General features: G+C 37.5%; 44 protein-coding genes and 2 pseudogenes (1 of these 46 running past the window's edge). 18 read left to right on the plus strand and 28 right to left on the minus strand.

Annotated features, from left to right (window positions below):
• Window positions 1-97: 97 nt before the first annotated feature.
• The 16 genes and pseudogenes from FUT79_RS03025 to FUT79_RS03100 form a co-directional block, all read right to left on the minus strand.
• Window positions 98-1,243, minus strand: coding sequence for a leucine-rich repeat domain-containing protein (locus FUT79_RS03025; RefSeq protein WP_024752139.1), 1,146 nt, complete (start codon window positions 1,241-1,243; stop codon window positions 98-100).
• A gap of 193 nt (window positions 1,244-1,436) precedes the next feature.
• The gene (locus FUT79_RS03030) at window positions 1,437-3,068 is read right to left on the minus strand and encodes a methyl-accepting chemotaxis protein (protein WP_244951149.1); all 1,632 of its coding nucleotides are present in this window, start codon (window positions 3,066-3,068) and stop codon (window positions 1,437-1,439) included.
• Window positions 3,069-3,736: 668 nt separating this feature from the next.
• Window positions 3,737-4,894 (minus strand): leucine-rich repeat domain-containing protein, encoded by a 1,158-nt coding sequence (locus FUT79_RS03035; RefSeq protein ID WP_148889237.1) that lies wholly within the window; start codon window positions 4,892-4,894, stop codon window positions 3,737-3,739.
• Window positions 4,895-5,213: 319 nt separating this feature from the next.
• On the minus strand, window positions 5,214-5,480 hold the full coding sequence (locus tag FUT79_RS03040; protein WP_148879216.1) for a hypothetical protein: 267 nt from the start codon (window positions 5,478-5,480) through the stop codon (window positions 5,214-5,216).
• Between the two features lie 116 nt (window positions 5,481-5,596).
• Complete coding sequence (locus FUT79_RS03045) at window positions 5,597-6,004, minus strand: hypothetical protein (RefSeq protein WP_148879241.1); 408 nt, start codon at window positions 6,002-6,004, stop codon at window positions 5,597-5,599.
• Between the two features lie 269 nt (window positions 6,005-6,273).
• Window positions 6,274-6,402, minus strand: a pseudogene (locus tag FUT79_RS03050) (Txe/YoeB family addiction module toxin); the annotation flags it as partial.
• 141 nt (window positions 6,403-6,543) lie between these two features.
• Window positions 6,544-6,924, minus strand: coding sequence for a hypothetical protein (locus FUT79_RS03055; protein WP_148879224.1), 381 nt, complete (start codon window positions 6,922-6,924; stop codon window positions 6,544-6,546).
• Window positions 6,925-7,184: 260 nt separating this feature from the next.
• Window positions 7,185-7,451: a hypothetical protein gene (locus FUT79_RS03060; RefSeq protein WP_148879216.1), complete on the minus strand. Its 267-nt coding sequence runs from the start codon at window positions 7,449-7,451 to the stop codon at window positions 7,185-7,187.
• Between the two features lie 116 nt (window positions 7,452-7,567).
• A complete protein-coding gene (locus tag FUT79_RS03065; protein WP_148889238.1) occupies window positions 7,568-8,005 on the minus strand; it encodes a hypothetical protein in 438 nt (145 codons plus the stop codon).
• A gap of 244 nt (window positions 8,006-8,249) precedes the next feature.
• A complete protein-coding gene (locus tag FUT79_RS03070) occupies window positions 8,250-9,236 on the minus strand; it encodes a hypothetical protein (protein ID WP_148889240.1) in 987 nt (328 codons plus the stop codon).
• 148 nt (window positions 9,237-9,384) lie between these two features.
• Window positions 9,385-10,281 carry a DNA-methyltransferase gene (locus tag FUT79_RS03075; RefSeq protein WP_024752137.1) on the minus strand — a complete coding sequence of 299 codons (897 nt, stop codon included), beginning with the start codon at window positions 10,279-10,281 and terminating at the stop codon, window positions 9,385-9,387.
• Window positions 10,274-11,140, minus strand: coding sequence for a hypothetical protein (locus FUT79_RS03080; RefSeq protein WP_039943402.1), 867 nt, complete (start codon window positions 11,138-11,140; stop codon window positions 10,274-10,276). The genes FUT79_RS03075 and FUT79_RS03080 overlap by 8 nt, the downstream gene beginning before the upstream one ends.
• Before the next feature lie 307 nt (window positions 11,141-11,447).
• Window positions 11,448-11,714 carry a hypothetical protein gene (locus tag FUT79_RS03085; RefSeq protein WP_148879216.1) on the minus strand — a complete coding sequence of 89 codons (267 nt, stop codon included), beginning with the start codon at window positions 11,712-11,714 and terminating at the stop codon, window positions 11,448-11,450.
• 116 nt (window positions 11,715-11,830) lie between these two features.
• Complete coding sequence (locus tag FUT79_RS03090; RefSeq protein ID WP_148879215.1) at window positions 11,831-12,268, minus strand: hypothetical protein; 438 nt, start codon at window positions 12,266-12,268, stop codon at window positions 11,831-11,833.
• A gap of 269 nt (window positions 12,269-12,537) precedes the next feature.
• Window positions 12,538-13,803 (minus strand): integron integrase, encoded by a 1,266-nt coding sequence (locus FUT79_RS03095; protein ID WP_148879597.1) that lies wholly within the window; start codon window positions 13,801-13,803, stop codon window positions 12,538-12,540.
• A gap of 287 nt (window positions 13,804-14,090) precedes the next feature.
• Window positions 14,091-15,722: a methyl-accepting chemotaxis protein gene (locus FUT79_RS03100; RefSeq protein ID WP_244951150.1), complete on the minus strand. Its 1,632-nt coding sequence runs from the start codon at window positions 15,720-15,722 to the stop codon at window positions 14,091-14,093.
• A 384-nt stretch (window positions 15,723-16,106) separates the two neighbouring features.
• Here FUT79_RS03100 and FUT79_RS03105 point away from each other — a divergent pair, with 384 nt between their 5' ends.
• On the plus strand, window positions 16,107-17,300 hold the full coding sequence (locus FUT79_RS03105; RefSeq protein WP_024752136.1) for an IS4 family transposase: 1,194 nt from the start codon (window positions 16,107-16,109) through the stop codon (window positions 17,298-17,300).
• A complete protein-coding gene (locus tag FUT79_RS03110; RefSeq protein WP_148879214.1) occupies window positions 17,301-18,254 on the plus strand; it encodes a Fic family protein in 954 nt (317 codons plus the stop codon).
• Window positions 18,255-18,473: 219 nt separating this feature from the next.
• Here the strand turns inward: FUT79_RS03110 and FUT79_RS03115 are convergent, their stop codons facing one another.
• A complete protein-coding gene (locus tag FUT79_RS03115; protein WP_044634957.1) occupies window positions 18,474-19,622 on the minus strand; it encodes a Fic family protein in 1,149 nt (382 codons plus the stop codon).
• Window positions 19,623-20,303: 681 nt separating this feature from the next.
• On the opposite strand from FUT79_RS03115, the gene FUT79_RS03120 reads away from it, so the two are divergent.
• Window positions 20,304-24,455, plus strand: coding sequence for a TIGR02680 family protein (locus FUT79_RS03120; RefSeq protein WP_148884614.1), 4,152 nt, complete (start codon window positions 20,304-20,306; stop codon window positions 24,453-24,455).
• Window positions 24,456-24,677: 222 nt separating this feature from the next.
• Here the strand turns inward: FUT79_RS03120 and FUT79_RS03125 are convergent, their stop codons facing one another.
• The gene (locus FUT79_RS03125) at window positions 24,678-26,564 is read right to left on the minus strand and encodes a heavy metal translocating P-type ATPase (protein WP_024752157.1); all 1,887 of its coding nucleotides are present in this window, start codon (window positions 26,562-26,564) and stop codon (window positions 24,678-24,680) included.
• A 205-nt stretch (window positions 26,565-26,769) separates the two neighbouring features.
• Window positions 26,770-26,988, minus strand: coding sequence for a cation transporter (locus FUT79_RS03130; RefSeq protein WP_002699611.1), 219 nt, complete (start codon window positions 26,986-26,988; stop codon window positions 26,770-26,772).
• Window positions 26,989-27,285: 297 nt separating this feature from the next.
• Between FUT79_RS03130 and FUT79_RS03135 the strand changes: the two genes are divergently transcribed.
• The 5 genes from FUT79_RS03135 (at window position 27,286) to FUT79_RS03150 (ending at window position 33,839) form a co-directional block, all read left to right on the plus strand.
• Window positions 27,286-27,651: an ArsR/SmtB family transcription factor gene (locus tag FUT79_RS03135; RefSeq protein ID WP_024752158.1), complete on the plus strand. Its 366-nt coding sequence runs from the start codon at window positions 27,286-27,288 to the stop codon at window positions 27,649-27,651.
• Between the two features lie 156 nt (window positions 27,652-27,807).
• Window positions 27,808-27,978 (plus strand): hypothetical protein, encoded by a 171-nt coding sequence (locus FUT79_RS14975; protein WP_002699602.1) that lies wholly within the window; start codon window positions 27,808-27,810, stop codon window positions 27,976-27,978.
• Window positions 27,971-29,260: a TIGR02679 domain-containing protein gene (locus FUT79_RS03140; RefSeq protein ID WP_024752159.1), complete on the plus strand. Its 1,290-nt coding sequence runs from the start codon at window positions 27,971-27,973 to the stop codon at window positions 29,258-29,260. Before FUT79_RS14975 ends, FUT79_RS03140 begins: the two co-directional genes overlap by 8 nt.
• 311 nt (window positions 29,261-29,571) lie before the next feature.
• Window positions 29,572-30,207, plus strand: a complete 636-nt coding sequence (locus FUT79_RS03145) for a hypothetical protein (protein ID WP_024752160.1) — start codon at window positions 29,572-29,574, stop codon at window positions 30,205-30,207.
• Window positions 30,204-33,839 (plus strand): SIR2 family protein, encoded by a 3,636-nt coding sequence (locus FUT79_RS03150; protein ID WP_024752161.1) that lies wholly within the window; start codon window positions 30,204-30,206, stop codon window positions 33,837-33,839. The genes FUT79_RS03145 and FUT79_RS03150 overlap by 4 nt, the downstream gene beginning before the upstream one ends.
• 85 nt (window positions 33,840-33,924) lie before the next feature.
• Here FUT79_RS03150 and FUT79_RS15260 read toward each other — a convergent pair whose 3' ends face one another.
• Complete coding sequence (locus tag FUT79_RS15260) at window positions 33,925-34,155, minus strand: hypothetical protein (RefSeq protein WP_148889243.1); 231 nt, start codon at window positions 34,153-34,155, stop codon at window positions 33,925-33,927.
• On the minus strand, window positions 34,074-34,316 hold the full coding sequence (locus tag FUT79_RS15875) for a YqiA/YcfP family alpha/beta fold hydrolase (RefSeq protein ID WP_081718667.1): 243 nt from the start codon (window positions 34,314-34,316) through the stop codon (window positions 34,074-34,076). The genes FUT79_RS15260 and FUT79_RS15875 overlap by 82 nt, the downstream gene beginning before the upstream one ends.
• A gap of 60 nt (window positions 34,317-34,376) precedes the next feature.
• Between FUT79_RS15875 and FUT79_RS03165 the strand changes: the two genes are divergently transcribed.
• Window positions 34,377-35,573, plus strand: a complete 1,197-nt coding sequence (locus FUT79_RS03165; protein WP_024752162.1) for an IS630 family transposase — start codon at window positions 34,377-34,379, stop codon at window positions 35,571-35,573.
• Between the two features lie 140 nt (window positions 35,574-35,713).
• Window positions 35,714-36,088 carry a hypothetical protein gene (locus FUT79_RS15460; protein ID WP_244951128.1) on the plus strand — a complete coding sequence of 125 codons (375 nt, stop codon included), beginning with the start codon at window positions 35,714-35,716 and terminating at the stop codon, window positions 36,086-36,088.
• A gap of 70 nt (window positions 36,089-36,158) precedes the next feature.
• Here FUT79_RS15460 and FUT79_RS14980 read toward each other — a convergent pair.
• Both FUT79_RS14980 and FUT79_RS03185 read right to left on the minus strand, forming a co-directional pair.
• Window positions 36,159-38,275: pseudogene (locus tag FUT79_RS14980) on the minus strand (methyl-accepting chemotaxis protein).
• A 40-nt stretch (window positions 38,276-38,315) separates the two neighbouring features.
• Window positions 38,316-40,412, minus strand: a complete 2,097-nt coding sequence (locus tag FUT79_RS03185; protein WP_148889244.1) for a methyl-accepting chemotaxis protein — start codon at window positions 40,410-40,412, stop codon at window positions 38,316-38,318.
• A 568-nt stretch (window positions 40,413-40,980) separates the two neighbouring features.
• Between FUT79_RS03185 and FUT79_RS14985 the strand changes: the two genes are divergently transcribed.
• Both FUT79_RS14985 and FUT79_RS03190 read left to right on the plus strand, forming a co-directional pair.
• Window positions 40,981-41,604: a hypothetical protein gene (locus tag FUT79_RS14985; RefSeq protein WP_024752165.1), complete on the plus strand. Its 624-nt coding sequence runs from the start codon at window positions 40,981-40,983 to the stop codon at window positions 41,602-41,604.
• A gap of 479 nt (window positions 41,605-42,083) precedes the next feature.
• Window positions 42,084-43,865: a flavocytochrome c gene (locus FUT79_RS03190; protein ID WP_024752166.1), complete on the plus strand. Its 1,782-nt coding sequence runs from the start codon at window positions 42,084-42,086 to the stop codon at window positions 43,863-43,865.
• Window positions 43,866-43,978: 113 nt separating this feature from the next.
• Here the strand turns inward: FUT79_RS03190 and FUT79_RS03195 are convergent, their stop codons facing one another.
• Window positions 43,979-44,707 (minus strand): biotin--[acetyl-CoA-carboxylase] ligase, encoded by a 729-nt coding sequence (locus FUT79_RS03195; RefSeq protein ID WP_039943445.1) that lies wholly within the window; start codon window positions 44,705-44,707, stop codon window positions 43,979-43,981.
• A gap of 304 nt (window positions 44,708-45,011) precedes the next feature.
• On the opposite strand from FUT79_RS03195, the gene FUT79_RS03200 reads away from it, so the two are divergent.
• From FUT79_RS03200 to FUT79_RS03230, 5 genes are all read left to right on the plus strand, one after another.
• Complete coding sequence (locus FUT79_RS03200) at window positions 45,012-46,088, plus strand: omptin family outer membrane protease (protein WP_148878575.1); 1,077 nt, start codon at window positions 45,012-45,014, stop codon at window positions 46,086-46,088.
• Between the two features lie 938 nt (window positions 46,089-47,026).
• Window positions 47,027-49,078, plus strand: coding sequence for a methyl-accepting chemotaxis protein (locus tag FUT79_RS03215; RefSeq protein WP_148889246.1), 2,052 nt, complete (start codon window positions 47,027-47,029; stop codon window positions 49,076-49,078).
• A gap of 126 nt (window positions 49,079-49,204) precedes the next feature.
• The gene (locus FUT79_RS15465) at window positions 49,205-51,091 is read left to right on the plus strand and encodes a methyl-accepting chemotaxis protein (RefSeq protein ID WP_244951129.1); all 1,887 of its coding nucleotides are present in this window, start codon (window positions 49,205-49,207) and stop codon (window positions 51,089-51,091) included.
• A 140-nt stretch (window positions 51,092-51,231) separates the two neighbouring features.
• Entirely contained in the window at window positions 51,232-52,371 is a 1,140-nt protein-coding gene (locus FUT79_RS03225; RefSeq protein WP_024752171.1) for an FIST signal transduction protein, read from the plus strand.
• Window position 52,372: 1 nt separating this feature from the next.
• Window positions 52,373-52,915: a methyl-accepting chemotaxis protein gene (locus tag FUT79_RS03230; protein WP_024752172.1), complete on the plus strand. Its 543-nt coding sequence runs from the start codon at window positions 52,373-52,375 to the stop codon at window positions 52,913-52,915.
• A gap of 61 nt (window positions 52,916-52,976) precedes the next feature.
• Here the strand turns inward: FUT79_RS03230 and FUT79_RS03235 are convergent, their stop codons facing one another.
• Window positions 52,977-54,230 carry an ISNCY family transposase gene (locus FUT79_RS03235; RefSeq protein ID WP_052335743.1) on the minus strand — a complete coding sequence of 418 codons (1,254 nt, stop codon included), beginning with the start codon at window positions 54,228-54,230 and terminating at the stop codon, window positions 52,977-52,979.
• A gap of 80 nt (window positions 54,231-54,310) precedes the next feature.
• Between FUT79_RS03235 and FUT79_RS03240 the strand changes: the two genes are divergently transcribed.
• On the plus strand, window positions 54,311-54,730 hold the full coding sequence (locus FUT79_RS03240) for a hypothetical protein (RefSeq protein ID WP_024752174.1): 420 nt from the start codon (window positions 54,311-54,313) through the stop codon (window positions 54,728-54,730).
• 77 nt (window positions 54,731-54,807) lie between these two features.
• Here FUT79_RS03240 and FUT79_RS03245 read toward each other — a convergent pair whose 3' ends face one another.
• From FUT79_RS03245 to FUT79_RS03255, 3 genes are all read right to left on the minus strand, one after another.
• Window positions 54,808-55,518 (minus strand): potassium channel family protein, encoded by a 711-nt coding sequence (locus FUT79_RS03245; protein WP_024752175.1) that lies wholly within the window; start codon window positions 55,516-55,518, stop codon window positions 54,808-54,810.
• Window positions 55,519-55,773: 255 nt separating this feature from the next.
• Window positions 55,774-56,958 carry a hypothetical protein gene (locus FUT79_RS03250; RefSeq protein ID WP_148879603.1) on the minus strand — a complete coding sequence of 395 codons (1,185 nt, stop codon included), beginning with the start codon at window positions 56,956-56,958 and terminating at the stop codon, window positions 55,774-55,776.
• Window positions 56,959-56,984: 26 nt separating this feature from the next.
• Window positions 56,985-57,671, minus strand: partial view of a cysteine hydrolase family protein gene (locus FUT79_RS03255; RefSeq protein WP_148879604.1) — the 3' portion only. 105 nt of this gene lie beyond the right edge of the window; only the last 687 of its 792 coding nucleotides appear in the window; the start codon falls outside the window, past its right edge — the gene reads right to left on this strand; its stop codon occupies window positions 56,985-56,987.

Genomic DNA, 57,671 nt, shown 5'->3' on the forward strand with positions numbered 1-57,671 from the left:
AATCTATGAAAAACATGGTTAGCTTTTTACAGATACTTGAATACCTATGTAGTACACCAACCCGCTTTAAACAGACAACATTGTACCTGAATATTAGTTACTTTCTTTCTTCTGAAATCCTTTCTTGATAGGTACTCCAGCCCGCCGCCTTTTTGAAAGTTTCACTTGTTCCATTCGGTACGTGGATAAATAACTTGTCTTTATGTGTTCCATCGAAATTTCTAAAAGCATACGTATTTATGCTTATCTGTGATGGTTCCCTATTCTTTACATGTACGGTAACCTTATCTGTTATGCTGCTTAGGTCTATAATGCCCTCACTAATGGAAGCGATAGAGGCTGGTAATGTAACATCTTTTAAATGTACCGCACCAAGTAAACACCCCTCAGACATGGTTTTCAAACGGTCCGGAAACTTTATCGTCTGTAACTTTTGATTATCACAAAAACAAAGCGCAGAAATACCATTATCATTTTCCGGAATTTCTTTCCAGTCTTGTTGCACTACCGTAGTTGACGCAACAACTTCAGTAAGTTCTTTATTCAAGTAAAAAGCTTGTTGTTCCAGTTTTTGCAAATTCGCAGGTAGGACAACACGCGTAAGTGCCGTTTCACGGAAAGCATTTGTTTCGATAGTATGTACCGTATCGGGAAACGTAATTTGTGAAAGTTTTTCACATCCTGAAAAAGCACTCGAGCCTATCGACTGTAAGCCAGTCGGCAACTCGACTGTTGTAAGATCCGTACATATTTCACACATGTTCTTTGGTAATTTTGTAATTTTTGACCCCGCTTCAAACTTAAGTTCGGTTAACTTGGTGCCCATAAACGCAAAGCTCCCGATTTCCGTAACATTTGCAGGAATAGTAACCTTGGTAAGCGTGGAATAGAAAAATGCATCGTCCTCAATTTTAAGTAATCCGGTAGGCAGCTGAACTGTTTTTATTGTTTTATTGGCTGAAAAAACTTCTTTTCCAATAACTTTCACCGATTCGGGAATCACGACATGCTCATCAGTACCAGTGTATTTTACCAGTTTACCGTCTTGTACCTCAAACCGCTCATCTTGCTGACCTTGCCCGCCTCCCTGTTGGGACTGACCTTGATTCGACTTTGTGTCGGATTGCTGAGTATCCTGTTTATCCTTTGAATATCCTGCTGAAGTTCCCGCAGAGAGGCGACAGCCTATAGTTACAGCACACACCATTGCTGCCGTAAGTAATAGTAATAAACGCTGTTTCATCTTTAAACCTTCCTTCTTACAATGACCTTTCTCATTGCACGTTTTGATGTTTCGGTCGAAAATATGTTTCGATTGGTTCCGCTCATGCCTGCCTCAAGGCAGGTCAATCTAACATCCGCTTAACCTGCATTGCCGCAAAGGCAATGTCAGGTTGAAGCGGGTGTTAGGTTTCCCATATCCATATAATGTAATCTTATACCTTAAACTTCTCTACTTCCGTAGTTAAGTTATCAATTGAATCTTTATTCCGTTGTGTAATCTCATTGACTTCTTGTACAGCATTGCTTATTTGTACCGCACCGCTTGCCATTTCATTCATACTGTCGGTAATGATGCGTGTTAAATTATCAAGATTCCGCATTTCATCGGCAACTTGTTCACCGCCGCGGAGCATTTCAGCAGAACCTGCTTGTACTTCTTGCGTTACGGAATTAATCGCTTTAATCGCAGATAAAACTTCATAGCTGCCGTTTTCCTGCTCTTTCATTGCAGTCATAAGGTTAGCACTCATTGTTTTTACCTGCTCTGACAGCGTAAAAATTGCATTGAATTTTTCTTCGACCGTTTTGGAAGACTTTGCCAAAGTTTCAATTTCCGCTCCGAGTGTTTTCAGTGTTACGGTAATGTTTTTTCCTTGAGCCGAAGATTCTTCCGCCAATTTTCTGATTTCGTCAGCAACAACGGCAAATCCTTTTCCCGCATCTCCTGCATGAGCCGCTTCGATTGCAGCATTCATTGCCAAAAGGTTTGTCTGGCTTGCTATATTTTGAATAACATTACTCGCTTCAATCAGACCGCCTGACTCTTCTGCAATCTTCTGTGTTACACTATTTGAAGTTACGACGGCATCTTTTCCGTCGCCGGTTGCTTGTGCAAGTTCTTTAATGGAATCATCGGTTTTATCAATTGTCTGCGTAATAGAAGCGATATTTGCAACCATTTCTTCAATTGAAGATGAAGAGCGAGCAACCGATGCCGCTTGCGTTTCAATACTGCCGTTCAACTGTTTTATTGTGCGGATAATTTCTTCCATCGTGGCAGCTGTTTCGGTAACACCTGCTGCTTGGGTCATAGTCTGCTGTTTTACCCCGTTGATGTTCTCACTGATTTGATGAATGGAACTTGCCGTTTCTTCTGCATTGGTTGAAAGAATTGTCCCGACTTCGTTCATCGTATTTGTATTATTTTTAATACTGGAAAGGAGAGCAACAGTATTTTTATGGAAAATATTTAACTGCATTGCAAGAATACCGAATACATCCCGACGTTTTATTTCTAATTTATCAACAATAAAATTTCCTACTGCAAGCGTATCGGTAAAATTCATCACTTCGTTTATGCTATTATTTATTCCCGTATACAGTGTATAATTTATAAAAAGAGCACCGGAAAGCGTCAGTATAGCGATTGGAATAATCATTTTCAAAGTCTGTATAAGAGTTAAACCGTTATAAAGCATTCCAATAAACGGATCAATGCACAAAAAAATGAGACCACCAAAAAGAAAAAAACTTACCAGCATATTGCGAAGAATATAGGACATGGTAATATGCTTTTTTTCAAATGGTAAAAATTTCAAATAGGCTTCAAGTTTATGTGTCCACAATATGTAGAAAAAAACCGAAGCAAAATCCAAACAGCCAACAGCACCCAAAACACACGCAATGATTTTTTCGATAGAATGTATGCCGAGCCACAATAGCGTAGCAATTGGAGTCGCCAAAGTAAGAATAATAGGAGCAAGCAAACTCAGTTTAGAATACAGAGCTAACACTTTGTTAGCTTTATCTACACCGCCGACATCCGTTTTATATGTTTTCAACATATTTATGAACATTCTATATAACACAGTCGGTATTGTTACATTGAAAACAAGGACAACAAGCGTAGGAAATGCCGTTAAGAATTTTGCAAGTTCTTCTACCGGAATTATCTTTGTGTACCACGCATACAAAAAACCAAATCCAAATAATCCGTTAAAGATTAAAAAATTAAGTATAAATACGGATTTCGGGGGGGGGGGGTATTATACCTTTTTCTCTCATTTTATCAAGCTCCTTCATGCTTAAAATTTTTATTTCCTTTATATGTTAATATATATTATAATAGTTTTATTATATTTATCTAGCGGTTTACTTGGTACATACGGAAAGTATTTTTTAATAACCGTATATTTTACTTACCGCGCCGCAAGGCGTCAACCTAACATTCGCTTAACCTGCATTTGTGCCTTTGCCGACGCGAAGCGATAAGGCAAAGTTGGCGCGAAAGTTGCATGAAAAAGGGAATTGCGTGAGCAATGACCGTCAAGCAACTTTCGTGACAAAACAAATGTCAGGTTGAAGCGGGTGTTAGATTTTAGTCCCATTTTGTTATACAATTATTTATCACTATTACGACAATCTATGAAAAACATGGTTAGCTTTTTACAGATACTTGAATACCTATGTAGTACACCAACCCGCTTTAAACAGACAACATTGTACCTGAATATTAGTTACTTTCTTCTGAAATCCTTTCTTGATAGGTACTCCAGCCCGCCGCCTTTTTGAAAGTTTCACTTGTTCCATTCGGTACGTGGATAAATAACTTGTCTTTATGTGTTCCATCGAAATTTCTAAAAGCATACGTATTTATGCTTATCTGTGATGGTTCCCTATTCTTTACATGTACGGTAACCTTATCTGTTATGCTGCTTAGGTCTATAATGCCCTCACTAATGGAAGCGATAGAGGCTGGTAATGTAACATCTTTTAAATGTACCGCACCAAGTAAACACCCCTCAGACATGGTTTTCAAACGGTCCGGAAACTTTATCGTCTGTAACTTTTGATTATCACAAAAACAAAGCGCAGAAATACCATTATCATTTTCCGGAATTTCTTTCCAGTCTTGTTGCACTACCGTAGTTGACGCAACAACTTCAGTAAGTTCTTTATTCAAGTAAAAAGCTTGTTGTTCCAGTTTTTGCAAATTCGCAGGTAGGACAACACGCGTAAGTGCCGTTTCACGGAAAGCATTTGTTTCGATAGTATGTACCGTATCGGGAAACGTAATTTGTGAAAGTTTTTCACATCCTGAAAAAGCACTCGAGCCTATCGACTGTAAGCCAGTCGGCAACTCGACTGTTGTAAGATCCGTACATATTTCACACATGTTCTTTGGTAATTTTGTAATTTTTGACCCCGCTTCAAACTTAAGTTCGGTTAACTTGGTGCCCATAAACGCAAAGCTCCCGATTTCCGTAACATTTGCAGGAATAGTAACCTTGGTAAGCGTGGAATAGAGAAATGCATCGTCCTCAATTTTAAGTAATCCGGTAGGCAGCTGAACTGTTTTTATTGTTGTATTAGCTGAAAAAACTTCTTTTCCAATAACTTTCACCGATTCGGGAATCACGACATGCTCATCAGTACCAGTGTATTTTACCAGTTTACCGTCTTGTACCTCAAACCGCTCATCTTGCTGACCTTGCCCGCCTCCCTGTTGGGACTGACCGCTCTGCTGACCTTGATTCGGCTTTGTGTCGGATTGCTGGGTACCCTGTTTATCCTTTGAATATTCCGCTGAAGTTCCCGCAGAGAAGCGACAGCCCATAATTACAGCACACACCATTGCTGCCGTAAATAATAGTAATAAACGCTGTTTCATCTTTCAACCTTCCTTTCGCAATGACCTTTCTCATTGCACGTTTTAATCTTTCAGTCGAATATATGTCTCGATTGGTTCCGTTCCCGCCCGCCTTTAGGCGGGTCAATCTAACATTCGCTTAACCTGCATTTGTGGCTTTGCCGATGCGAAGCATAAGGCAAAGTTGGCACGAAAGTTGCATAAAAAGGGAGCCATAGGCGACCGCAAAAAGCAACTTTCGTGACAAAACAAATGTCAGCTTTGAAGCGGGTGTTAGATTTATTAACTCAGATAAAATACTTTAGACCAATATATATATTTAGTGTTTTGCTAATAATTCTCATACCATTCTTTTTATTTCATTTGCATCAAGCCCAAGCGTATTCGTGTTTAATTTAGCATCTTGCATATTACACACCTCTTCAAGCCATTTTATGTGATATTTATCTGTCCGTTTGTACAATGAAATACGCTGATCAACGATATCTACCGCCAGCCACTTAGTTTGTGATTTATCTACCTTATCATAATACGCATAAGAAATAAACCATGATGCGCCCATACTACTAAGATATTCTCCACCTTCAAATGAAAAAACATGTCTCATAAATACCAAACCTCATCCATACATATAATTATTATATCAATTTGAGAAGGAGCATCTTTTGCGGAACTTATAATATGCTACCCCCTCAAATCTTAAGAAAAATTTAGCCTAACTCATTATTGCTTAGTATATTTTAATCCGATACTATGCATACCTCCACTTATAGTTAATGTGCTCCCAGAAATACTATATGATTCACATAAAACTACTTTAGTACCTGCTCCAGCTGATATTTCAATTTTACCACCTTTTGTTGCACTAATAATTGTATAATTTGCAACAATCCCATTTGCAGTATATTTAAGAGTATTTGTACCAAATTCAAGTATTATACTATTCGTAACCGTACCACCAATTTCCGTTTTATGACTCCAGCTAGTATTGCGTAAATCATCGGGAAATTGCACACCTACAGTATTTCCACCATTATTACTATTCGGTTGAGAACAACCAGTAATTAACACTATTGCACTAATTATTAAAACTAATGTACCAACCATTGAAACTATTTTTCTCTGTTTCATCTTTAAACCTTCCTTCTTACAATGACCTTTCTCATTGCACGTTTTGATGTTTCGGTCGAAAATATGTTTCGATTGGTTCCGCTCATGCCTGCCTCAAGGCAGGTCAATCTAACATTCGCTTAACCTGCATTTGTGCCTTTGCCGACGCGTATAGCAAGGCAAAGTTGGCGCGAAAGTTGCATGAAAAAGGGAGCTGCTTTAGCAGCGACCGCCAAGCAACTTTCGTGACAAAACAAATGGCAGGTTGAAGCGGGTGTTAGGCTCTTTCCTTATTGATGATAATGTGTTCCGCACTGAACAATATATAATGTATTATCTTCAACTTTATATACAAGCCGGTTTGCCATATCTATTCTTCTGCTCCAATACCCCGATAACTCATACTTTAATGGTTCAGGTATCCATTAGTGTAACTTTGTGATAATGACATATAAATTTATCGGCGATAAACTTTAATGCACTTCTTATAGTTCGATATTCCGTTGAGCCTCCTTTCATTGTGTCTAAATCAGCAGCATTAATTGGAATATTCCAATCTTTTAAATATTGTTAAGTATAAATTTTTGGACATCTGGATGAAATTCTTCATACAGAGTATTTGCTCTTACGTTATTTTTTTCACTTGGCTTTTGTACTCGAATTTCTTCAGTATTTTTCCAGATTACATTCCTACCACATGTTACATAACTGTTGGATATTATGATGTGATCCCGGATTATTCCAATGCCTTTAACAATTATATCAGGACTTGAAGGAGAATATGATTTAATATAAACAATATCACCTACTTTTAAAGTTCTAATATACGCGTGTATTTCTGGTGCATCATTAATACTCCAACCAGTACCAACTAAATTGTTGTTGATAAAATCTTGACTTACATCAGTTTGATAGTAAGCACCAATTCCATAAATTGCCATAAAATTGTATCTCCTTTATTTTCTATGCGTCGCGAAAGCGACGTCAAGCTAACATTCGCTTAACCTGCATTTGTGGCTTTGCCGATGCGAAGCATAAGGCAAAGTTGGCACGAAAGTTGCATAAAAAGGGAGCCATAGGCGACCGCAAAAAGCAACTTTCGTGACAAAACAAATGTCAGCTTTGAAGCGGGTGTTAGATTTATTAACTCAGATAAAATACTTTAGACCAATATATATATTTAGTGTTTTGCTAATAATTCTCATACCATTCTTTTTATTTCATTTGCATCAAGCCCAAGCGTATTCGTGTTTAATTTAGCATCTTGCATATTACACACCTCTTCAAGCCATTTTATGTGATATTTATCTGTCCGTTTGTACAATGAAATACGCTGATCAACGATATCTACCGCCAGCCACTTAGTTTGTGATTTATCTACCTTATCATAATACGCATAAGAAATAAACCATGATGCGCCCATACTACTAAGATATTCTCCACCTTCAAATGAAAAAACATGTCTCATAAATACCAAACCTCATCCATACATATAATTATTATATCAATTTGAGAAGGAGCATCTTTTGCGGAACTTATAATATGCTACCCCCTCAAATCTTAAGAAAAATTTAGCCTAACTCATTATTGCTTAGTATATTTTAATCCGATACTATGCATACCTCCACTTATAGTTAATGTGCTCCCAGAAATACTATATGATTCACATAAAACTACTTTAGTACCTGCTCCAGCTGATATTTCAATTTTACCACCTTTTGTTGCACTAATAATTGTATAATTTGCAACAATCCCATTTACAGTATATTTAAGAGTATTTGTACCAAATTCAAGTATTATACTAGTCGTAACCGTACCACCAATTTCCGTTTTATGACTCCAGCTAGTATTGCGTAAATCATCGGGAAATTGCACACCTACAGTATTTCCACCATTCTTAGTAGTGGTATTTTCCTTCTTATCCTTACTGCCATTCGGTTGCGGACAACCAGTAATTAAAACCACTGCACTAATTATTAAAACTAATGCTCCAATCATTGAAACTAATCTTTTCTGTTTCATTTCGACCTTCCTTCCGCAATATCCTTTTTTATTGCGAGTTTTATTTTTCGGTCGAAAGGCTGTTTCGATTGGTTCCGCACCTGCCTGCCTCAAGGCAGGTCAATCTAACGTTGTTTTGTGCTGCATTTTGCGGTTCCGGCAACGCCGGAATTGGCGCAGTTTTTGCTGTTAATGCTTCTCCGTTTTGCTACTTAGCAAAAACTGAGACAAAGCAAAATGTCCGCACGAAAACTGAGTTATTGTGTTATATTTCCTCTTTCCATAATTCATGTGCAGCCCGAATTATTTCTTTATCAATGTTATTTGCATCTGAAATTATTTTTAAGGCTGATTTTCCAGCTCCACGATTGATAATACTTTTCCCAGTTGATGCTTTTGTAGCGCAGCTGCTTAATTCAAAACCTTCTATTGTTCTTAAAAGCTGTTTTATATCCCCAGATGTATAACTTGGATTTTTATAATATTTATAGTATTTTACAAAAGTTGTAAAACCAACACTACGTAAATCTCTTAATAATTTTTCAGAGTCGCTTTCTTTTTTATCAGTTGATGGCTTTATTGTTTTGATTGTAATTATTTTGTGGGGTTTACGTGAAATATTGTCTTTATTTATCAAATCGAACATTTCAAGCATTTTATATGTTCTCAAAAATAATTCATTTGAGTCAGCATCTTCTTCTGTTGTTTGCAATGTAGGAAGTAAAACTTCATTTTTAAAATCTTCGTTGGTGATAAATTTGAAGATTACTTTTTCACTTCCAAATTCTTTTTGTAAATCATCAAATGATTTTTCTATTGTTTCCTGAACAGCAGGATTTGTTTTCGGTGTAGCAAAAATTATTTCATAGCTTTTTTCTTGAAAATAGGCGAGTCCGATAAGATAAGCTCTTAACAACTTTTCGTAAATTTTATTTCGTGTTTTATCTTTATCGCCATAGTTTAAGCCTCTTTCATGGAAAGCCACTTCAACCATGTAAACCTTTTCCTCTTTATTTACTCCAACCACATCAATTTCAGCTTGTCTCAATATTTGTGTTAATCCATTATTTTTGAAAACTTCTGAAAAATTTGTATTTGCCTTTATTTTTTCAAAGGTCTTTTTTAGTTGAAGGTTTGTATTCTCATCTATATTCCAATTTGAAGATGTTTTCCAATTAGTTTGCGAAATAATACATTTTTTCGTATGTTTTAAATACGATTGAAGCAATGATTCTCCCATCTCAATTTTCATAATCTGTAATTTTCCCTAATATTCTGCTTCTTGTTCTACTTCACCGCCGCATAGGCGGTGTCACAATAACATTCGCTTAACCTGCATTTGCGGCTCGTCCGCAATGTCAGGTTGAAGCGGGTGTTAGATGTAAAAAAAGTAATTACAACTATGCAAACAACTGACTATCAACTTTATATGGATAAATCCTTTCATTTGCTAAATTTATATAATCATTATTGATTTCATACCCTATATAATGCCGTTGAGATTTTAAAGCTCCTATAGCAGTTGTTCCGCTGCCCATAAAAGGATCCAAAACTATATCATTTTTAAAAGAATATAATTGAATCAATCTATAAGGTAATTCGATCGGAAAAGGAGCCGGATGTCCCACCCTCTTTGCACTTTCAGCATTCATTGTCCAAATTGACTTTGTCCATTCCATAAATTCTTCACGCTGTATGGTGTTTTCTTTTTGTAACCGTGGGCGTTTATAATCTCCTTTTGAAAAAACTAATATATATTCGTGAACATCTCTTAATGTAGGGTTTGATGCACTTTGCCAACTGCCCCACGCTGTTGAAGGACTGGCACTTGCCGCCTTATTCCAGATAATTTCTCCTCGCATATTAAAACCTATATCTATCATCATTTTTGAAATATAATCTGATAATGGAATATACGGTTTGCGCCCTAAATTTGCAATATTTATACAAGCTCTTCCGCCATTTACAAGCACCCGATATGTTTCAGAAAAAGCATTCTCAAGAAGTTTCAAATACTCTTCTAACGATAAATCATCATCATATTCTTTTGATACATTGTAGGGAGGAGATGTTATCATTAAATGCAAAGAATTATCAGGTATTTTATTCATATTTTGACACGAGCCTAATATAATTGAATCAAGTAATTCTTTCGGAAAAGGATTTTCAATATCAGAAATAATTTGTTCTTTTTTTTCTAATTCTTTATATAATTTTGAATCGTAAAATTTACTGGAATCATGATTTATTCTTCCGCTAACTCCAAAGCTGCTAGTTTCAGTACCGGATTTACTCATTACAACCTCGCAATAATTTTAAGAATTTTTCACCTTTTTTAACATCATCAATTTCTTTTGCCGCAATAGTTATTATATTGCCAAGTTGTTTTTTTGAAATCATAGAAGAAAAATAATGCCGTTCTTCCGATAAAATCTGTTTACATAAATTTTTTAACTCATTTACATCAGTAATAGTTATAAAGCCTTTCTCAGGTGATTCAAAAATAAAATCTGATTTTGTAGGATTTGGATTTAAGCTGTAAAATCCTTGAATAACACCGGCTGACTTTAAGAAATCAACTTTTTTTGAATATGTAGATGTTATGGGACTGTTTCCTAAAATAATTATCGGAATAGTATTTGCATTTGAACCGGAAACTCTAATATTGATCGATTTTCCTATAGCCTTTAACATTGAATCTGATCTAAGCAGAGACGGATTTCCTTTATGGCTTTTATAATCGCCAATTAAATTTACAGTATCAGGTTGTTCAAATTTATAATTTGAAACGATACTCATTTTTACTTCAAAAATGAGTTTTATATCTTCTGCTTTTTGAGTGATGGTATTTTTAGTACAAAAAGCCAAATCGGCACTTGAAGATTTGGTCAACGCAATTTCTTCACAAACCACGCCATTAATTGCATACAAACCTAATTCTTCAGCAATAGGAGAAAAAATTTGTTTGCACCATTTTTCCGTAAATTGACCTATAAGTGAATTTCTACTTTGCAGTGTTTGTCCTTCAGAATCAAAATCTTTAGGTATATACGCATAATAACCCGATTGCAGGTTATAAAAAAGTTGTTCAGGAGAAGCAAAAGATTTGAGAGCTTCTCTGAAAAAATGCTTTTCCACTTCTTCATTCCATAACATATTTAATCTCCGAGACTTTGTAGTATATATTGTAATTAAATCATTAAAATTTTCAAGATAGGAGCTTTTTACATGTTTGCACCGAAGGTGTCCATCTAACATTCGCTTAACCTGCATTTGTGGCTTTGCCGATGCGAAGCATAAGGCAAAGTTGGCACGAAAGTTGCATAAAAAGGGAGCCATAGGCGACCGCAAAAAGCAACTTTCGTGACAAAACAAATGTCAGCTTTGAAGCGGGTGTTAGATTTATTAACTCAGATAAAATACTTTAGACCAATATATATATTTAGTGTTTTGCTAATAATTCTCATACCATTCTTTTTATTTCATTTGCATCAAGCCCAAGCGTATTCGTGTTTAATTTAGCATCTTGCATATTACACACCTCTTCAAGCCATTTTATGTGATATTTATCTGTCCGTTTGTACAATGAAATACGCTGATCAACGATATCTACCGCCAGCCACTTAGTTTGTGATTTATCTACCTTATCATAATACGCATAAGAAATAAACCATGATGCGCCCATACTACTAAGATATTCTCCACCTTCAAATGAAAAAACATGTCTCATAAATACCAAACCTCATCCATACATATAATTATTATATCAATTTGAGAAGGAGCATCTTTTGCGGAACTTATAATATGCTACCCCCTCAAATCTTAAGAAAAATTTAGCCTAACTCATTATTGCTTAGTATATTTTAATCCGATACTATGCATACCTCCACTTATAGTTAATGTGCTCCCAGAAATACTATATGATTCACATAAAACTACTTTAGGACCTGCTCCAGCTGATATTTCAATTTTACCACCTTTTGTTGCACTAATAATTGTATAATTTGCAACAATCCCATTTGCAGTATATTTAAGAGTATTTGTACCAAATTCAAGTATTATACTAGTCGTAACCATACCACCAATTTCCGTTTTATGACTCCAGCTAGTATTGCGTAAATCATCGGGAAATTGCACACCTACAGTATTTCCACCATTCTTAGTAGTGGTATTTTCCTTCTTATCCTTACTGCCATTCGGTTGCGGACAACCAGTAATTAAAACCACTGCACTAATTATTAAAACTAATGCTCCAATCATTGAAACTAATCTTTTCTGTTTCATTTCGACCTTCCTTCCGCAATATCCTTTTTTATTGCGAGTTTTATTTTTCGGTCGAAAGGCTGTTTCGATTGGTTCCGCACCTGCCTGCCTCAAGGCAGGTCAATCTAACATCCTTTCGACCCTTCCTCATTATACCACACAAAATAACTTTTTGCAAGCTAAATTGAAATAACTACAAAACAACTAAATTTTTCTACAATAATACTTATCAATATATACAACCGACCGGCAGATTAGACCTATCTTCACTAAAACCGAAAATATCAAAATCACATCCTATCAATGGGGCTTTGCACACCAAGCCCTCCGCGGTTCAAGACATGCGTGTAGACCATAGTTGTTTTGACATCGCTGTGTCCGAGCAGTTCTTGGATTGTGCGGATGTCATAACCGGCTTCCAATAGGTGCGTTGCAAACGAGTGGCGGAAAGTGTGGCAGCCGATTGGTTTCGGGATACCCGAACGTAAAACCGCTTCGTGCAGGGTACGCTGAATCACTGACGGATCGATATGATGCCTTCCCTGCTCGCCTGTTTCGCTATTCCGCCATCGGCGCGCTTGGGGAAACACCCACTGCCAGGCCCAAGTTTTACCGGCATTGGGATATTTTTTTGCAAGAGAAAACGGGAGCGGCACGGAACCGAAGCCGTCCTTACAATCTGCTTCATGGATACGGCGGACATTTTCCAAATGCTTTTGAAGCGGAAATTTTAAGGATACCGGCAGCATGGTTTTACGGTCTTTCGCTCCCTTTCCGTTATGTATGGCGATCTCGTTTTTATCAAAGTCTATATCCTGGACCCTTAGCCGTAAGGCTTCCATCAGCCGCATTCCGGTTCCATAAAGCAGACGAATACAAAGACTATAATCGTTGTCAGGCAAAAGAGAAAATATCTTTGCCGTTTCCTCCCTGCTCATCACTGCGGGAAGTTTTTTAGACTTTTTTGCACGGACTATATTTTCCGGAGTATTTATAGTTAAGCCTAAGATATTTTTATAGAGAAACAAAAGAGCGGCAAGAGCCTGATTTTGACTTGAAGCTGCAGCCTTTTCTTTTACCGCAAGACGGCTTACAAAGGAATTTATTTCCGCATCGGAAAGAGCTTTCAGATTTTTACCTTTATTTTCGCGGATAAAGCGGCTTATCCAATGGCTGTACGCCTCTCTTGTACGTTTACTATAGTGCTTGGCAGCAATAACTTCATCCAGCTTACTTAAAATATCGCGAAGCCGGAGAGAAGCCGGCTTATTGCTTTCCGCAGCAGTTTCCGTATTCACAGGCGCAAAATCATAAGCGGCATGATTTTTAGCGGCAAAACCGGAATCCGCCATACAAATCCCGTTATAATAAAGATTGTTTAGTAAAATATCACAAGAATTACGGTCGGCGGGGATAATCCAAACTTGTTTATCGGGTAACCAAGTTCTTCCCGGTACTTTTTTTATTGCTTGGAGTACTTTAGAAAAATTCTCTCCTTGAGCTTTAAAATTTACCGACAAAGCTTTATTTTCATAAGGCTTAATTTCAACAAACATACACTACTCCTGATAAAAATTTTTTATAGAAAATAATAGTTTTCCATTATTATAACGGGGCGGCAGATAAGCTGCAAGAAGCGAGAAAGCCTTTAGGCTTTTGAGTTTCGCCGTCAGCTTAATCCGCATGTTGGACGGCGCTTGCGCCGGACGACAGGCGGATGTTCCGCCGCCTGTTGAACGGACGCTGTGCGTCCGTTCAACATCCGCTTAACCTGCATTTGCGGCTTGTCCGCAATGTCAGGTTGAAGCGGGTGTTAGGTTTCCCATATCCATATAATGTAATCTTATACCTTAAACTTCTCTACTTCCGTAGTTAAGTTATCAATTGAATCTTTATTCCGTTGTGTAATCTCATTGACTTCTTGTACAGCATTGCTTATTTGTACCGCACCGCTTGCCATTTCATTCATACTGTCGGTAATGATGCGTGTTAAATTATCAAGATTCCGCATTTCATCGGCAACTTGTTCACCGCCGCGGAGCATTTCAGCAGAACCTGCTTGTACTTCTTGCGTTACGGAATTAATCGCTTTAATCGCAGATAAAACTTCATAGCTGCCGTTTTCCTGCTCTTTCATTGCAGTCATAAGGTTAGCACTCATTGTTTTTACCTGCTCTGACAGCGTAAAAATTGCATTGAATTTTTCTTCGACCGTTTTGGAAGACTTTGCCAAAGTTTCAATTTCCGCTCCGAGTGTTTTCAGTGTTACGGTAATGTTTTTTCCTTGAGCCGAAGATTCTTCCGCCAATTTTCTGATTTCGTCAGCAACAACGGCAAATCCTTTTCCCGCATCTCCTGCATGAGCCGCTTCGATTGCAGCATTCATTGCCAAAAGGTTTGTCTGGCTTGCTATATTTTGAATAACATTACTCGCTTCAATCAGACCGCCTGACTCTTCTGCAATCTTCTGTGTTACACTATTTGAAGTTACGACGGCATCTTTTCCGTCGCCGGTTGCTTGTGCAAGTTCTTTAATGGAATCATCGGTTTTATCAATTGTCTGCGTAATAGAAGAGATATTTGCAACCATTTCTTCAATTGAAGATGAAGAGCGAGCAACCGATGCCGCTTGCGTTTCAATACTGCCGTTCAACTGTTTTATTGTGCGGATAATTTCTTCCATCGTGGCAGCTGTTTCGGTAACACCTGCTGCTTGGGTCATAGTCTGCTGTTTTACCCCGTTGATGTTCTCACTGATTTGATGAATGGAACTTGCCGTTTCTTCTGCATTGGTTGAAAGAATTGTCCCGACTTCGTTCATCGTATTTGTATTATTTTTAATACTGGAAAGGAGAGCAACAGTATTTTTATGGAAAATATTTAACTGCATTGCAAGAATACCGAATACATCCCGACGTTTTATTTCTAATTTATCAACAATAAAATTTCCTACTGCAAGCGTATCGGTAAAATTCATCACTTCGTTTATGCTATTATTTATTCCCGTATACAGTGTATAATTTATAAAAAGAGCACCGGAAAGCGTCAGTATAGCGATTGGAATAATCATTTTCAAAGTCTGTATAAGAGTTAAACCGTTATAAAGCATTCCAATAAACGGATCAATGCACAAAAAAATGAGACCACCAAAAAGAAAAAAACTTACCAGCATATTGCGAAGAATATAGGACATGGTAATATGCTTTTTTTCAAATGGTAAAAATTTCAAATAGGCTTCAAGTTTATGTGTCCACAATATGTAGAAAAAAACCGAAGCAAAATCCAAACAGCCAACAGCACCCAAAACACACGCAATGATTTTTTCGATAGAATGTATGCCGAGCCACAATAGCGTAGCAATTGGAGTCGCCAAAGTAAGAATAATAGGAGCAAGCAAACTCAGTTTAGAATACAGAGCTAACACTTTGTTAGCTTTATCTACACCGCCGACATCCGTTTTATATGTTTTCAACATATTTATGAACATTCTATATAACACAGTCGGTATTGTTACATTGAAAACAAGGACAACAAGCGTAGGAAATGCCGTTAAGAATTTTGCAAGTTCTTCTACCGGAATTATCTTTGTGTACCACGCATACAAAAAACCAAATCCAAATAATCCGTTAAAGATTAAAAAATTAAGTATAAATACGGATTTCGGGGGGGGGGGGGGGGGGGGGGATAATATAGTTATTTTTGTTCATTTTGTCAAGCTCCTTTATGCTTAAAATTTTTATTTTTTTATATGTTAATATATATTCACTGCTGTCCAATTAAGTAATAAGATCTTTTAAAGAGTTAAGAGCTGTGTTATAATAGTTTTTGGACAAACATACATACCACAAGGACTTAACTCATGTATCATTGTACTACAATTTTAACACAATTGCTACACCTTACTGACCAACTTGGCTTTAAAAAAATCAGTGCCGAAGAACAAGCAGATAAGCGATATCGACATTTTTCAGCACGTACTCAGCTGTTTACCATGGTCTTTGCACAATTAACAAAACAGAATAGTTTACGTTCAATTGAGCACGCAATATCCAGTGATAATGATTTATATCATGCAGGCATTACCGCAAAAATCACCCGAACAAATCTTGCCCATGCAAATGAATATAGACCAAGTATCATATTTGAAAAATTTTACTTTCATGTGCTTAAGTATTACACAAAGCTCGTAAACAAACCAGTGAATATATTCGGCAAGCATACCAAGCTCATCGATGCAACAACCATCTCATTGAATATTAAGCAATACAAATGGGCAAAATTTAGAAGCACAAAGAGCGGAATAAAAATACATACCCGTTTTGATTATGAAGCAAACTGTGCTGATTATCTTTTTATCACCAATGCGAAAGAACATGAAAACAATACGCTTAAAAACATGCACCTAACAAAACAGGATATTGCTGTTTTTGATCGAGGTTATTTTAATAAGAAACAGTTCTATGAGTTTACAAAGAGTGAAATATCCTTTGTAACAAGACTTAAATCAAATGTTATATACACCGTAGTTGATCGATATGCCGTAAGCGGACATGAAAATGATACGTATAAAATTATCAGTGATGAGAAAATTACTCTGAATGTGAGTATTTCAAAAAAGAAGGAAAGCGTGGTAACACTACGAAAAATCATCTCAAAAGATTTGCAGTCAAAAAAGAAAATAGTATTGCTGACAAATTTGTTTGAAATAGATTCTCTTGAGGTAGCTGAACTGTATAAAAAAAGATGGACCATTGAATTATTCTTCAAGATGATAAAACAGAATCTGAAAATTAAGAAATTTTATGGACATAGCGAAAATGCGGTCAAGACACAGATATGGATTGCCGTTATTACGCATATGCTCTTTTTAATTTTACAAGCTGAAACCAACTATAGGCAAAGGAGCTTTTCATATTTTTGTTCTGAAATTTCTGTCGTACTGTTTCTGCATCGCAGTCTTAAAAAATGGTTTTGTGGTGATCATGAAAAACCAGTTCCTAAATTAATTCACCATCCTAATACCTCAGAGCTTTCTCAAAAGCCTCCAAGTTAATTGGACAGCAGTGATGTAAACCAAAAGCCCTTTGTTCTTGATAAGTTGGTTGAACTTTCCATTATTCAAAGCACTGAAAGTTCAAACAGAATTGAAGGGATTTATACGTCTGATACAAGAATAAAAGACTTGGTATTGAAAAAAGTTGTGCCGAAAAACCGCGATGAAGAGGAAATACTTGGATATCAAGATGTATTGCGCACAATTCATGAAAGCTTTGAATACATCGATATAAGTTCTTCCATTATATTGCAATTGCACCGAGATTTATATAAGTTCTCACAAAAATCAATCGGCGGACGATTTAAGAACACACAAAATTATATTTCAGAAACAAAAGCAAACGGTTCAAACGAAATACTATTTACACCGCTCTCGCCATACGAAACACCGGCAGCAATTGATGAGATATGTAAAAACTATAATCAAGCAATTGACGATAATACCATAAATCCTCTTATACTGATACCTACTTTTATCCATGACTTTTTATGCATTCATCCTTTTAATGACGGAAACGGAAGAATGAGCCGGCTGTTGACGACGCTTCTTTTATATAAATTAGGATTTTTCGTAGGACGATATATCAGCTTAGAAGAAAAAATAGAAAAAAGTAAAAATATTTATTACGACGTTTTAGAAGAAAGCGGAATCAATTGGCATGAGAACAATGAAAACACAGAGCCGTTTATAAAATATATTTTGGGAATTATTATTGCAGCATATAGAGACTTTGAAGACCGAGTTGATATTTTCAGTTCTAAGTCATCAGCATACGAAAAAGTACAGCATGCCGTTAAAATGAAAATAGGGAAATTTACAAAAAGCGATATCATGGAATTGTGTCCGTCTATAAGTTCGGCATCCATTGAAAACTCACTGACAAAATTAGTTGAAGAAAATATTTTGGAAAGACACGGAAAAGGAAGAGGCACCTATTATGTTAAAAACTAATGCAAGGTTTTTCTGAAAATATATTTTTTGATTTGTGATTACCCACCGCAACAAGAACCTGCCATATTTCATGCGTAAGTCCCGGTACTGTAAGTTCTTGTTATTAAGCACCCGTTTGTGTTAGAACAGTGTTAGAATAATAATAGAATGGTAATAGAAACCATTCATCAGCGGGAAAAACACTTTGTATAAAAAGCCGGTAAAGGGGTAAGAGGAATTTTATAATAGCGTCCCTTCAGAAAGGATGTCTACATAGCTACTATATACATACTGCTTATATCTTTTCTTATCTTCAACTAAGGCTAAAATTGTAAGCTCTGTTAGGATTTCCAGTAATTTGGCCACAGTCGGTTTGCTTGAATTTAAAAGTAATCGAATATCTTCTGTTTCAACAAAGGGATGCTTCAATAAATAATCGTATACTAAAAGTAAATTTGAAATATTTCCGTTTGGTACATTACGAATTTTTTCCATATCCTTTTTTTTAAGTGCAACAATCTTTTGAATAGATGAAATCGCATTTTCGGATACTTCACAAATACCACTGATAAAAAACTTAATCCAGTTTTCAAACTCTCCCTTCATCCGGACATTATTTAAAAGCTCATAGTATCTGTTTCTGTTCTTTTTAAAAAAGTAACTCAAATACAACACGGGATATTCTACCAAGCCTATCTCTTTTAAAAACAAGACGATGAGTAATCTTCCCATTCTGCCATTTCCGTCTAAAAACGGATGGATTGTTTCAAACTGATAATGAATTAAAGCTGCTTTTATTATCTCTGAAATGGAATCGTCTTCGTTAATATACTTTTCCAAATCACTTAAGGCACCTTCCATATCTTCCGGAGACGGCGGAACAAAACTTGCGGTATTCAGTGTGCACCCCGCATACCCAATCCAATTTTGCGACTTTCGGAATTCGCCCGGCGTTTTTTCATTTCCTCTGACATTCGATAAAAGAATGGAATGTGTTTCTCTGATTAACCGCATACATAAGGGTAAATCTTGTAATCTTTTAAATGCGTAGTTTGCAGCCTTTATATAGTTTACAATTTCTTCCGTTTCTTTTATCTTTCCGTTCTTTTGCTCCTTCTGCAAAACATCAATGAGTGAGGCTTGCGTTCCTTCAATTTGCGAGCTGATGACAGCTTCTTTTTGTACGTACATTGATACAAAAAGATCGATATCAGGCAGGGTAATCGCCATGCCGTCTAATCTTCCCAAAAGCAAATATGCTTTATTGAGCAAAAGATTCATTTCGGCGTCTATATTAATTTCTACATTTGTCAAATTATTCGGGATAAAACATTCATAATCAGTCGGCATTCTTTTTAATTTTCCTGCTCGATTTGTTTCTACCTTCATATTAAAACCCTCTAAGTTAAATTTATTTTACTTACGATGAGCATACTTGTTCTAAGTAAAAAAATCAAGCATTTTCTTTGCTTAGAATGGCCGTGAGCTTTATAAGTAAGATGTTTTACCTGATGTCCGGGGGGCTTGCGCTTTCATGCTACTATAGCGTTTTTTAATAAGTCGATTATATTTTCATCTTACCCAAAACGTAAAAATTTTATAAAAGAGAGCTCGGCACGGCGCAAGGGCGAGCAATTTACCATAGGAATGCTTAAATCCGCAGCCCCTTATTGTTGATACTCCGATTTTTATAGCAGTAACAGGAAGTTAATTATAAAACACTACACTACATAAACTGTTTGAGTAATGGAAGCTTGCGTTAGGCGGACGGAGGGCGGCGAAGCATTTTTTCAAAAATGCGAAGCCGGATCGTTTTTGCGCGCTCAAAATAGCGCAAAAACAGCCGAAGCGACAGCGGAGCCCGTAGTACGCCGGCGGTTTGTAAGTATTCAGCTCCGGCAAGACGCAAGGTGAAGCCGGCTTTCTGTAAGCTTCAAACCGCAACGCCATAAATGTGCGATCTTTATTCTTCATGCGTACGCCCTGATGGTACCTCACCCATCTACCCCATCCGCCCGTTTTATGCTAAACTGAAGCTCCTATAAGTTGTATTAAAGAGGGCGAAAAAGAGTGGACGGAAAATGGCATTTAAACAGAGCGGGTTTGCTGAACTATTGGTACTTTGATGAAATGTATTTTAATTTTGCAGACGGGAAGGTTTTGTTTCGCGGTGCGAACGGCAGCGGGAAGTCCGTAACGACGGCGAGCTTGTTTCCTGTTTTGCTTGACGGGAACACCGCTCCCAACCGGCTTGACCCCTTCGGCTCTACAGCGCGAAAAATCGAAGACTACTTATTGGGCGAAAAGGAAATCAGTAATATCGAAGATCGGACGGGCTATTTATTTGCGGAGTACAAAAGAGAAAACAGCTCACAGTATATTACAACCGGAATCGGTATCCGAGCAAAGCGGGGAAAGTCGTTGGATAAATGGTACTTTATCATTCTTGACGGCAGCCGCGTGGGAATTAACTTTGAACTTCAGCATAGTTTGGGAAGGGGGCGATATCAGCCGTATTCAAAAAAAGAATTGGAAAACCGATTAGCCGGCGGCGGCATGATTACCGATAAAATGAAAGACTACGCCGAATGGGTAAACGAAAAAATTTACGGCTTTAACAATACTGAAATCTTTAAAGAAATGATTAAGCTTTTGGTTGAAATACGCAAGCCGAAACTCTCAAAAGATTTTACGCCGACGGTGATTTATTCTATTTTGGAAAATTCACTTCCCGGTTTAAAAGATGAAGCCTTGCAGCCTGTTTCAGAAACGCTTGAAAATATTGACCAAATTAAAAATCAGCTTGAGGGCGCAAACAGCGATTATGAAAAGCTCAGTCTAATTATGAAAAAATACGAAGCGTACAATCGCTCCTTTGTTGAAAAGCTTGCTCATTATGCGCATAAAACCGGAAACACATATGTGCAGCTTACAAAAGAAGATAAAGCCTTGACGGACAGCATCGAAAAATTGACAGCGCTTATTTCCGCCAAGGGAGATGAGCAGACGGAAGCGCTACAGGAAAGGAAGGCGTTGGAAGAAGCTTTAGATCGGCTTAAAACCCATGACGTGTTTAAACTTCAAAATGAAATGTTACAAGAACAAAGCCGCACGGAAGAGCTTAAGCAAAAAGAAAAAAATCTGCAAGGACAGTATACGCAAAGCATGAATGCGTATCGTGATGAGCAAAACAAATTTGATTCACTGCAAAAAAGAATTGCGGAAAGCGAAGAGGAAAAGCAACTCGCCTTTGAAAATTTAAATGCGTATTCCGCTGACACAGGCTTTAAGGATGAGCATGCTCGCTATACTGCAGAGTATCAAACAAAACAAAATCACATGGATCTATCCTTATGGAAACGGAGTGCAAAAGATTACGAAAACGATGTGCGCACTATTCAATCTGTTTTAGAAAAAATGCAAACCCTGCAAGCGGACTCCGACAAACTTCAAATTGACATTGCGTCTATGCAAAAAGAAATCGATAAAAAAACAAATGAGATTCAAAACTGGGAACAAATGTTTTCGGAGCAAATCGACATCTTACAAATTGATATTGAAAAATGGTGCAATGGTGCGGGCTTTGAAATTACCGATGATGTGCGAAATCAAATGCAGGGCTTGGTTTATAATCTCTACAAAAAAGAATTCGCACTTGTGCAAAATCTTGCAAAGGCAAGTTATGAACATTATCACGAAAAAATGCTCACCGAAAAAATAAGCTTGGAGCAGGAAGTCCGCTTTAAAGAAACTGAGCTTGCCGCCGTTCAAAAAGAGCTGCATGAATGGAAAAATAAAAAAATTCCTGAGCCCGCACGCGATGCATTTAAAGAAAAAGAGCGCACCTCATTAAAAGAGGCGGGGCTTCCTTTTATCTCTTTTTATGAAGTTGTTGATTTTAAAGAAGGCCTTAGCCAAGAAGAAAAGAATGTGCTGGAAGGTGCACTGCTGGATGCCGGCATTCTCGATGCTCTGCTCAGCGAAAAAAATCTTCCGGTGCGGGAATCTTCTGTGCTCTTGCCAAGTGATAATATAATAGAAGAAAATCTTGAAAAATATCTTGTGCCTGTGCAAAACAAATATGTTTCTACGGAATACATACAAAAAATCCTGCACTCGATTTCGATTAAAGAAACCTTTCACGGGGCAGGCAGCCTTTTTGCCGCTTCGGCGCCGGGGTCAGCTACCACTGTTTCAATTGAAGGAAAGTACAATCTCGGCATTCTTTCGGGGAAGGTTACCGAAAAGCATGAGGCAAAGTATATCGGAAAAGAAGCGCAAATTTTATTCATTCAAAAAAAGATAGCAGAGTTGGAACAAACGCAAGCGGATATCAATGCGGAAATTGAAAGTAGGCGCACAGCAATAGAAAATATAGAAAACGATGTTGCGGCGCAGCAGGAGCATTTGCAAAACTTCCCGAGCGATACTGCCTTGCGCGAAATTGATGCAAGTATTACAGAGGCGGAAAAAGAGCGCAGGGATTTTAATGATAAGAAAGCATTTTACGAAAGCGAAGAGCGGAAAACACGGGAAGCCATCGGAGAACAGCGCAGGCGGCTTTTGGAGTATGAAAGCAAACATCACTTTACCTATACTGAAAAGAATATCAATGAGCTGATAAGAAAAATAGGAAATTACTGTCTTGAATTAGATGAGCTGAAAATACTCATGCAAAATATTCTTTCGCTTACGGAGCAAGCAGAGAATTCCCAAACACATATTCGGCGAGAACAAGAGCGGATGGATGATTGCCGTATAGAACTTGATGAAACGCAGGGGGCATTGGCTGTAGGCCTACGAAAAATCCGATTGTTGGAGGAAGAGCTGAAGCTTGCCGGTCAGGATGAAATTATCCGCAAGGTTACGGAAACAGCGGGCAGAAAAAAATATCTTGATGATGAGCTTTTGCCTAACCTCGCGGCCGAAATCAAAGATGCGGAAATTAAAAAAGCACGAACCGAGGAAAAAAGTAAACGCATTGCGGCGGAAAAACTTTTTTACGAACAGCTCAGCAGTGAATGGCAAAAGCTTTTTGAACGGGAGCTTTTCCGCTATGATGAAAAAACGGATGAAGATATTCCTGCGCTAATAAAGCAGTGGGCAAAAAACTTTGACACTGCCGCTCCGGATAAATATATAAAGTACAGCGATGAAATACACGCCTATATCAATAAGTCTATTCAAGAGCTCGGCGACTACAGACCGGAAATAAACACGCTGCCGGCAATCGATACGCAAGCGGCGGAAGCACTGGCGGAAACCGATGAGTTTAAGACGGCAGTTGAGTTCCTGCGTTCGTTTTCAAAACGCGATCTTTTAACAGTAACAAATATTCAAAATAAGCGTGATGATATTTTCCGTGTTGTAAAAGAATTGAAATCTTATATTGAAGAACAAGAACAAATGATAGAAGAAAAAGACAAGGATCTTTTTGAAAGTCTTTTACTTGAGTCAACCGGTAAGACAATTAAAAATTTAATTAATGATGCCGAAAAGTGGGCGCAAAAAATGAATGCTATTTTGCAGCGGCAAAATAACTATCGCGGATTAAAGCTTTTTATTGAGTGGAAGCCGAAGGCCGCTGAGGATGAGCAGGAGGTTGGCACAAAAGAATTGGTTGAGCTTTTGCGCCGCCCCGCAAAATCTTTAACCGAAGATGATATTCAAAAAGTTGTTCACCACTTCCGCTCAAAAATTGAAAAAGCAAAAATCGATATGGAAAAGGATGAGCAGCTCAACTCACTTCATGATATTATAAAGCAGGTTCTTGATTACCGCAAATGGTTTCAGTTTATTATTCATTATGAAAAAGACAATCAAACAAAACGTGAACTGTCAAATCACGTGTTTAATAAATTCAGCGGAGGGGAAAAGGCAATCAGCATGTATCTTCCCTTGTTTACCGCAATGTATTCCCGCTATGAAGATGCTTCAAAAAATGCGCCATATGTTGTGGTGCTTGACGAAGCTTTTGCCGGCGTTGACGAAATGAATATTGCCGAATTGTTTAAGGCGATGGAAGACCTGGGTTTTGATTACGTGTTGAATTCGCAGTCGTTGTGGGGAGATTATCCCACAGTTAAAAATTTGGTTATTCATCAACTCATTCGCGAAAGAGGTTCCGACATGGTTGTCTCGCAAGAGTACCGCTGGAATGGAACCGAGCGCACGGAAGTGGATGCGGAAATAGAAACAGAAATTGCCGTTGACCGCGAGTGATACGTTTCAATATTTTATAAAAGAGTCCGACACGGCGCAACGGCGAGTAAACTTACCATAGGCAAAACTAGACCTATCTGCTTGGAACCACGGGCGTCCGTGCCCGTTCTGATTGTTGTTTTGTATTATGTTTTAAGCGGGATATTTTGACCGTGCATCAAACTGCGCATTCTTAATTGCCGCTATGTTAACATATTTGTCAAATACCAAACTCTATTCAGTTTATAAATTTTTTACAAACAGTGCTCTTATTGCGTTGAGTACTGCCGCAATCATTACACCGACGTCTGCAAAAATTGCCAGCCACATGTTGGCTATACCGAGCGCACCCAGAGCAAGACAAATTAGTTTTATGCCGATTGCAAACACTATATTTTGATAAACAATCCTCAAGCATTTACGCGAAATTTTAATTGCCTTTGAAATTTTTATCGGGTCATCGTCCATTAAAACCACATCAGCCGCTTCAATCGCTGCGTCCGATCCCATAGCACCCATTGCAATTCCGATATCCGCACGGCTGAGTACGGGCGCATCATTAATTCCGTCCCCGACGAAGGCGAACATAGCATTATCGGCTTTGCTTTTTAGCAGAGCTTCAACCCTATTAACTTTTTCTGCGGGAAGAAGTTCGCTGTAAACTTCATCAAAGCCTAAATCTTTCCCGACTTGATCGGCTACCTTGCGGGCATCCCCTGTGAGCATAATCGTTTTATAAATTCCCTCAGCCTTTAGAGCGGCGATAGCTTTTTTGGAAGTCGGTTTTAAAATATCTGAGATTACAATATGCCCGGCGTATTCACCTCCTATCGCCATGTGAATAATTGTGCCGACACTGTGGCAGTTAATATATTGAATGCCGAGTTTTTCCATCAGCTTGTTATTACCCGCAGCAACCTCAATGCCGTCAACCTTGGCAACAATACCGTTGCCGCTTATTTCAGTAATGTCGCTTACGCGGCTGCGGTCAATTTCTTTACCGTATGCGCGCTGCAAGCTCTTGCTAATCGGGTGAGAAGAAGAGCTTTCCACCAGTGCGGCGTATTCAAGTATTTTAGCATTTTCCAATTCATTGTGATGAATGCCTTTTACCTCAAACACTCCGCGCGTTAAAGTTCCGGTTTTATCAAAAACGACAATTTTCGTTTTGGAAAGGGTTTCTAAATAATTAGAGCCCTTTACCAAAATGCCCGCCTTGCTTGCGCCTCCGATTCCTGCAAAAAAGGATAGCGGAATACTGATTACCAATGCGCAGGGGCAACTGATCACAAGGAAGGTAAGTGCGCGGTAAATCCACACGCTCCATTGTGCGGGAAGATTCATTATTAAGATTCGGGTGAGGGGAGGAATAAAGGCTAAGATAAGAGCCGCAATGCAAACCGCAGGAGTGTAAACACGAGCAAACTTGGAAATAAAATTTTCCGATTTTGATTTGCGGGAACTTGCGTGCTCCACCAAGTCAAGGATTTTCGACACGGTAGATTCGCCAAACTCCTTGCTTGTTTTAATTTTTAAAACGCCTGTCATATTTATACAGCCGCTTATAATTTCATCTCCTACTTTAATATCGCGCGGCATGCTTTCACCGGTGAGGGCGCTCGTATTTAAACTTGAGGATCCCTCCATAACAATTCCGTCAAGCGGAACCTTTTCGCCCGGCTGAACAATAATTACAGTGCCGATACCAACTTCCTCAGGGTCAACTTTTTCAAGCTTGCCGTCCTTTTCGATATTTGCATAATCCGGGCGGATGTCCATTAGGTTGCTGATATTGCGGCGGCTTTTTCCGACAGCATAGCTTTGAAACCATTCTCCGACTTGGTAAAACAGCATAACCGCAATTGCTTCCGTATAGTCGCCGCTCTTACTGTAAAGAGCGAGTGTGATTGCCCCGATTGTGGCAATCGCCATTAAAAAGTTTTCATTAAATACTTGCCTATTTTTAATTCCCTTGCCGGCCTTAATTAAAATATCATAACCGATGATTAAATAGGGGATGAGATAAAAGCCAAACCGCAGCCATCCTGTCAGCGGAGCAAAATGCAAAGCTGTCATCATCAAAGTGCTGACTATAATTCTAATTAACATCTTTTTTTGTTTTTTGCTCATTCTCTTCCCCCTGTTATTTTAAAAGCCGCACATGGATTTTGCCGGCATAACGTTTTGTAATTACGTTGTTTACCTATCGGAACATCAATAGGCGGCTTGCAGTTTAAGCATCACTATGGTAAATTGCCCACCGTTGCGCCGTGTCGAGCTCTTTTTTATAAATTTTTTTTTACGATTTGTGTACATGTATTAAAAAAATACTACACTAAATAAAAATTTCGCAGTCGTCTTCAACCTTTTTGCAGTTTTTAAGAACCTCCTGCATAACGGTTGAAGGGTCTTTACCTTCTTCGAATTCTACATTCATTTTTAGAGTCATAAAGTTTACGCTTGCATCTTTAACTCCCGGCGTCTTCCGTGCCGCATCTTCCATTAAGTTTGCGCAGTTGGCGCAGTCTACTTCAATTTTGTACGCTTTTTTCATATCCGTTATCTCCTTGTCATAAACATAACGATTAAACAATTATTTAATTGTTTAATTAAACTATATGTATCTTAAGCTTACATGTCAAGAGGTTTGTATTGTTTTTCTATATATTTTTGTGTTTTTAGTATAGAAAAGGTATGTTGTTTTTTTTAGATTTTTCAGTAGAAAAAAGAGCGTTATAAATGGCTTGTAGGAATGCTATTATATTGTTACAATCCCGCTTGTTTGAACGGCTGTGCAACAGTATTTGTTTATCCGGATTGTAAGTAATTATTTTTGGAAGGAGAAATTTTTATGCAAAATATTTCATTGCCCCATGACCACGGGCAGCGCTTTGAAAAAGACTATGAAGACATGCCGAAAGAAGAGGACTTCCAAACTGTTTCCGATATTTTTAAACAGCTTTGCGATGGAAGCCGCATTCGAATCTTTTGGATTTTATGTCATTGCGAAGAGTGTGTGATAAACTTAGCTACCCTTGTCGGTATGAGTAGCCCTGCGGTTTCGCACCATTTGCGGCAGTTAAAGAGCTGCGGACTTATTGTAAGCCGCAGAGACGGAAAAGAAGTTTACTATAAAGCAGCCGACACGCCGAAGGTTCAGGTTTTGCATGAAGTAATAGAAAAAATGGTAGAAATATCTTGTCCAGATGGTAAATAAATTTATCCGGATTCTAAATAGGTTTATGAGAAAATATAATTTATAGAAAAGAGTCAGACAAAACGGTTTATAAAATACACGGATAATCACACTATCTTATTACAGGTGCTTGTATCGTGTAAACTGTTTAAAAATTTTATCTTAAGGGAGAGGTTTATGAAAAAAGCTGTAGGTATCTGTGTATGTTTGCTGCTATGCGGTGCGCTTTTTGCAAAAATACCGGTTATTGTAATTGACTCCGGACATGGCGGTAAGGATGCGGAAATCGGATCCGAAATAGAACCCGAAATTAGCAACGGAATAGAAACAGAAATCGCCTATGACTAAAAATGAAATAATAGCTTTTTTTAAAAGCCATACTGCCTATAAAAAGTTTTGCACAGATTGTGCGAAGAAGTATAAAAGCTACGGGAGCTTAACCGGAATTATTTCGTTGGAAAAATATACGGACGATGAAATTGCAGAGCTTTCTTCTTTTCTCGGGATTGCTGATTATCAGCTGCAAAAACGAAAACAGCTTTCGATAAAAAGATGGCTTAGTCAATACGCGAAGAGCAGTTTTGCTTCTATTCCTTTTGAGGAAATTATCAGCGAGGTAACGGGCGCACCGCTTTACAGTAACGAAGCAATTCGCAGCTTTGAGCAGCAAAAAGAAAAGACCTTTGTTGGTTTTATTGCAGCCCAATATCCCGCTCTTAATACTTTTATTAAAGATTCTCCTTTGCCGCGCGAGCTTTATCTTGCATATCATAAGCATGAATTAAAGGAGCAGGAGCTTGAGTGCTTAAACAGCGCACTCGAATTTCTTCCGTATAAAAAAAAGCAATACGCCTATTTGCCCGTGTTTTCAAATCAAATTACCGGAAACCCTCATTCGTTTGATCGGGGATCGCTTTTAGGTCAGTGGTTTGTGCGTCTGTTGTTTTTTGATTATGAACGAGCGAAAACCGCCGCCCCTGTTGCGCTCAGCAAAGCCGAAAAAGAACATCGGGTGCTGCAACATTACGGCATTCTTTTTGATGATATTTTTAATTTTGTTACCGTGAACGGCATGTACGGCTTTGCAAACGAAAAGCTTCATCCCGTGTGGAAGGCTGCTTGCGAAACCTGCACTGTGTGGAATGTTCCTTTAAAGCATATTGTCGAAATGGATAGGATAGAACCTGCTTTCGGCAATCGTTTTTGGATTGTCGAAAACTCAAGCTTGTATTCGCTTTTAATATCCGCCTTTCCTACGCTGCCCGCCGTTTGCAGCCATGGGCAATTTAAACAATCTTTTTGGCAGCTGATGGAAAAAGTCCCTGCAAGCATCACAGCTTTTTACACCGGCGACTTTGACCCTGAGGGGCTCATCATGGCGGACACTGTAAAACGGCGCTATCCTACCATAATTGATTTACACTTTATGAGTGCGGCTTATTACGCCCTTTCCAAACCTGCCGAAAAAATAGAATCACAACGCTTAAAAAAACTTGACCGAATGCAAACACCCATGTTGCAAGAAGCCGCCGCACAAATGCGAAAACAAGAGCGCTCCGGATACCAGGAAGCGCTGTTTGATGAGTATTGCAATTATTTGCATCACGAAAAATTGGTGAAGGGGTGTTAACGGAATCTCAGCATATTAGCAAATCGGAATATCTCTATATATCTTGATAGCGTCCAGCATGCTGCTATTTTTATTAACATAGTGCTTTGCCTGCGTTTATGCTGCATATGAAAGAGGCTGTCTACAGTCACATTATTGAAAGGGAACTACGATTGTCTATTTTGCGTTTGATCATATAAACTTACTGCAGTCTAATGGTGTTTGTAATGTTTTACATGAACTGAAAAAAATATTTATAATTGACAAGTCCCGTGTAGATAAATAGAATAAGTTATATAATATAAAAATCTTTTTAAGGAAAAAATAAAAATATGGCTAATTACACGTATGAAAAATTTGAAAATGATATTCGAGAGCTATTAGAGACCATAAAAAATAATGAGGATATGCATATCAAAATTAAAGGCGATGTTGAAAGTTTTTTCAAAAAAATACTAGATTATTACCCTTATGAAAAACTTAAGGAAGATATCCAATGTTGCGGTGCTAGTATAAAATGTGATAATGTATATGAAGAATTTAAAAAAAATGTTGAAAGTTCATTAAAGAACATAGCGTCTTCTAACTCGTATGACAAACTTAAAAAAAATTTTCAAGATCAATTAGCGAAAAAAACTAATGACAAGATGTATGAAGGACTTAAAAAGTATTTAGATGATTTAGACTACGACTGTCCTTATAATAAATTTAAACAAGATGTAAAAGTTTATTTTGATAGCATAAAATATGATTACATATATAATACTAAAAATTGTCTACACTGTAAGAAATACTTTTACGCATATAAAAAACTCAAAAGGAATACGTGTAAACATTTAGACAATATGCCGCCTGACGGGTCGTATGATGAGTTCAAAAGAGATATTAAAAGCTTCTTGGATGGTATAGTGGGTAATCAAATATATGAAAAACTTAAAAAAATATACAAAACCATTTTGATGATATGAACTATGTAGATCCGAACAACAAACTTAAAAAAGATATACAATGTTATTTAGACGACATAGAGAACGATCACACATATGAAAAACTAAAAAAATATATAAAAAAACATTTAGACACCATAATAGACGATTACACGTATGAAAAACTTGGAAATGATGTAGGAGAATGCCTGAAAACTATTATAGGTAAATTAAAAAAAGGGCAAATATCAGTAATGGTTGGTGCAGGGTTTAGCAAAAATGCCCATCCTGATTATCCGGATTGGGCGGAATTACTTGTTAGAGCTTATTGTGAAATCTACTCCATAGATGAAACAAACATTGGAAAAATTAAAAAGCAAAACATCAAAAATGAGATAAAAAAGGATCCATCAAGCATTGCGAAAAAATATATGAATTTCCATGGAAATCGAGAGGCTTTGGATATATACATAGAAGATGAATTGTCTAAACCAGAAAAAAATTCTAGTGGCCATCTTCGTCTCCATGAGGAATTATTATCATTGAATTGGAATGATGTAATAACAACTAATTGGGATAGCTTACTTGAAAGGGCAGATGATTCCGGTAATTATGAAATCGTAACCTCTGCAAAAAATTTAAAGTTAAGAAATCAAAAACGGATTATTAAAATCCACGGCTCTTTGCGTGATAGCTATAAGAGCGAGTACTCCTTTGATGATAACTTTGAATATCTATATGTAATCACACAGGATGATTTTGATAACTATCATAAAGAACATAGCGATTTTTCAAATTTTATGAAAGTAAAATTTTTGCAAGATTCCTTTTGTTTAATCGGTTTTTCCGGTGATGATCCTAACTTCAGATATTGGATTAAAGAATTGAAACGGACAATGACAAAAGGGGGGAATACTGCTAAACCGAACCCTATATTCCTTATTGACATTTCCAATGATAACCCAACTGCCGCAAAACTACAGTACTATAAAAACAACTATATAATTAGGCTTAGTTTAAATGATGCAGTAAATCACATCAGAAATAGTACCGGTGGGTCAATATCAAACAGCATTGGGGATGCGAACTTCGCCCCAAATATAAAGCTCGGTAATGATATCAAAGATAGGTTTCATGAATTTTTTGATTATTTAAAAGAACAAGCAAACCAATCTTTAAAACGTATAGAAAAAGACCCTAAAGAAAACATAAAAAGTAGGAATGTTTTTGATATGTTTATATTCCTCGATAAAATAACAGATACAGAAAGGATAAAAGGATACAATGACTTATCCTTATATCATTTTGATAATTTATTTTTTTCGATGTATTTGATTGCTAGCGCAAAATGTCTTTTTACTGATGATATTAAACAATGGTCAGGAACCGAGTATGATTTTATATACAAGGTATGTACAAATAATTATTATTCTCTGCTAAATCTTTACAATCCTGAGCAAATCGATAAAATTATTGAAGACTATCAAACAAGAATATTGCCCAAGAAACAAGAGATCTATTTTTCTCAGCTCATATTAAAATACTATCGTGAAACAGGTAATGACGAAAAATTTGATACATTTTATAAGGGTTTGTGTGAACAAGCCGCTGTTACAAAAAATATAGCGATGTATGAACAAGCGATTAAATTGTATTCAGATTTTGATAATAGAAAATTGCAAGAACATTTACAAGAATGGAAGCCTGAAGACGATGAGAAGCCGGACAGTATTTTTATCTTGAAAAAACTAACCTTATTAACCGCTTTTCATACTACTGCTTTTAATGACAGCGAGAAGAAATACGTTGATAAATTACTCACCATTGCAGAAAACCATTGCACCAATAAGCAAACTATGTTGTTTATTCTGTTATATCGCCGTTTACTATCTTTCCAATTTGGTTATTTGGAACCGAACAATATTATTCACAGTCAAATTGCGCAGTTAAAAAGTGACGGATTTAAGGAACCATTTGAGTATATAAATGAATTACTTAACGTAAAAGAACCGAAGAATATTAAACCGAATAGCGACAAACGTTATGCGCTATCTGAAACTGTTATTTCTTCATGGTCAAATGAAGATACTGAATTAATTAAAACGATTAGAATTATAAATTTTATTGAATATACCGGTATTCCGGCAGATTTTTGTATTAGTAAGTCTACAATTATTAATCTTGTTAGTTGGAACAAAGAAGACGAATGGTGCTTGCTACGGATATTTTTATTTTCACTTTTATATTATGGTAAATCCTTAAATGAAGAATTTTTACGATTTATTGTGCCGCGTATTTTGCGCTATGTAAGCATGGATGTACTTTTGCAAATATACAACAAAATATTCGATATTCTCAAATATACAATAAAGCATGGTAAAGGTGTAAAGACTTATATTTATATTATGACAGAAATTATTAAAAGGTTGCCCTCAAAAGAATGCACGGGTTATGTGGAATATATAATAACCGAAATAAAGAACAACAATGCAATAATTGTGTCGCTTATTATAAATGATGGGATATATGGCACCAAACGTCCCTTTTTAGAAGTTTTAAAACATATTTCAAAACATGATGACTATGAATATATTTTGAAATGGATTATGACTGAATCTTTAAAAGATGAACATGAGCTTGTAAAATCAAATAGTCAATCTACTTCAGTATTTATTAATTATTATATTCCGCTTATGATAGATAATAAATTTTGTGCAGAAAAAAATGAGCTATTTAAGTCTCCTGAAATAAAAGAAATGCTAAAAAAAGATATGAATTTAAGAAAAAAGCTTTCTTTATACGCATATGATTACATTGATGAAAATACTAAAAACGAACTTAATAGGTACCTTGAGAATAATTACACTTTGCAAATACATCCGTATTTTATAACTAAAATAAAGACAGAAAAAATAAAAGAAAAATGTTTAGAATTCCTAAAGAACTATAACATTTCTTCATCAAACTCCTATGAATATCCTTTAAATGATTATATAACTGCTCTTGTTCAGAGTAAACAACTAATGAAAGAAGATATGCAAGAAATTTATGATCTTGCTATGGATAAATACAGAGAATTAAAACGCTATGAAGATCGCTTAAAGTCGAATAGATTTATGCCGAATCGTTACGATTATCTCGTAGGCATGTTTTTTGCTATTGTAAGGCTAATGATAAACGAAGGAGGAATTATAACCGGAGATGATTATATCGAACTTGAAAATGAATATAAAAAGCAACGTGCTGACTTTTTTGAATTTAAATGGATTTTTGCTGAAGATACACAACAGTTTAAGAAATATTTTTTACATATGTTTTTTGTTTTTTCTTATCACTATAAGCTAATAGAAAACTTTGTACAAAAGATAAACGACTGTTTATCAAGGATACAAAGCCAGGATTCATCCGAATTCGAGGCACCGTTGGAGCAATTTATCAGCATGTACGACACAAATTACAATAATTCTAATTTTAAAGATGGAATGACAGACCGGATACTAATACGAATCCTTAAAAAGTTTAAAAGCAATATTGATTTTTGCTACGACGATTTATTTATAAAAGAACAAATGCAAAAACTCGCAAACTGTATGAACAACCATGGACACAGGGATGCTGCTATTGATTATTGGGTTGTCAGCAAAGATGTAAAGCCGGCAAATCAACAGCAGTGAGGGTTTATATCGATTGGCATCTTTAAAACCTTGCTTTGTTTTTAGAACTGCCCGATTGTTTTAGGAAGATACTTTTCTAAAACATCTACGGTAGGTTTATGTTCGCCGGAAAAATGTCAAAATGATTCCCAAACTGTGATGTAAAATATTCTACATATGAAAACAATATATCATCGTCTGCGAAAAGCCCGTAATAAGTATCCCCACCATTAATACTATGCGTGTAATGCTCTTCTATCGCTTTAAACTCTTCCAGTATTTCATGCGATACATCATCCATGAGACAGAGGGCAGTTCGAGATGCGGGTTTAAACACGGATTAATCAATATCTTCGGTACTTCATATAAAGATGCCGCCGCAAAAAATCCTCCTAATGAATGCCCTACAATTAAATCGATGTGTTCATTCTGTATGATGTGATTAATTTTATTTAGCGTTTTAGCAGGACTAGTATAGCGTTTTTCTGAAAAGTATATTGTATTTTTCTTTGGTTTGTGATACTATCTCAACAGCTTTTTATCACTAAGGAGTATTGCATGCCCAAACCGCCGAGTAAACTTGAACTAAATCCTGAAGAGCTCACGTACCTTGAATCACTTGTTCGTTTACGAACAATCCAAGCACAAACGCTTACGCGTGCACGAATACTTTTGCTTAAAAGCAAGGGGCTGTCCATTAAGGAAACAGCCGGCAAGGTAGGCTATACGTATAGAAGCGTTGCGCTCTGCCTTAAGAAATATAAGCAGGGCGGCGTAGAGCATGCTCTCACCGATGCACCCGGACGCGGAAACAATCCGGAAATTACCGATGAAGAGAAATCGTGGATTATAAATCTCGCTTGTCAAAAACCGACTACTTTTGGGTATGCTGCAGAAACATGGACTTACGCACTGTTAACAAAGCATATTAACACCACCGCTGAAAGTGCAGGATACCTACGGCTCGCTACTATCCATAAAACAACGGTATTTAAAATACTAACTGAAGCAGACATTAAACCTTACAAAATAGAATATTACTGTGAAAACAGAGACCCTGACTGTGATAGAAAAATGCACAATGTTTTACTCGTTTATAAGCAACTTGAACTTTATTTTGAGGAAAATAAGCCATTACAGACAGAAGAAGGGAAGAATATCCATGTTGTTTCGTATGATGAGAAGCCCGGCATACAAGCTATCGCGACGACAAGCGATGATTTACCTGCTGATGAAACCCATCAATGCATTCGCCGTGATTATGAATACAAACGGCTTGGCACGCTCTCACTTTTAGCAGGCATTGATTTACAGACGGGGGATGCCATTCCTCTTGTAAGCGACAGTCACACCAGTAAAGATTATGTGCAATTTCTTAAAATACTTGATGAACGATACCCGCAAGAAGATAAAATTAGAATCATTTTGGATAACTTAAAAGTACATACCTCCAAAGAAACCATTCGATATCTTTCAACGGTACCGGGAAGATTTGAGTTTGTGTTTACGCCAAAACATGGTTCTTGGTTAAATATGATTGAAGGATTTTTCAGCAAACTAACAAGACAACTGTTGCGGGGCATGAGAGTAAAATCAAAAACAGAGTTGGTTAATCGACTGTATAAATACTTTGACGAGATTAATGAAGAACCGGTCGTATTCCATTGGAAATACAATCTTGATGATCTCGATGTTTCTGAAGCGGTTATAACCGACGCTCTCAAATATGAACTTAATTACAAAACGTTATACTAGTATAACATTTTTTTAATAGGTCAATTATATTTTTTCACTACATCTTACCAAAACGTAAAAAATTTTATAAAAAGAGTTCGACACAACGGTTTAGTTTTTGACGTCCATGTCAAAAACTAAACCACGAGTTTTAAAAGCACTTGGAAAAAGTTTGTGCTTTTAAACATCGTTTCTGCGTGGAACCACTGCCATCCGTGGCAGTTCTGAGTTTTGCCGTCCATGGCAAAACCAAACCTGCGAGTTTAAAAGCTTCAATTTTACAAAACAGTGTTGATGCTTTTAAACATCGTTTCTGCATGGAACCACTGCCATCCGTGGCGGTTCTGAGTTTTGCCGTCCATGGCAAAACCAAACCTGCGAGTTTAAAAGCTTCAATTTTACAAAACAGTGTTGATGCTTTTAAACATCGCTTCTGCTTGGAACCACCGCCATCCGTGGCAGTTCTGAGTTCGACACGGCGCAACGGCGAGCAATTTACCATAGGAATGCTTAAATCTGCACTCCCTTATTGTTGATACTCCGATTTTTATAACAGGAAGTTAATTACAAAACATTATACGAGCTTAACTTGTCAATTCAGGTAATTTATACTTTAAATTTTAGTACCTCATTAGCTAAGCTTCCGATACACTCCTTGTTTTTTTGAGTCATTTTATTTACTTCCTGCACTGTACTGTTTATTTGTATAGCACCGGCAGCCATCTCGTTCATGCTGTCGGTAATAATACGAGTAAGCTCATTTAATTTTTGCATTTCTTGTGCTACACCTTCTCCTCCCCTACGCATTTCATTCGAGCCGGTGTTCACTTCCACAGCAACATCGCTAATATCTTTGATAGCCATTAGTACTTCCTTACTACCATGCTCTTGCTCCTTCATTGCCTCCATAAGACGGTTGCTTGTATTGTTTACTTCGCCGGACAAATCAAAAATAGTATTAAACTTTTCTTCGACTGTTTTTGAAGAAGCTGATAAATTTTCTATTTCACCGGAAAGCATTTTGAGCGTCGCAGTAATGCCTTTGCCCTGCGTGCTTGATTCCTCTGCAAGCTTTCTAATTTCATCAGCAACAACGGCAAAACCTTTTCCTGCTTCACCTGCGTGAGCGGCTTCAATTGCGGCATTCATTGCAAGCAAGTTTGTCTGGCTTGCAATGTGCTGGATAACAGCGCTTGCTTCTAACAGACCACCCGATTCCTCTGCAATTTTTTGTGTTATCGTGTTTGATGCAGCGATGGAGTGTTTTCCCTCGGCAGTAGCAGATGCAAGGTCTTTAATAGCAATGTTTGCTTTTTCAAGTGCATTGGTGATGGAACCGATATTTGCAACCATTTGCTCTATTGCAGAGGAAGAGCGTGCTACACTTGCTGTCTGTGATTCAATACTCGCATCAAGTTGCTTGATAGTGCGGATAATTTGTTCTATAGCCGCAGCGGTTTCGGTAACGCTTGTTGCCTGCGTTAAAGCTTGTTGCTTTACACTGTTAATGTGTGAATTAATTTGATGTACTGCGCTTGCCGTTTTTGTCATGTTGGAAGAAAGTTCGTCGCCGATTCCCTGCATGATATTTGTTTCTTCTGAAACTTGTTTAATTGATACACCGATTTTTTCAATTGTTTCGTTAAAATAGCGGGAAAGCTCGGTTACTTCATCATTACCCATTACCGGAAGGCGGACAGTAAGGTCTCCCTCGCCTTGTGAAATTTCCTGCAGCGCTTTTGCAGTATGCCTAATCGGCAGCGCAATCCTACTGGTAGTAAAATATACAATAATAAGAACCGCAATTAAAATAATCAAAGCTGTGATAACAACGCTTATTACCATATCATCTATGCTGCCTAAAAATTCATTTGTGGGTGCATAAATAGTTACTGTCCAGCCGTTTTTCATTTTTGCAAAGGCGACAACTTTTTCTATGTTATCGTATGTATATCGGCCAGTACCGGCTGTTTTCGAGGCAACAGCCCTTGCTTCAAACTCGCCGCACGACTTGAGTGAAGTATCTGTTTTAGCTTCTTCTGCCGTGTTTCCAAGCCGCTTTACTAAATTGTGGTCAGGATCGGCAATGGTTACCCCCGTTCTTCCAAGTATTGTGCAGCCACCTGTTTTGCCAACGACGATGTCAGTAATTTGGTCGGAAAGCCAAAAGGCATCAATATCGCACATCATCACGGAAATGACATTGCCCTGTAAATCTTTTATGGGATAGAACAGGTGATGAGCAGCTTATCTTCAGTTGCTGAAATATAGGGTTCACTGATAAAAGGTTTCCCATCTTTTGCACTTTGAAACCAACCCCTCTGTGCGAGCATCTCGGTGCTGCCATCGGAACCGTAATAGAAGCCGCTTGTATCGCAGATGGCAAGTTCATAAATATTTTTGTTTGACTTTGCTTCTTTTGCCAAATACTGTGTTTTTTCAAAATAGGAATTTTGATCGTTGTGCAAAAAGTCATTGCGCGAAACACAATCTAAAAAGGTGAAAAATATGGTAATGCGTTCATCTAAAATAGTTGCGGTGTCGGTAGCCTTGTTGACAAGTTCTGATCTAACTTTTTCCAAGACAGCCATGCGTGCACGGCGCAGCGCAAGTAGGCTTAAAAGCAATAAAGAAACAACAAGCAATGTGCCGAATATCCACATCATCCTCCTCCTTCTGATTGAAAAGCGTCTTGTTATTTTTGTCTTGTCATTGTTTGTCATAATTTCTCCTAGTAAAAAACTTTTTAAGGGATTTTAGTGACTATACCTTAAACTTTTTTACTTCATTGGCTAAGTTTCCAATGCTTTCTTTGTTGTGTTGCGTTATTTCGTTTACATTCTGCACCGCATTGTTTATTTGCGCAACACCGGAAGCCATCTCATTCATGCTGTCAGTGATAACGCGGGTAAGTTCGTCTAGTTTTTGCATTTCCTTTGCAACGCTTTCCCCTCCTGTAAGCATTTCGTTGGAGCCGTCTTTAACTTGTATTGTAACGTTATTAATTTCTCTAATTGCACTTAATACTTCGGTACCGCCGTGTTTTTGCTCCTGCATAGCCCTATCTATTTGCTCTACATGGTTTAAGGCTTTTTTTGCAAGTATTACAACTTCATTAAATACGTTTTCTGCGGCTTTACTGGATGTTGTAAGACTTTCTATAATCTGAGTGGATTCTTTAATCATTGCAGCAATTCCTTTACCCTGCGTATTGGATTCTTCGGCGAGTTTTCGAATTTCATCGGCAACAACTGCAAAGCCCTTTCCGGAGTCTCCGGCATGGGCGGCTTCGATTGCCGCATTCATTGCTAAAAGGTTTGTTTGGCTTGCAATATGCTGAATAATTTGGCTTGCTTCCATCAGCGTGCCGGATTTTTCTGATATTTTTACGACATCTGCATTTGCCAAAGCTGCACCTTTTTTGCCGCGTATAATTTGCTTATCAAGGTCGGCCATAACGGCTCTGTTTTCTTCAAGCATTTTTCCGATAGAGTTTATATTCGCAACCATTTGTTCAATCGAAGACGTAGATTGTATTACGCTTGTTGCTTGGGTTTCAATACTATTGTTGAGCTGTTTGATGGTTCTTACAATTTCTTCAACAGTTGCGGCAGTTTCGGTAACGCTTGCAGCTTGATTAAGCGCTTGTTGTTTTACACCGTTAATGTTTGCGGTAATTTGGTGTACGGCACTGGCGGTTTCCGTCATGTTTGTTGAAAGCTCGGCACCGATATTTTGCATGACATTTGTACTTCCTGCAACCTGTTTAATTGATTCTGCAATTTTTTTAATCGTTTGGTTAAAGTAATTTGCAAGGTCTGTTATTTCATCATTGCCGGTAACAGGCAGGCTCACTGTTAAATCTCCATCTCCTTCTGCTATATCTTTTAAAGCTTTTGATACCTTTTTAAGTGATTTACCGATGCGCACTGATACAATAGATATTATCACTGAAAGGATAATCATAGCGATAATAAAACGAGTAAAGATAAACAAGGTTATTTTCCTGTTTGTTTGTATTCTTTCTATTTGAGGTTCCAGAACTACAAAATTAAGTTTCATAAAATCATTATTCGACATGCTCGTATCAATCATAAAGGGCTGCTTATTTATGACAGCGGAGATTCTGTTTTTTTCACCAGCAGTATAATTTGCAAGTTCAGGAATGCCTATTTCTTTTATGTCCTTGAATATATTTTCAGGAAATATTGTGTTTACCAATACAAAACCTGACACATCTGTTAGGATAATATCCTGACGCGTTTTTTTTGCTATAGCTGTTACCAAATTCAAAAGCTCCGTTAAATCACCGGCGCACGAAATAACTCCTTTAAGCGTTCCGTCAGGATAATGTACTGTTGACACTACGGAATAATTAATTGTGTTATAAGTCGTTTTATGAGCGTCGGTAAAAACAATTTTGTTGGGATTTTTTATAGCAAGCTCATACCACGAACGGGTGCGGGGATCATATTTATTTTTTTTAGACTCGGCAGGAAAGGCTACAAAGCCGCCGTTTGACTTAAGTGCAAAGCCTGCATTTGCAAGAGCAGGAGAATGTTCAACAAAATGCTTAAAAAAAGAAAACACTTCATTTTCATATCCGCCCTTTACTTCGGGCTCCATTTTGTTTTTTCCGCTTGGGTCGTCTTTGTTTATGTACGAAGTGATATCTTGTGACGAATTTTGCAGCAAAGGATTTTCTGCAATATATTGGACGCTATTTTTTACGTTGGAAAAATATGTCTGCAATGTTGTATCAATAAGCATGATTGTCTCTTGTAAGCTCTTCTTATCGAAATCCGACATAATGGTATTAAACCTAAAATTAAGTTCTATTCCTAAAATAATGAGCCACACAAGCGGCAATCCTAAAGAAAAAATTAATAATCTGAAAGTAATTGAAAATCTCTTTCTATTATCTATTTTTCGGGGGGGGGGGAGGAGTAATAAATCCTATTTTGTTGTTCATGTAAAGCACCTCCTATATTGGGTTTTCGATAAATATACATTATATTTAAAAAAAAGTAAAGAGGGGCATCTTTTTACATGACAAGAGCATGAAGAATATCCCAAGGTGCGGATATATTTATTCCGATACTAATGCCTCATAAAATGCAATAAACTATATCAAATCTAAATTTGGTAAAAATCTTACTTAGATTTTTATACATTGAGATAAATTTTAAAGGCTCTTATATTGAAATCCGGTGCAACCCATTCGTAATTGAGTCAAATTCCTGCTTAAATGATAAAAATAAATTTTTCGTGCTCTTGCCCTGTAACCAGGGAAACAAAAGGAGATAATAAAAAGAAAAATATTTTTGGCGTGCCCCGCAGTGCAACGTTTTTTTTACACTGATACTTCAAAACGCCGCACTGCGGGTCGGGCTTTCCGCTTGTAGTTTTTTGCCGCTTCTGAATATCCGTGGCAACGTTATTCCGCTATTCGCTCCATAAGTTGCTACTGCAAAACTCGAGCGGCAAAAAAGCTACCGCTGCAATCCCTCACGCAGGCGAAGCCTTACAAACAATCTTGCTTCGCCTCCAACTTTTGCCATGGACGGCAAAACCAGAACTGCCACGGATGGCAGTGGTTCCAAACAGCCGCGACGTTTTAAACCAAGACTATTTGCAAAGCTTTAAAACTTGCAGGTTTGGTTTTGACATGGACGTCAAAAACTCAGAACCGCCACGGATGGCGGTGGTTCTAAACAGAATTGAGTTTGAAAACTACCACAGCTATATAAACAGGAGTTTTCAAACTCATAGGTTTCATTTTGACACGGACGTCAAAATGAAACCGTTGTGTCGAACTCTTTTTTATAAAACTTTTTACGTTTTGGTAGGATGTATTAAAAAACGGATCGACTTATTAAAAAAACGTTATACTAAGAAGTCTTTAAAAGACTCACCAGTTTTTTTGCAGATACGGAAGATGCATAAGAAAATATTAGGCATACATATTTTAAAGAATAAAAATCGTTTATTCTCGGCTGTGCGTGCGAGTTTGTTTTTTTCTGCTTCTTTTTGCAATTTTTCGGACATGTAAAACAGCTCCGTTTCGCAGTGAAAATGGCCATGAATATATCTTTATGAAACCACATGCAAATTCTATTAGTGTTTGATTTTTGCCATCCGGCTAAAATCTCTATTTTTAACCGGTTTAAACTTTCCGAACTTCGATTGTTTTTTTGCAATGTATGTTCTGTAAAAATATCTGCTTAAAACTTATATATTTTTTTTAAAATGTGTAACCTTTTCTTTGATTGCTGTTTTTATTAGTGTATGTTGCGATACGAAAACTAAGTATACAATATACCTCCTTTGCAGTTGCCTGACAGGATTTTTTCTCCTCCTTTTGCCTGTCAGGTATTTTTAAGAATAGTTTTGCGGCTGAAGGTTCCTTTACTTCAGCCGCTTTTTTTTCGGTGCGTGTATTCATGCTTTGCTATTAACTATTGACTGCTACCCCTTATTAATGTTAAATGATAATTAGATAAATATTAAGCGATAACGAGGAAAGATGTTATGAAAAAATTTGCTACAGTTTTATTGGGTGTTATGCTGATTATCGGCTTTAGCGGCTGCAGTCAAAAAGAAAGCGGCGAAAGTACCGGCGGAATAAAAAACGGAACGTACACTTCTACCGTTAAAGGAAATAATGCTGAAATTACTTTAGAGGTTCAGGTTAAAGATTCAAAGATTGAATCTGCGAAAGTAACAAACCATAGCGAAACGCCGGTTTTAAGTGACGGGGCTATTAATGATATCCCCGCTCAAGTGGTTGAAACTCAGAGTTTGGCAATAGATACCATTAGCGGCGCCACTGTTTCAAGCACTGCAGTGCTCTTAGGTATTGAAAATTGTTTAACCGAAGCGGGTTTTTCGATTGATGATTTAAAAGCGAAGAAGGGCGAAATCAAAAAAGAAGAAGATAAAACAATTGATACCGATGTTTTGGTTATCGGTGCGGGCGGAGCAGGTTTGAGCGCCGCAGTAACCGCAAATCAAGAGGGGGCTAAAGTTGTGGTGGTCGAAAAAATGCCGAAAGTCGGCGGTAACACAATTTTAGCGGGAGGCGCGCTTAATGCGGTTGATGAGGGAAGCGAGACTGCCAAAAAGCATAAAGACTCGGTTGAGCTGCATTTTAAACAAACCTATGAGGGCGGAAATAAAAAGGGTGATCCTAAATTAGTCCGCATTTTAGTTAATAATGCCTATAGTGCAATCAAGTGGCTAAAAGATTTAGGCATGGAATTCAAACCGGACACTTTTACAGTTTTAGGCGGGTTATGGCCAAGAGCACATAAGCCAGTTGAACCGGTAGGAACAGGATTCTTTAAAACATTTAACAATTACATTACCACACATGAAAATATCGAAGTTTTGCTCGAGACAAAAGCGGAAGAATTAATTATTACCGATGGTGTAGTAAAGGGCATTATTGCAAGCGGAAAAACAGGGAATAAAATTACTATCAATGCAAAAAATGTTATTATCGCAACCGGCGGATTTAGCAAGAATATTGAAATGAGGCAAAAGTATAACACGCTTTGGGAAAACTTAGGCGAGAACATTAAGTCAACTAACCACCCAGGCGCAACGGGCGATGGCATCACTTTAGGGTTGCAAGCTAATGCCGACTTAGTCGGTATGGAATATATTCAATTATTACCGATGGGGGATCCGAAAACCGGAAGCCTAAGCGGCAATATTGAGATGGCAGTTGAAAACCGAATCTTTGTAAACAAAGAAGGAAAGAGGTTTGTTGATGAAGGTGCACGGCGAGATGTGATGACTGCCGCTTTAATGCAACAACAGGACTCTCAATTATGGGTTATTGTTGACAGTCACGATTATCCTACCGGAGAAGAAGTAAATAATTTTAATGAAAAACTAAATGATTTAATTAAAGAAGGGCGTGCATTCAAAGGTGATTCTTTAAATGACTTAGCGAAGGCAATCAACGTCAATCCTGAAAATTTAAATAAGGCTGTTGAAAGTTTTAATAAATTTGTGAGGGGCGAAATTAAAGATGAATTTGGCAGAACATTAAAAGACAGAGAAATAAATAAAGGGCCTTTTTATGCGGCTCTTAGAGTTCCAACTGTTCATCACACAATGGGCGGATTAAAAATAAATGAAAACGCTGAAGTAATTGACAAAAACGGTAATGTAATAAATCATTTATATGCAGCCGGTGAAGTTACTGGCGGAATACACGGTGAGAATAGATTAGGCGGGAATGCTCTTGCTGATATTATCGTGTTCGGCAGAATTGCCGGTAAAAATGCGGCAGCAAATAAATAAACATAAGAGTTTCTTTTATTAACTATGCTTAAAAAGCGGCTGAAGGATTCCTTTAACTTCAGCCGCTTTTTTTTTGCTTATCCCGTGTTTTCGCAAACAGCAATGTAAGCCGGTTATAAAATAAGCTCCCCCGACCAGAAGTTTTTTATCTTTGTTCCGATTTGGATTTGGAGTGCTCCTTCGGGGCTAAAGCCTTTTAAAATGCCTTGTATTTTGTTTGCAGGGTTGGTTCCTTCTATAAAATATACCGGACAGTTTTTTTTCCAGAGTTTTTCTTCAATTTTTTGCATTGCCGCATTATCTGTCAAACAAGCTTTTGCAGATGATAAAAAAATCGGTACAAAGTCCTGCGGAGCCGGGCAGGCTTCCGTCCCGATTACTGAGGCAAGCGAGGTTGCCGATTTAAGGTGTTGGGGGAACTCGGTTTGTAAAAGATTGCAGCCTATGCCGGCAAACAAAACGGTATCGGTTGCTTCGCAAAGTATTCCACAGGTTTTCTTTCCGTCAATCAGAATATCGTTCGGCCATTTTATGGTTGTTTTTTTATCGGCCGGTAAAAACTTATCGAGCGCAAGGGCAACGGCAAGTCCGATTTTCAAGGTAAAAGCTTGCGGAATTGCTCTGCGCAAAATCAGAGTGCAAAGTAAATTCTTGTTTTTTTCTCCAAGCCACACTCTGCCGGCTAAACGCCCTCTACCACTATTTTGCATACCGGCAAAAATAAGAGTGCCGTCAGGGCAGTTGCTCTTTGCCAATTCCCGCGCATCATTCATTGTACTGCTTGTTTCTTCTTTATAATAAACCGGCGCAGAAAAGGCATTCAGCAAATTCATAGTAATCATAAGTGTATACTATCATAAGTTTTCTGTTTATGAAAAGGCGAGAACCCCACACTATACTATTTTACGTATGGCTAAAAGATTTTCGTGTAAACTATTGTAGCGTTTTGTAATTAACTTCCTGTTATAAAAATCGGGGTATCAACAATAAGGGACTGCGGATTTAAGCATTCCTATGGTAAATTGCTCACCGTTGCGCCGTGTCGATCTCTTTGTATACAAAAAAGTACAGACTCTTTCGCGTACGTAAATCTTTTACGTCTGTCTTCTTGTGTAAGATTTTGTCTGCGGCTATACTGATTACATTATGCAAAAGCGAAATTTGCCTGTGATTGTTTTTCTTTTTTTTCTGACAATGAATGAGGTTCCTGCACAGGACTTGGACGTTGTGCAAAAACTACGGGAAAGTTTTCCTATTTCAGTCCGGTATCAAAAAGATGAAAATGAAAAAAAACTGGAAGGGGAGTTGGGGGGCGGGATTGATTTCGGGTTTGGAAGAACACGGGAATATGTTTTTAATAATACTTTTGGATTTTATCCTAAACAACTGCTAAGTTTGTTGAACTGGCCTATTGAAAACGAAGTAAATTTCTTTCTTTTGCTCAAGCTAAAAACAAAATACGGACTTGTTATTCAGGGAAGGTTTGGCGCGGGAGTGCCGCATAAGAGCGGAAACATAGAAGATTTTGACTGGCTGAATGTCCAAATAAATCCTTCTCGCAGAGAGTTGACAAATTATTCGGAGCATGAGAATTTTTCCGCGTATAATTTTTATGCAAACATTTGTTTTTCCAAACAATTTTTAATGCCTCAATCGAAGGCTATGAAAAAAAAGAATGTTTTTCTTTTTATCGCGCCGATGCTTCGACTGGACTATGTGCAACATCAATGGGAATCAAAAAACGGGTATATACAATATTCTGCCAAAGGAAAATACGGTGATTATGAAGCGCTCTCCTCCTTTGTGCCTAAAATTGTATTGCATGGAAAAGCTATTGACTATGCACAAAGAATTTTGATGCCGGCAATCGGACTAGAGATACTTTTAAAAGCACCACGAGGTTTTGAGATTAGTTTTGAATGTAGCGGAGCGCCGGCTCTTTATGCGAATTGTTTGGATATTCACTGGGCGCGAGATCTAATTTTTAATGACATCATGAAAAGCGGTTGGAATATTTCCGCCTGTATGCGGATGTGCAAAAAACTACCGCATGCGCTTGTTGTATTCGGAGAAACAAAAATAGCCTTTGCATCAGGTAAGAACGGAGTTACCTATTGTAAACAACAAGAAGGTTTCTTTCTTTTACCGTCTATATCGGGTACCGATTTTTTATACGGCGGAATATCCTTTGGACTCATGTATCATTTTGAAACAAAGCACTGAAAAAACACGGCTATTCCGATAGCGGTTCTTTGCTAATTCCATGCGCTTTTAATGCATCTTATGTAAATCGTAAACAATTTTATAAAAAGGAGCCCCTGTTTAGTTTTTGACATCCTTGTCAAAACCAAACCTGCGAGTTTGAAAACTTCAATTTTACACTTTTGTGTTGATGCTTTAAAACGTCGCTTCTGTTTGGAACCACGGGCGTCTGTGCCCGTTCTGAGTTTTGCCGTCCATGGCAAAATGAAACCTTGCGAGTTTTAAAGCTTTGCAAATAGTTTTGCTTTAAAACATCGTTTTTGCATTGATGACGGCGGTTCAACCAGAGCACATTGAATCAATATCCTAAATAATCAGGTTAGGAAAGTAGTGTAACGTTTTGTAATTAAGTTCCGGTTATACAAATTGGCGCACTAACAATGAGGGAGTGCAGATTTAAGCATTCCTATGGTAAATTGCTCGCCGTTGCGCCGTGTCGAACTTTTTTTTATAAAATTTTTTACGTTTTTGGTAAGATGTATTAAAAAAACGTTATAGTAGGTATCGGCTTTAGCAATAAAAGTAATGTCCCTGACGGAGCCGTATCTGTTATGGATTTTGCGGGAGATTATACGCCTCATTAAAAAAAGATTAAGTTTTTTTATAGATTTCAATAGTATATATATTTTTGTGTTATTTTTTTGTTAGTTTATTGTTTTTTATAATGATTTGAACTATTGTTATTAGATAAAGATACTGTAAGGCATCTGCAAACAATTTGGATATCTTTTAAAGATGCTCAACGTATTATTGTACGTCTTTATATTTCTTATATATGGTAAAGACTCACAAAAACATTGCAAAAGAATCTAAGAAAAACCTCTAAAAATTGATGTTTTTAGAGTGCCCCTATACGTAATAATTGGTATCGAGCTTCATGTCTTTATTAGGAGGAGAATATGAAAATCAGAGCTAAAATGATCACCGCAATTATATTGCCGCTTGCAATTGCCTTAGCTATCATTGCTACTGCTATTCATATAAAAGTTTCGGGTTTTATTGAAGAAGGAATTAAACGCGAAATAAAAAATTTAGGCAGCTATTACGCCAGAGAAGTTCAAGCGTACATGCAAACAAAAATAGTACTTCTGAAGACTCTTTCTTCTATGTGGAAAGAGTCATTTCCGACAAAAGAAGTAGTGTACAAAAATGTGGTGGCGCTTACCGAGGCAAACTCGGACATCGATGATATTTTTTTTGGCTATGAAAACGACGGAAGTTTTGCCGATGGAGCAAAGTGGGTTGCGGATAGTTCTTATGATTCCCGTGTAAAATCCTGGTACAAAGCGGCACGAAATAAAAACGGTATTGCATTTTCTGAAATCTATTTGCGAGCATTTGACCATAAAAATGTTATAAGCATCAGTATTCCTGTTGGAAGTTACGGTGTTCTCGGTTTGGATGCGCCGCTGAGCGCTTTGACACAAAAGGTCGCCGATATACAACTTTTTGAAAGCGGTTATGCTTTCATTGTGGATGAAGACGGCGATTTTGTTGCTTCCGAAGGGTATCAAACAAGCGAGAATATCTTTGAAGTGGAAAACAAGCGCCTTGAAGAGCTTGGACAAAAAGCTTTAAAGGATAAAATTGCATTTAGTTATGTTTCGGTTGGCGGAGTAAACTCTTTTTGTTTTGCCACGCCTATTGAAGGCACAAATTGGCGTCTCCTTATGACGGCGCCCATACATGAGGCATTCAAAGAAGTTAAAACTTTTTCAATATTTATTACCGTATCCATTATTATTGTGGCGCTGCTTTTAACCGGTATACTTATTGTTCTTGTCCGCGGGATTTTAGCACCGATAAAAAAGACCGTTCATGCATTAAAAAATATTTCGGAAGGAGATGGAGACCTTAGACTCAGTTTGAACGTTCGCGGCAATGATGAGACAACAGAAATTGCCCGATATTTTAATAAAACAATTGAAAAAATACGAACATTTATTGAAGCAATCGGTAATAATACCGGCTCCATGCAAGAAACCGGTGAAATACTGTCGAAAAATGTATCGGATACTTCTGTTGTTATTAAACAAATTTCCGCATCGATCCAGAGTGTAAAAGATAAAACCGTAAATCAATCGGCAAGTGTAAGCGAAACCGCTTCTACGATTGAACAGATGGTAAAAACAATAGAAACTTTAAATCATTTTATTGATAGCCAAGCACAAAACGTAGCACAATCATGTATTTCGGTTGAGCAAATGGTTGATAATATACGATCGGTTACCACTATCCTTGAAGAAAACCTCGTAACAATAGCAGCCCTTGAAACAGAGGCGGAAACCGCAAAAGCCGCTACAAATCAAGCGGCAATTATCACGCAGGATGTAAATGAACAGTCAGAAGGGCTTTTAGAGGCAAGCAGAATTATACAGAATATAGCGTCTCAAACGAATTTGCTTGCGATGAATGCCGCTATTGAGGCTGCTCATGCGGGAACAGCCGGCAAAGGATTTGCCGTTGTAGCTGACGAAATCAGAAAATTAGCGGAAGAATCCGGAGAGCAGGGTAAGTCTATCGCAAAGACATTGAAAAAAGTAAAAGAGCGAATAGATGAATCCGCTTCCGCAATGACAATAGTCGAAAAAGTTTTTAATGAGATATCGCGACTTAGCGGACAAGTTACCACTCATGAGGATACCCTCCTTAATGCAATGCACGAGCAATCATCGGGAAGTGAGCAAATTCTCAAAGCTATGACGGATATTTCCAATATTACAACAGAGGTTAGGCAAGGCTCTTCAGAAATGCTTACCGGCAGCCGGCAAATATCAGATGAAATGCAAAAACTTACCGCTCTTACGGTTGATATTGCCGGTAGTATGAATGAAATGTTTGACGGTACTTTGCAAATTACCGCTGCCGCCGAACAGAACTCGGAAATAAGTGTGCTGAATCAAGAGAAGATAAAAAATCTATTTGAAGAAATACATCACTTTAAAGTGTAACAAATAGATCCGATATAATAAGAGTATACTCAATAAAATACTTAAAAATAGTTATGTTGATATTGCAATAATATTGGGTATAGATATAATATTTTAATTACAAAAATTTATAGGAGTGTATCTATTATGAATAAAGAAAAAACTGAAATGCAGGGTACAGCCCTGGAGCCGCCAAAAAGTATTTTTATTCTTAATTTTTTAGTATTTAACGGTATGTTCTTAGGTGTTGTCATATATTCTTTATACGTAAAAATAGTTCCGTTTGATGCTTTTATAAAATACATACAATCTTTACCGATACTTATTATTATTATTTTAAATATTATCACGCCGACTTTTCTTCACTTTAAATATACAAAAATTATAAAAAATTTTAATCTTATTGAAAATGGGGTACATGAAGCTAATATGGCTATAAAACAGTATTCAAGGCTTTCTATAGTTTTTCCTATCCTGTATGCTTTTGTCAGCCCCTGTATAGCAATCCCTTGGATCAGAATTACTAATTTTGCAGAGATTTTAGCATGGGGTTTTACCTTAATCGGAAACTTATTTTTAATTGCCTGTTTTTTTTATATTCTCTACATAAGACAGCTGGAAGAATGGGTATCATTTGTACCTTTTGAAAAAAAATATATAACACTGTCATATATAGCGCGGGGAACACTTGCTTCCTTTTTTCTTTTTACCGGTGCGGTTTTTCTTGTAATAACTCCATTTATTACTATGACTTATAACGGATCCGATTTTTTTTATACCTTTTTCGCTCGCATTTTGCCGCTAGTATTTGTTATCATTATTCTCGCACTTTTTATTAATTTTACACTATACCGCAATATGAACCTTCGAATAAACGATGTGATGAATTTTATGCTTTTATTGTCGGAGGGGAATTTTGCTACGGAGAAATTACAGGTAAAAAGCCGTGATGTTTTCGGCCTTCTTGTAAATTATGTGGATTTATTTTATCAAAATACGGTACACCTATTAAGCGGTGTTAAAAAAAATACGTATGCAATGACCGAAGTCGGGAATACGCTTTCAAGCAGTGTAACTGAAACTGCAAGTGCGGTAAACCAAATCAGTATAAATATAGACGGCGTGAAACAGCAAGTAATGACACAGGCTGCGAGTGTTACGCAAACCGCTGCTACTATTGAAGAAATTATTCGAACAATAAAACAGCTTAACGGTAGGATTGAAAATCAGGCAATGAATATTGCGCAATCTTCATCGGCGATTGAACAAATGGTTGCCAATATTTTCTCAATTACGGAAATACTTGAAAAAACAGACAATACAATTATCACTCTTGTATCGGCTACCGACGAGGGGAAAAATGCTATTGCTATGTCAAATAGCGTAACACAAAAAATCAGCGAAGAATCCGGAAGCATTTTGGAAGCCAGTGCGGTTATTCAACATATTGCGAGTCAGACGAACTTACTTGCAATGAATGCCGCAATTGAAGCCGCTCATGCCGGAAACGCAGGCAAGGGATTTGCCGTTGTTGCCGATGAAATCAGAAAATTGGCGGAAGAGTCCAGTATGCAAGGAAAAGCTATTACCGCAACGCTGAAAATGCTTTTAGGAGAAATCGAAACATTGTTCGTTTCATCAAAAACGGTAGAAGAAAAATTTGCCGCAATCTTTGATTTATCGGATCAAGTTAAGGTAATGAGTAACCGGCTAATGGAATCAATGAAAGAGCAAGAGAACGGAAGCAAAGAAGTTCTTACTGCAATTGAAGATATTAACTCCGTTACCAGTCAGGTAAAAGATGGCTCCGCGGAAATGCTTATCGGCGGTGAAAGCGTTGCACAGGAAATGCAAAAACTTGACAGTTTAACTCGAAGCATTACCGGAAGCATGGATGAAATGGCCTCGGGAGTGGTGCAGATAAATAATGCCGTGCAGGAAGTAAACGAAATTACACAAAAAAATAAAGAAAGTATCGAAAATGTTTCGAATGAAGTCAATAAATTTAAAATGAATAGCTGTCTTTATAGATAAAAGCATACTTATAAAACATTTTAAAAAATAATCATGACGAATAGCGTTTCTGCATTGAAAAACCGTATTACTTTTTCAGCAATCATTCTTTCGTTAAAGTTTTTCTTGCCGGAAATTCGGTATTTTAAGGAGCGCTCGCTATGAAACAGGAAGTTTATCAAACAAGTTTGAAGGACATTGATTCTGCCATCGCTGAAATAACATCAAAGTTAGCAAAATCTCCTTCTCAGTATGATGCGGTGATCTTTTTTGCATCGGCAGATTATGATTTTCCTAAACTGGCGTCAAAAATAAAAAACGTCTTTTCCAAGGCGGAAGTAATAGGCACAAGCACGTCCGGCGAAATATCCGAATCGGGATTTAAAAAGCGAAGCCTTGTTGTGTCGGCAGTATCGTGCAATAAAACTCGCTTTTCCGGACTCATTATTGATAATGTTGACAAATTCCCGATTATTGATAAATCAAAAATTGAAGCTGCCGCCGCCAAATGCGGCATTGCCATAAATTCCGCCGCTTCTCATAAAGATGCTTTTGCCCTCACCTTTATCAACGGCCTCTGTAATGCCGAAGAAGCGCTTCTTGCACTCTTTTATGCGATTATAAAAAATGACCAATTTCTTATAGCCGGCGGTTCTGCGGGGGATGATCTGCAGTTTAAAAAAACCTATGTCAGTTATAATGGAGAGACGGTCTCAAACGGTGCGGTTATTTTATTTGTAAAAACACAGTGTCCCTTTGATATACGAAAAGAAAATATTTTTAAGCCCTCAGGCAAGCGGGTAACCATTACCAAAGCTGACGTAAATACCCGCACTATTTATGAAATCGACGGACGCAATGCCGGAAAATATTACAGTGAATGTATCGGTGTTCCCCAATCGGAAGTTCAAAATGCCATTCTTGATCATCCCTTTGGCAGAGTATTCGGCGGCAAAATATTTATCTCATCTCTTGCAAGTTTTACTCCTACAGGGGCAATTAACATGTATTCGCGCGTACTGCCGAATACAACTGTTGAAATACTTAATTTAGATGACAGCTTACAGATAGCTACTGATAATCTTACCGCAATTTCAAAAACAATTCCGCGCCCTGGTTTTGTTTTTGTAATAAATTGTATCCTTCGCACCATAGGATTTGAGCGGCGCAATCTTTGCGGTAAAATGACAGATCTTTATAAAAAAGTTTTTCCTGTCTTTTGCGGATTTTCAAGTTACGGAGAACAAATAGGTAAAATTAATCCAAATCAGACATTTGTCAGCATTGTGATAGGAGAATAAAATGAATAATACGGTACTACAAGCAGGCTTTGATCTTCTGTCCATAATGATGGATTACTGTGCAAAAAATACCGGCGGAAGCGAACTATTGCAAAAGTATATTGATCAAATACAAAGCGGAACAGGTGTTTTTGAAAAACAGAAAATGGCACTCGACAAACTTTCCAGAACAGGAACATGTATTGATGAAAATGTTGTAAATCTGGTAAAAAGCTATACTGAGAACGCCTCCTCCGTCGAAAGAATCTCAAATGCGTTTTCCGAATTAGTCCATAAGGTTGCGGAAATTGAAAAAACAACACAAACAACTACCGAAGCATTACGCCTTCTGGTTGAAGAAGCGGAATCAATTACGAAATATACCGACATAATCAATGAAATATCAAAGCAAACCAATCTTCTTTCGATCAACGCTTCAATTGAAGCAGCGCGGGCGGGAACAGCGGGAAAGGGCTTTAGCATTATTGCCGGCGAAGTAAAAAAACTTTCTGAAAACACCCAAGAAACATCAAGCGAAATTGCCAAAATTGTCAATAACCAGTGAATATTTCACCCCTAAAGGGGGTTAATTTTGCAATGAAAATTGCACCCCTTAACACATCGAGTTATCCTGCTTTTGCATCTTTAAGTAAGAATTCATAAATCAAGTCAATAACTACTTGAGGCAGGTCTCCGGTTCGTCCAACCGTATCGGTTCGGTATATATCATCGAGCGGTACAATCGGATAGAATTCATCATGTATTAAAGCGCGTATACCATGTTTTTGTGAAATCAATACATTTACCGTTGTGCCTGCGCCGAATTTATTCTGCTCAATTTTAAACAAATGGTTTTTGATTGAGATGGTAGAACCGCTTGAAAGCTTGCGCGTAATAACCGATGACAACAGTTTATCAAGATCGAGTGTTTTTGGCGTCGGTACAAACATTGAATATGAATCGCAGGCCGAAACACCAAACTGTTTGTTGAAAATACCGATATACTCTTTTAAGAATTGATTCGCTTGCTCTATGGTTGTAATTCCGCGTCGTGCAAATTCAACAGGGAGTCGGCTTTGTAAAGTTTGCCATAATCGCTCAACACGTCCTTTTGCTTGTGATGAATGAGCCGGGAACATATCGATTCCTAAGTACTTGATAATTTTGCCGAATTGTGTTACTTGTTCCTCGGTTCCTTGTAATTGCTCCTCAATGGATAACTGTTTTTTTGCATTAACAAAAAAAACGCTACACTTATCCGGATAAAGAGCGGCAGGGAGTCCATAATTTTCGAGTGTCTGCCGCAGAACTTCTAAATATCCGAGCAGGCACTCGTTTTTGCATAAATAAAGACCGGTAATCATTCCGCGCGCATCATCAATAAAAGCATGTAATGCGGATTTTTCTTTCCCGCCGAACCAAGGAAACGGGGTTGCGTCCACTTGCAACAGCTCTCCGAAGCAAGCTCTTCTCTCGCGCGTTTTATGCACCTTCTTTCGTGTTCGTCTTTTCTTTGGTGAATAAATTCCATGTGATAACAGAATACGGCGCAGAGTCGAATATGACAGCTGCAATTGATATTCTTCAGTTACTATTTCATGAAAATGCAAAAAATTGCTTTTTGACAATGCGGGATCGCTTCGCAGCGCAAGTAATCGCTGCTCAATTTCTTTCGAGGTCTTCTTTGCAGAGGGACGCTGACTGTTGCCATGCAGCATTGCTGCTAAACCCTTTTCTTTGAACGCCTTTTTTAATTGCTGTACGCGTCTTCGTGAAAGGTTTAATCGAAGCGCAGCCTGTTGTACCGTACATCTCCCCTCTAGGCAGTTGGCAATAACATGTCCTCGTGTAATTTGATCAATGCTCATAAATAATTTCATTCCTCCAGTGTAATGTAATAAGTCAATAATTTCATCTCGGTAAAATATAGGGGTGAAATATTTATTGAAAACTTATAGGGGTGAAATTATCACAGATTAAAGACAGCGAAATTGCCAAAATAATTAAAGTATTTACGGGAAAAATTGATGAACTGCGCAAAGAACAGCACAACCATAACGAAATACTGAAAACGCTTATCGGTATGACCGATGCTTCAAAGAAAGAATTACTGAATCTGAAAATGAGTGAAGATACAAATTCGCAAAAAGCTCAAGATATACTGGCATTGCTCGAAGAGAACATGGGCGATATAACAAATGCAATTACCGCAATTAAAGATAATGAAATGCAGAGTGCTGCCCATATTCAATCTTTTGCCGACAAAGCATCCGAAACAACCATATTATTTAATGACTTAATCTCATTTATTATCCAATTAACCCATATTTTTAAGTACTTTCAAGCGGAAGGCAGAAACACCCCGCCCGAAAACTACTAAAAAACAATTTTTAGACAGAGCTTACGCCGCGAAAAACTATTTGAGATTCGGAGAGTAAAACTTCTTTTTGTATTACGCTAATGTTTTGGAAAAAGATTTCTAAAAACTTCCGCAAGCTTTTTGCCTCGATCAGGTTTATCTTGGGAAAAGGTAAATATATCTTCCTCTGAACCTGCAACTAAAAGAATATCATTTGCTTCAAAGGGATAATTCGGATCATTTATAAAATAAAAATTTTCAGTATCTTGCTTTCTGATCGCCACAACATTTATTCCATGTGTTTTGCGTAAGTTGGTTTCCAATAAGGTTTTTCCCGCATATTCTTTATTTATCCCCACTTCCGCCAAAGCAAGAGTTTCCGATATCGGCATAAAGTTAAATAAAAGTTCTGAAGCTAACATCGGCATAACCCGTTTTGCAGCCTCTCTGTCGGGAAAGATTACATTGGTCGCTCCTACCATCGAAAGAATTTTTCCATGCTCATCATTTTGAGCTTTTACGAGTATTTCTTTCACATTCATTTTTTTTAAATACGTTGTTACCATTATTGAAAATTCAATCTTTCCGCCAAGGTCAACAATCGCCGCATTCACATCGGGAGGAATAGCTTTTTTTAAAGAGGTTTCATCTATAACATCAAAAGCATAACTTATCTTTGCTTTTCCGTCATATTTCGCAATGAGTTGAGGGTCTTTATCAACAATAATAATTTCATTTGTTAATTTAAGTAATTCTTCAAGCATTCGCAGACCAAAAGGCCCTAATCCGATTATTGCAAATTTTTTCAAAATTTAACTCCTCTATAAAAAGAGTATATACAAAAGAATGAAAAAAGGAAAGTATAAAAAAGTTTTTGGAATTTTAAATTATAGGAACTTCTCAATATATCAACTTTAAGAGCTGGCACTTGGATTGTTTTTCGGCTTAAAGCTGCTTAGCGTACGTACGCAGTGAGATTTGACGAGCGTTGGTATTACCGTATTATTTGAACGTTTTTAAAAGATATGCTTTTGTCAACGTTACCGAGAAAAGGCTTAAAGGTTTTAAAGTTCTTTTCGCAAAGATATTTTTCCTTCAATCATACTCACTCCTTTTTTATAAAATAGGGGAGTGATAGAAACCCGTGCATCCAATAGACAATCAAGAAATTTAATGGTGCAAAAGGGTGTCACCGAGACAATGTATGCTTGATCTTCTTTTTTCTTAGTCGGTTTCATTGCAAAAAATGTATGCACACCGGCTTGTGCAGCATAGCGGTTTAATTCTCCCGAAGCAAGAAGAAGGTTTCCGCCGATAAAATAATCTTGCTGTTTTTCGGGGGTTTTTTCAGGTTCAAAAACGGGTGCCGCAAATACTGACGGAATAGCTGTAAAGTAGCGGCTGTATATTCTTGCTTCCAATAAGGCATAGAGGTTTTTCGCAAGCATTTTCAGGTTTGTTTTAAATGGTGTTTCTCCAAAACCGAATTCTATGTATATTTGGTTAAGCGCATTCGGGTTGAACAAAAGAGAAGCTTCGCCGATAAAACTATTGTTTTCTCCGCTTTTGCCTACTTGTATACCTGAAAATCCGTAACTCAATACGGTCGGAGAATATGTTCCGAATGTCAAATAGGCATTATACACTTGCCGCTCTTTTGTCCCCATATTCCATGTAAAATACCCGCCGATGCATACTGAAGAACTCGGCAATCCCGCAATGTTAAAACCTAAGCCTTTTATGGCTTTCTGTGATAAAAACAGCTTTGCCGGATACTGTTCTTTGAAACGGGGCGGTTCAAGTTTCTTTTTAAGAAAATCTTTTGTAAGCTGCGTACTTGGCAGCTTGTCAAACAATCCTAAAAAAATCGAAAGCGAGACGGGCTTTTCGTTCATATACGGAAAATTAAGTGAGGTGTTAAAAAATCGAAGAAGAGCATAGGAGCGCTTTTCGTCAAACGGATGAAAAAAAGTTATAACATCCTCAATTTCCCCGGCAAATCCTACGTCGGCATATACTTCCGGACAGGGCATAAAACGCAAGCTGAAATCAATATCGGCATCAAGCTTTAAGTTTTTTTTGTTTGAATCCGGAGTTTTGTTTTTACTAAAATTAAGCCCCAGATTTAACCGTGAAACAGAAACCGGCTCTGCCGATAAAGAGAAAAAAACGAAGTAAAATAAAAAAAAGATCAACAGTTTTTTTATATATGGTTGTTTTATTTGTGCCTCGGTTTTGATCCTATTCATTCTTCTACCTTTTAGGTTGCCCCTGATTAGCCAAGCAGTCCGTCTTCCGACCGTATACAACGCACGCCGTGTCTTTGAGCTTCTTTCAAAAATTCCTCTCCGACCCGTTCAAATCCGGTAACGTTACTCGTGGTATCCTCCAATATGATAAGCTTTTCAGACGGCAAAACCTTAAGTAAATCTCTTACCGTGTTTGCCACACAATGAGAAAGAGCTTGACCTGCTATATATATAGTATCGGCAGTTTTAAGCTTTTTCAATAGTCCTACATTTTCTGTAGAGTTTGGGTCAAGCGGGTCGGGCACTTCCGCACGGATAGCGCTATAATGCTCGGTTTTAGGATTTCCGCCTTTTTGAATAAATTCGGTAATTCTGCCGGGCGCAGCCTTTTCCCAATCACAGATTGCGTTAAAAACAACGGGGAAAACGCCGTGGCCCCAACTGCCTTCAAGACAATGCGGCGGCCAAATACACAGCTGATAGCGATTTTCTTTTTTCAATGTTTCAACATACGAAAGCGCATGTTTTTGATACGCACTATTTGCCGCCTTAAAAAGATTTTCTCGTATTGCCTGTGCAGTAATAATTGTAAAAGGTTCGGGTGGGGCTCCCTCTTTTGTAAGCCAAAAAAGGGGATTTGCAATATGGAAAAGATGATGGGTATCCATCGTTACAAAAATTGAATCTATTTTTTCTGTATTCCTGTTAATAAA

It is taken from the genome of Treponema phagedenis, from assembly GCF_008153345.1.
GTDB classification, from domain to species: Bacteria; Spirochaetota; Spirochaetia; order Treponematales; family Treponemataceae; genus Treponema; species Treponema phagedenis.

Coding starts and splice junctions, on each gene's coding strand:
- FUT79_RS03250 (WP_148879603.1), bottom strand. CDS start 56,958: ATGAATAGGATCAAAACCGAGGCACAAATAAAACAACCATATATAAAA.
- FUT79_RS03030 (WP_244951149.1), bottom strand. CDS start 3,068: ATGTTGAAAACATATAAAACGGATGTCGGCGGTGTAGATAAAGCTAAC.
- FUT79_RS14975 (WP_002699602.1), top strand. CDS start 27,808: ATGAAAAAAGCTGTAGGTATCTGTGTATGTTTGCTGCTATGCGGTGCG.
- FUT79_RS03040 (WP_148879216.1), bottom strand. CDS start 5,480: ATGAGACATGTTTTTTCATTTGAAGGTGGAGAATATCTTAGTAGTATG.
- FUT79_RS03035 (WP_148889237.1), bottom strand. CDS start 4,894: ATGAAACAGCGTTTATTACTATTATTTACGGCAGCAATGGTGTGTGCT.
- FUT79_RS03105 (WP_024752136.1), top strand. CDS start 16,107: ATGTATCATTGTACTACAATTTTAACACAATTGCTACACCTTACTGAC.
- FUT79_RS03075 (WP_024752137.1), bottom strand. CDS start 10,281: ATGAGTAAATCCGGTACTGAAACTAGCAGCTTTGGAGTTAGCGGAAGA.
- FUT79_RS03045 (WP_148879241.1), bottom strand. CDS start 6,004: ATGAAACAGAGAAAAATAGTTTCAATGGTTGGTACATTAGTTTTAATA.
- FUT79_RS03165 (WP_024752162.1), top strand. CDS start 34,377: ATGCCCAAACCGCCGAGTAAACTTGAACTAAATCCTGAAGAGCTCACG.
- FUT79_RS03140 (WP_024752159.1), top strand. CDS start 27,971: ATGACTAAAAATGAAATAATAGCTTTTTTTAAAAGCCATACTGCCTAT.
- FUT79_RS03225 (WP_024752171.1), top strand. CDS start 51,232: ATGAAACAGGAAGTTTATCAAACAAGTTTGAAGGACATTGATTCTGCC.
- FUT79_RS03080 (WP_039943402.1), bottom strand. CDS start 11,140: ATGTTATGGAATGAAGAAGTGGAAAAGCATTTTTTCAGAGAAGCTCTC.
- FUT79_RS03130 (WP_002699611.1), bottom strand. CDS start 26,988: ATGAAAAAAGCGTACAAAATTGAAGTAGACTGCGCCAACTGCGCAAAC.
- FUT79_RS03115 (WP_044634957.1), bottom strand. CDS start 19,622: ATGAAGGTAGAAACAAATCGAGCAGGAAAATTAAAAAGAATGCCGACT.
- FUT79_RS03025 (WP_024752139.1), bottom strand. CDS start 1,243: ATGAAACAGCGTTTATTACTATTACTTACGGCAGCAATGGTGTGTGCT.
- FUT79_RS03215 (WP_148889246.1), top strand. CDS start 47,027: ATGAAAATCAGAGCTAAAATGATCACCGCAATTATATTGCCGCTTGCA.
- FUT79_RS03125 (WP_024752157.1), bottom strand. CDS start 26,564: ATGAGCAAAAAACAAAAAAAGATGTTAATTAGAATTATAGTCAGCACT.
- FUT79_RS03145 (WP_024752160.1), top strand. CDS start 29,572: ATGGCTAATTACACGTATGAAAAATTTGAAAATGATATTCGAGAGCTA.
- FUT79_RS03200 (WP_148878575.1), top strand. CDS start 45,012: ATGCAAAAGCGAAATTTGCCTGTGATTGTTTTTCTTTTTTTTCTGACA.
- FUT79_RS03090 (WP_148879215.1), bottom strand. CDS start 12,268: ATGAAACAGAAAAGATTAGTTTCAATGATTGGAGCATTAGTTTTAATA.
- FUT79_RS03195 (WP_039943445.1), bottom strand. CDS start 44,707: ATGATTACTATGAATTTGCTGAATGCCTTTTCTGCGCCGGTTTATTAT.
- FUT79_RS15465 (WP_244951129.1), top strand. CDS start 49,205: ATGAATAAAGAAAAAACTGAAATGCAGGGTACAGCCCTGGAGCCGCCA.
- FUT79_RS03095 (WP_148879597.1), bottom strand. CDS start 13,803: ATGTTTGTTGAAATTAAGCCTTATGAAAATAAAGCTTTGTCGGTAAAT.
- FUT79_RS03060 (WP_148879216.1), bottom strand. CDS start 7,451: ATGAGACATGTTTTTTCATTTGAAGGTGGAGAATATCTTAGTAGTATG.
- FUT79_RS03085 (WP_148879216.1), bottom strand. CDS start 11,714: ATGAGACATGTTTTTTCATTTGAAGGTGGAGAATATCTTAGTAGTATG.
- FUT79_RS03230 (WP_024752172.1), top strand. CDS start 52,373: ATGAATAATACGGTACTACAAGCAGGCTTTGATCTTCTGTCCATAATG.
- FUT79_RS03190 (WP_024752166.1), top strand. CDS start 42,084: ATGAAAAAATTTGCTACAGTTTTATTGGGTGTTATGCTGATTATCGGC.
- FUT79_RS03150 (WP_024752161.1), top strand. CDS start 30,204: ATGAACTATGTAGATCCGAACAACAAACTTAAAAAAGATATACAATGT.
- FUT79_RS03100 (WP_244951150.1), bottom strand. CDS start 15,722: ATGTTGAAAACATATAAAACGGATGTCGGCGGTGTAGATAAAGCTAAC.
- FUT79_RS03070 (WP_148889240.1), bottom strand. CDS start 9,236: ATGAAAATTGAGATGGGAGAATCATTGCTTCAATCGTATTTAAAACAT.
- FUT79_RS03135 (WP_024752158.1), top strand. CDS start 27,286: ATGCAAAATATTTCATTGCCCCATGACCACGGGCAGCGCTTTGAAAAA.
- FUT79_RS03235 (WP_052335743.1), bottom strand. CDS start 54,230: ATGAAATTATTTATGAGCATTGATCAAATTACACGAGGACATGTTATT.
- FUT79_RS03055 (WP_148879224.1), bottom strand. CDS start 6,924: ATGGCAATTTATGGAATTGGTGCTTACTATCAAACTGATGTAAGTCAA.
- FUT79_RS03065 (WP_148889238.1), bottom strand. CDS start 8,005: ATGAAACAGAAAAGATTAGTTTCAATGATTGGAGCATTAGTTTTAATA.